At 62.5% G+C, this 56,262-nt stretch carries 51 protein-coding genes (1 of these 51 cut by a window edge); 33 read left to right on the forward strand and 18 right to left on the reverse strand.

Annotation, left to right across the window (positions count from 1 at the left end; genetic code table 11):
- The first annotated feature begins 76 nt into the window (after nucleotides 1-76).
- A complete protein-coding gene (locus AC2T4A_RS19870) occupies nucleotides 77-583 on the forward strand; it encodes a hypothetical protein (RefSeq protein ID WP_045217846.1) in 507 nt (168 codons plus the stop codon).
- 568 nt (nucleotides 584-1,151) lie between these two features.
- Nucleotides 1,152-2,138 (forward strand): slipin family protein, encoded by a 987-nt coding sequence (locus tag AC2T4A_RS19875; protein ID WP_082085933.1) that lies wholly within the window; start codon nucleotides 1,152-1,154, stop codon nucleotides 2,136-2,138.
- Between the two features lie 200 nt (nucleotides 2,139-2,338).
- Here the strand turns inward: AC2T4A_RS19875 and AC2T4A_RS19880 are convergent, their stop codons facing one another.
- Nucleotides 2,339-3,235, reverse strand: a complete 897-nt coding sequence (locus AC2T4A_RS19880; RefSeq protein WP_315807577.1) for a LysR family transcriptional regulator — start codon at nucleotides 3,233-3,235, stop codon at nucleotides 2,339-2,341.
- 112 nt (nucleotides 3,236-3,347) lie between these two features.
- On the opposite strand from AC2T4A_RS19880, the gene AC2T4A_RS19885 reads away from it, so the two are divergent.
- The 11 genes from AC2T4A_RS19885 (at nucleotide 3,348) to AC2T4A_RS19935 (ending at nucleotide 20,034) form a co-directional block, all read left to right on the forward strand.
- Complete coding sequence (locus AC2T4A_RS19885) at nucleotides 3,348-3,977, forward strand: NADPH-dependent F420 reductase (RefSeq protein WP_315807578.1); 630 nt, start codon at nucleotides 3,348-3,350, stop codon at nucleotides 3,975-3,977.
- Nucleotides 3,978-3,993: 16 nt separating this feature from the next.
- On the forward strand, nucleotides 3,994-4,794 hold the full coding sequence (locus tag AC2T4A_RS19890; protein ID WP_486741587.1) for a DODA-type extradiol aromatic ring-opening family dioxygenase: 801 nt from the start codon (nucleotides 3,994-3,996) through the stop codon (nucleotides 4,792-4,794).
- A 30-nt stretch (nucleotides 4,795-4,824) separates the two neighbouring features.
- The gene (locus AC2T4A_RS19895; protein ID WP_486741588.1) at nucleotides 4,825-5,499 is read left to right on the forward strand and encodes an alpha/beta hydrolase; all 675 of its coding nucleotides are present in this window, start codon (nucleotides 4,825-4,827) and stop codon (nucleotides 5,497-5,499) included.
- A 17-nt stretch (nucleotides 5,500-5,516) separates the two neighbouring features.
- Complete coding sequence (locus AC2T4A_RS19900) at nucleotides 5,517-5,918, forward strand: DoxX family protein (protein WP_315807580.1); 402 nt, start codon at nucleotides 5,517-5,519, stop codon at nucleotides 5,916-5,918.
- A gap of 779 nt (nucleotides 5,919-6,697) precedes the next feature.
- On the forward strand, nucleotides 6,698-8,386 hold the full coding sequence (locus AC2T4A_RS19905; RefSeq protein WP_218435925.1) for a response regulator: 1,689 nt from the start codon (nucleotides 6,698-6,700) through the stop codon (nucleotides 8,384-8,386).
- Nucleotides 8,387-8,478: 92 nt separating this feature from the next.
- Complete coding sequence (locus AC2T4A_RS19910; RefSeq protein ID WP_486741589.1) at nucleotides 8,479-13,053, forward strand: autotransporter outer membrane beta-barrel domain-containing protein; 4,575 nt, start codon at nucleotides 8,479-8,481, stop codon at nucleotides 13,051-13,053.
- 328 nt (nucleotides 13,054-13,381) lie between these two features.
- Entirely contained in the window at nucleotides 13,382-13,726 is a 345-nt protein-coding gene (locus tag AC2T4A_RS19915; RefSeq protein ID WP_239746827.1) for a hypothetical protein, read from the forward strand.
- Nucleotides 13,727-13,785: 59 nt separating this feature from the next.
- Nucleotides 13,786-15,060 carry a TolC family protein gene (locus AC2T4A_RS19920; RefSeq protein ID WP_486741590.1) on the forward strand — a complete coding sequence of 425 codons (1,275 nt, stop codon included), beginning with the start codon at nucleotides 13,786-13,788 and terminating at the stop codon, nucleotides 15,058-15,060.
- Nucleotides 15,057-16,532 carry an efflux RND transporter periplasmic adaptor subunit gene (locus AC2T4A_RS19925; RefSeq protein ID WP_486741591.1) on the forward strand — a complete coding sequence of 492 codons (1,476 nt, stop codon included), beginning with the start codon at nucleotides 15,057-15,059 and terminating at the stop codon, nucleotides 16,530-16,532. Before AC2T4A_RS19920 ends, AC2T4A_RS19925 begins: the two co-directional genes overlap by 4 nt.
- Nucleotides 16,529-19,681 carry an efflux RND transporter permease subunit gene (locus tag AC2T4A_RS19930; RefSeq protein WP_486741592.1) on the forward strand — a complete coding sequence of 1,051 codons (3,153 nt, stop codon included), beginning with the start codon at nucleotides 16,529-16,531 and terminating at the stop codon, nucleotides 19,679-19,681. The genes AC2T4A_RS19925 and AC2T4A_RS19930 overlap by 4 nt, the downstream gene beginning before the upstream one ends.
- On the forward strand, nucleotides 19,678-20,034 hold the full coding sequence (locus tag AC2T4A_RS19935) for a copper-binding protein (protein WP_486741593.1): 357 nt from the start codon (nucleotides 19,678-19,680) through the stop codon (nucleotides 20,032-20,034). The genes AC2T4A_RS19930 and AC2T4A_RS19935 overlap by 4 nt, the downstream gene beginning before the upstream one ends.
- A gap of 156 nt (nucleotides 20,035-20,190) precedes the next feature.
- On the opposite strand, the gene AC2T4A_RS19940 is transcribed toward AC2T4A_RS19935, so the two are convergent.
- Nucleotides 20,191-21,084: a LysR family transcriptional regulator gene (locus AC2T4A_RS19940; RefSeq protein WP_486741594.1), complete on the reverse strand. Its 894-nt coding sequence runs from the start codon at nucleotides 21,082-21,084 to the stop codon at nucleotides 20,191-20,193.
- A 181-nt stretch (nucleotides 21,085-21,265) separates the two neighbouring features.
- Between AC2T4A_RS19940 and AC2T4A_RS19945 the strand changes: the two genes are divergently transcribed.
- The 3 genes from AC2T4A_RS19945 to AC2T4A_RS19955 are packed head-to-tail and all read left to right on the forward strand — an operon-like array spanning nucleotide 21,266 to nucleotide 23,956.
- A complete protein-coding gene (locus AC2T4A_RS19945; protein ID WP_239746259.1) occupies nucleotides 21,266-22,294 on the forward strand; it encodes an alpha/beta hydrolase in 1,029 nt (342 codons plus the stop codon).
- A gap of 13 nt (nucleotides 22,295-22,307) precedes the next feature.
- Nucleotides 22,308-23,519 carry an MFS transporter gene (locus tag AC2T4A_RS19950; protein WP_486741595.1) on the forward strand — a complete coding sequence of 404 codons (1,212 nt, stop codon included), beginning with the start codon at nucleotides 22,308-22,310 and terminating at the stop codon, nucleotides 23,517-23,519.
- Nucleotides 23,516-23,956: a cyclophilin-like fold protein gene (locus AC2T4A_RS19955; protein WP_239746257.1), complete on the forward strand. Its 441-nt coding sequence runs from the start codon at nucleotides 23,516-23,518 to the stop codon at nucleotides 23,954-23,956. Before AC2T4A_RS19950 ends, AC2T4A_RS19955 begins: the two co-directional genes overlap by 4 nt.
- A 462-nt stretch (nucleotides 23,957-24,418) precedes the next feature.
- Here AC2T4A_RS19955 and AC2T4A_RS19960 read toward each other — a convergent pair whose 3' ends face one another.
- Nucleotides 24,419-25,318, reverse strand: a complete 900-nt coding sequence (locus tag AC2T4A_RS19960; RefSeq protein ID WP_045217891.1) for a LysR family transcriptional regulator — start codon at nucleotides 25,316-25,318, stop codon at nucleotides 24,419-24,421.
- 258 nt (nucleotides 25,319-25,576) lie between these two features.
- Here AC2T4A_RS19960 and speB point away from each other — a divergent pair, with 258 nt between their 5' ends.
- Together speB and AC2T4A_RS19970 are read left to right on the forward strand one after the other, a co-directional pair.
- Nucleotides 25,577-26,545, forward strand: coding sequence for an agmatinase (gene speB, locus AC2T4A_RS19965; protein ID WP_045217892.1), 969 nt, complete (start codon nucleotides 25,577-25,579; stop codon nucleotides 26,543-26,545).
- A 157-nt stretch (nucleotides 26,546-26,702) separates the two neighbouring features.
- A complete protein-coding gene (locus AC2T4A_RS19970; RefSeq protein WP_045217893.1) occupies nucleotides 26,703-27,740 on the forward strand; it encodes an ABC transporter substrate-binding protein in 1,038 nt (345 codons plus the stop codon).
- A 235-nt stretch (nucleotides 27,741-27,975) separates the two neighbouring features.
- On the opposite strand, the gene AC2T4A_RS19975 is transcribed toward AC2T4A_RS19970, so the two are convergent.
- On the reverse strand, nucleotides 27,976-28,263 hold the full coding sequence (locus AC2T4A_RS19975; RefSeq protein ID WP_082085937.1) for a helix-turn-helix domain-containing protein: 288 nt from the start codon (nucleotides 28,261-28,263) through the stop codon (nucleotides 27,976-27,978).
- A 132-nt stretch (nucleotides 28,264-28,395) separates the two neighbouring features.
- Nucleotides 28,396-29,265: a DNA-binding protein gene (locus tag AC2T4A_RS19980; protein WP_045217895.1), complete on the reverse strand. Its 870-nt coding sequence runs from the start codon at nucleotides 29,263-29,265 to the stop codon at nucleotides 28,396-28,398.
- A gap of 87 nt (nucleotides 29,266-29,352) precedes the next feature.
- Between AC2T4A_RS19980 and AC2T4A_RS19985 the strand changes: the two genes are divergently transcribed.
- Nucleotides 29,353-30,474: a site-specific integrase gene (locus AC2T4A_RS19985; protein ID WP_045217896.1), complete on the forward strand. Its 1,122-nt coding sequence runs from the start codon at nucleotides 29,353-29,355 to the stop codon at nucleotides 30,472-30,474.
- 410 nt (nucleotides 30,475-30,884) lie between these two features.
- Here the strand turns inward: AC2T4A_RS19985 and AC2T4A_RS19990 are convergent.
- Both AC2T4A_RS19990 and AC2T4A_RS19995 read right to left on the reverse strand, forming a co-directional pair.
- A protein-coding gene (locus AC2T4A_RS19990; protein WP_156160533.1) for an IS3 family transposase occupies nucleotides 30,885-32,035 on the reverse strand; the annotation gives its coding sequence in 2 pieces (ribosomal slippage) (nucleotides 30,885-31,792 and nucleotides 31,792-32,035; 1,152 coding nt in all).
- A gap of 40 nt (nucleotides 32,036-32,075) precedes the next feature.
- Entirely contained in the window at nucleotides 32,076-32,537 is a 462-nt protein-coding gene (locus AC2T4A_RS19995; protein WP_486741596.1) for a hypothetical protein, read from the reverse strand.
- Between the two features lie 330 nt (nucleotides 32,538-32,867).
- On the opposite strand from AC2T4A_RS19995, the gene AC2T4A_RS20000 reads away from it, so the two are divergent.
- Nucleotides 32,868-34,841 carry an alkyl/aryl-sulfatase gene (locus AC2T4A_RS20000; RefSeq protein WP_486741597.1) on the forward strand — a complete coding sequence of 658 codons (1,974 nt, stop codon included), beginning with the start codon at nucleotides 32,868-32,870 and terminating at the stop codon, nucleotides 34,839-34,841.
- Between the two features lie 49 nt (nucleotides 34,842-34,890).
- Here the strand turns inward: AC2T4A_RS20000 and AC2T4A_RS20005 are convergent, their stop codons facing one another.
- Entirely contained in the window at nucleotides 34,891-35,793 is a 903-nt protein-coding gene (locus AC2T4A_RS20005) for a LysR family transcriptional regulator (RefSeq protein ID WP_478378891.1), read from the reverse strand.
- A 110-nt stretch (nucleotides 35,794-35,903) separates the two neighbouring features.
- On the opposite strand from AC2T4A_RS20005, the gene AC2T4A_RS20010 reads away from it, so the two are divergent.
- The 5 genes from AC2T4A_RS20010 (at nucleotide 35,904) to AC2T4A_RS20030 (ending at nucleotide 41,220) form a co-directional block, all read left to right on the forward strand.
- Nucleotides 35,904-36,377 (forward strand): MaoC family dehydratase, encoded by a 474-nt coding sequence (locus AC2T4A_RS20010; RefSeq protein ID WP_416750420.1) that lies wholly within the window; start codon nucleotides 35,904-35,906, stop codon nucleotides 36,375-36,377.
- Nucleotides 36,374-37,522, forward strand: a complete 1,149-nt coding sequence (locus AC2T4A_RS20015; RefSeq protein WP_486743702.1) for an acyl-CoA dehydrogenase family protein — start codon at nucleotides 36,374-36,376, stop codon at nucleotides 37,520-37,522. The genes AC2T4A_RS20010 and AC2T4A_RS20015 overlap by 4 nt, the downstream gene beginning before the upstream one ends.
- Before the next feature lie 8 nt (nucleotides 37,523-37,530).
- Nucleotides 37,531-38,529 carry an acyl-CoA dehydrogenase family protein gene (locus tag AC2T4A_RS20020; protein WP_486741598.1) on the forward strand — a complete coding sequence of 333 codons (999 nt, stop codon included), beginning with the start codon at nucleotides 37,531-37,533 and terminating at the stop codon, nucleotides 38,527-38,529.
- Nucleotides 38,530-38,590: 61 nt separating this feature from the next.
- Nucleotides 38,591-39,910 (forward strand): MFS transporter, encoded by a 1,320-nt coding sequence (locus AC2T4A_RS20025; protein WP_486741599.1) that lies wholly within the window; start codon nucleotides 38,591-38,593, stop codon nucleotides 39,908-39,910.
- 26 nt (nucleotides 39,911-39,936) lie between these two features.
- Entirely contained in the window at nucleotides 39,937-41,220 is a 1,284-nt protein-coding gene (locus AC2T4A_RS20030; protein WP_486741600.1) for a CaiB/BaiF CoA transferase family protein, read from the forward strand.
- Between the two features lie 120 nt (nucleotides 41,221-41,340).
- Here the strand turns inward: AC2T4A_RS20030 and AC2T4A_RS20035 are convergent, their stop codons facing one another.
- From AC2T4A_RS20035 to epsC, 3 genes are all read right to left on the reverse strand, one after another.
- A complete protein-coding gene (locus tag AC2T4A_RS20035; protein ID WP_486741601.1) occupies nucleotides 41,341-42,201 on the reverse strand; it encodes an SDR family NAD(P)-dependent oxidoreductase in 861 nt (286 codons plus the stop codon).
- A gap of 190 nt (nucleotides 42,202-42,391) precedes the next feature.
- Nucleotides 42,392-43,255: a 4-hydroxy-tetrahydrodipicolinate synthase gene (gene dapA / locus AC2T4A_RS20040; RefSeq protein ID WP_486741602.1), complete on the reverse strand. Its 864-nt coding sequence runs from the start codon at nucleotides 43,253-43,255 to the stop codon at nucleotides 42,392-42,394.
- Nucleotides 43,256-43,597: 342 nt separating this feature from the next.
- The gene (epsC, locus tag AC2T4A_RS20045) at nucleotides 43,598-44,551 is read right to left on the reverse strand and encodes a serine O-acetyltransferase EpsC (RefSeq protein ID WP_416750432.1); all 954 of its coding nucleotides are present in this window, start codon (nucleotides 44,549-44,551) and stop codon (nucleotides 43,598-43,600) included.
- A 382-nt stretch (nucleotides 44,552-44,933) separates the two neighbouring features.
- On the opposite strand from epsC, the gene ssuD reads away from it, so the two are divergent.
- Both ssuD and AC2T4A_RS20055 read left to right on the forward strand, forming a co-directional pair.
- On the forward strand, nucleotides 44,934-46,070 hold the full coding sequence (ssuD, locus tag AC2T4A_RS20050) for an FMNH2-dependent alkanesulfonate monooxygenase (protein ID WP_486741603.1): 1,137 nt from the start codon (nucleotides 44,934-44,936) through the stop codon (nucleotides 46,068-46,070).
- 220 nt (nucleotides 46,071-46,290) lie between these two features.
- The gene (locus AC2T4A_RS20055; protein WP_486741604.1) at nucleotides 46,291-47,196 is read left to right on the forward strand and encodes a hypothetical protein; all 906 of its coding nucleotides are present in this window, start codon (nucleotides 46,291-46,293) and stop codon (nucleotides 47,194-47,196) included.
- 292 nt (nucleotides 47,197-47,488) lie between these two features.
- On the opposite strand, the gene AC2T4A_RS20060 is transcribed toward AC2T4A_RS20055, so the two are convergent.
- The 3 genes from AC2T4A_RS20060 to AC2T4A_RS20070 all read right to left on the reverse strand — a co-directional run bounded on the left by AC2T4A_RS20060 (nucleotide 47,489) and on the right by AC2T4A_RS20070 (nucleotide 49,517).
- Complete coding sequence (locus tag AC2T4A_RS20060) at nucleotides 47,489-48,559, reverse strand: DUF748 domain-containing protein (protein WP_416750438.1); 1,071 nt, start codon at nucleotides 48,557-48,559, stop codon at nucleotides 47,489-47,491.
- 175 nt (nucleotides 48,560-48,734) lie between these two features.
- Entirely contained in the window at nucleotides 48,735-48,893 is a 159-nt protein-coding gene (locus AC2T4A_RS20065) for a hypothetical protein (RefSeq protein ID WP_416750440.1), read from the reverse strand.
- Nucleotides 48,894-49,301: 408 nt separating this feature from the next.
- Nucleotides 49,302-49,517 (reverse strand): hypothetical protein, encoded by a 216-nt coding sequence (locus AC2T4A_RS20070; RefSeq protein ID WP_416750442.1) that lies wholly within the window; start codon nucleotides 49,515-49,517, stop codon nucleotides 49,302-49,304.
- 192 nt (nucleotides 49,518-49,709) lie between these two features.
- Between AC2T4A_RS20070 and AC2T4A_RS20075 the strand changes: the two genes are divergently transcribed.
- Entirely contained in the window at nucleotides 49,710-49,970 is a 261-nt protein-coding gene (locus AC2T4A_RS20075; protein WP_416750444.1) for a hypothetical protein, read from the forward strand.
- Nucleotides 49,971-49,985: 15 nt separating this feature from the next.
- On the opposite strand, the gene AC2T4A_RS20080 is transcribed toward AC2T4A_RS20075, so the two are convergent.
- Entirely contained in the window at nucleotides 49,986-50,210 is a 225-nt protein-coding gene (locus AC2T4A_RS20080; protein ID WP_486741605.1) for a hypothetical protein, read from the reverse strand.
- Nucleotides 50,211-50,545: 335 nt separating this feature from the next.
- Here AC2T4A_RS20080 and AC2T4A_RS20085 point away from each other — a divergent pair, with 335 nt between their 5' ends.
- Nucleotides 50,546-50,713: a con-10 family general stress protein gene (locus AC2T4A_RS20085; RefSeq protein ID WP_416750448.1), complete on the forward strand. Its 168-nt coding sequence runs from the start codon at nucleotides 50,546-50,548 to the stop codon at nucleotides 50,711-50,713.
- A gap of 175 nt (nucleotides 50,714-50,888) precedes the next feature.
- Here the strand turns inward: AC2T4A_RS20085 and AC2T4A_RS20090 are convergent, their stop codons facing one another.
- From AC2T4A_RS20090 to AC2T4A_RS20100, 3 genes are all read right to left on the reverse strand, one after another.
- Nucleotides 50,889-51,062 carry a hypothetical protein gene (locus AC2T4A_RS20090; protein WP_416750450.1) on the reverse strand — a complete coding sequence of 58 codons (174 nt, stop codon included), beginning with the start codon at nucleotides 51,060-51,062 and terminating at the stop codon, nucleotides 50,889-50,891.
- An 88-nt stretch (nucleotides 51,063-51,150) separates the two neighbouring features.
- Nucleotides 51,151-51,543, reverse strand: a complete 393-nt coding sequence (locus AC2T4A_RS20095; RefSeq protein ID WP_478378903.1) for a response regulator — start codon at nucleotides 51,541-51,543, stop codon at nucleotides 51,151-51,153.
- A 173-nt stretch (nucleotides 51,544-51,716) separates the two neighbouring features.
- Nucleotides 51,717-52,118, reverse strand: a complete 402-nt coding sequence (locus AC2T4A_RS20100) for a low affinity iron permease family protein (RefSeq protein WP_486743703.1) — start codon at nucleotides 52,116-52,118, stop codon at nucleotides 51,717-51,719.
- A 678-nt stretch (nucleotides 52,119-52,796) separates the two neighbouring features.
- Between AC2T4A_RS20100 and AC2T4A_RS20105 the strand changes: the two genes are divergently transcribed.
- The 4 genes from AC2T4A_RS20105 to AC2T4A_RS20120 all read left to right on the forward strand — a co-directional run.
- Nucleotides 52,797-54,110: an erythromycin esterase family protein gene (locus AC2T4A_RS20105; RefSeq protein ID WP_486741606.1), complete on the forward strand. Its 1,314-nt coding sequence runs from the start codon at nucleotides 52,797-52,799 to the stop codon at nucleotides 54,108-54,110.
- A gap of 166 nt (nucleotides 54,111-54,276) precedes the next feature.
- Nucleotides 54,277-55,296, forward strand: coding sequence for an acyl-CoA dehydrogenase (locus AC2T4A_RS20110; RefSeq protein WP_486741607.1), 1,020 nt, complete (start codon nucleotides 54,277-54,279; stop codon nucleotides 55,294-55,296).
- A complete protein-coding gene (locus AC2T4A_RS20115) occupies nucleotides 55,293-56,057 on the forward strand; it encodes a PIG-L deacetylase family protein (RefSeq protein WP_486741608.1) in 765 nt (254 codons plus the stop codon). The genes AC2T4A_RS20110 and AC2T4A_RS20115 overlap by 4 nt, the downstream gene beginning before the upstream one ends.
- Nucleotides 56,054-56,262 carry the start of a methyltransferase domain-containing protein gene (locus AC2T4A_RS20120; RefSeq protein ID WP_486741609.1) on the forward strand. 379 nt of this gene lie beyond the right edge of the window, so only the first 209 of its 588 coding nucleotides appear in the window; it begins with the start codon at nucleotides 56,054-56,056; its stop codon lies beyond the right edge, outside the window. The genes AC2T4A_RS20115 and AC2T4A_RS20120 overlap by 4 nt, the downstream gene beginning before the upstream one ends.

The raw sequence follows: 56,262 nt of genomic DNA on the forward strand, positions 1-56,262 counted from the left end.
TTAACAGACGGACCGACGCATTGGCTTCGCGGATGCTGGAAACTGGTTCGAAAAGTCGCACTCCAGGAGAGCAACCATGACCCACTACTGCCATCAGGTCTCAGGTGTGTTCACCCGACGATCACAGGCCGATTGCGCGAAACAGGACCTGTTGGGGTTAGGCATTCGTCTGGACCGAGTGCGCATATTCGACAACCAGGAACTGGTGCCCTCCGGGCGCCTGCGCGCGAAGAGGCGCCCCTTCAGGCAAGTCATCAAGGGCGTTGCCGTAGGGACGCTGTTCGGCCTGCTGGTCAGTGTGCTGTTCGCAATCGCGATGACGAACGCCGGGGCAGGCCTCTTCGGCGGCTCGCCGCTACTTGAATTGCTGGGCTGGGGTGCTGTCGTGGGAGGGCTGGCGGGCGCAGCAATCGGCGCTTCGGCGAACGTCAGCCAGGACGACCATCCCTTCGGGTACACCCTCTTGCCAGGAAATGTCGTTCTGCTTGCCGAGACCCACTCGGCGCGCGAAACCCTGCGCGCCTTCGAAGTCATCGAAAGAGCGCCCGGAGTCGGTGCGCACATGGACATCAGCCTGGTCTGAGTTGGCACATGACGACGCAGCGGGCGACGCCGGGCAGCCGACGAACAACAGCGTCAGGATGGCCCTCCGTGCGCCATCGCACGCTCGGTGGGGACTACTCCTCCGAGGGATCGACCGGAGGCTTGGGCGGAGCCTGTGATGGTTCTTCAGCCGGATTAACCGAGGGCGGCAGCGGCGGCTGCTTCTTGTCGCGATCTCGAAATGAATATCGCTCGGCGGGAGAGCCATATTCACCGCCCGGCAGTGTGGGCCTGACACCACCACCGGTTGGCGACGGGCTGTCCGGAACTGTTCCCGGTTGTTTTTTCATGGCGACCTCTGGTGAACCGATCACTGCTAATCGCCAGGACGTACCGAAACGCCAGGCCAGCTCGGTGTTGACGGAATGCAACCATGGCAGGTCGCAACTCCTGGCGTCGGTACGCAAGCGCGCTTAACCCCTCACAAAGACCGGCAGTGCTCGCGGGGACCTTCCCAGCGGATTGCTCCAGTGGTCTAGCGCACAGACAGACGAACGCCTCAGGCGCAATCTTCAAATGAGCGTTGCGCTTGAATGCGGGAGGACACCATGAACCCCATCACCCTCTTCATCGTCATGGTTCTGACGGCCATCGGTGCCGTCCTCATCTACCTTGGCCACTCGGTTGTGGGCATCGTTGTGCTGGTGTGCGCACTGGTCGTCTCGCTGTCCCTCAAGATGGCCAATACCTGGCAGAAATTCGTCGTGTTGCGCGCAGGCAACCTGCAAGGCGTGCGCGGCCCCGGACTGTTCATGATCATTCCGGTCCTGGACAGCGTCGTCGCTGTGATCGACGAGCGAATCCAGACCACGGCGTTCAATGCCGAGCAGGCACTGACCCGCGATACAGTGCCGGTGAACGTCGACGCCATCATCTTCTGGCACGTGCACGACGCCCGCAAAGCGGCACTGGCTATCACCGACTACCGGCAGGCCATCGACCGGGTAGCACAGACCTCTCTGCGGGAAATGATCGGCTCGTCGATGCTGGCCGCGCTGCTATCCGATCGACGCAGCTCCGATCAGCAGTTGTGCCGCGAGATTGGTGAAAAGACCCAGGAATGGGGTGTCACCGTTGGCTCGGTGGAGATCCGCGACGTGGCCATCCCGGTGGCATTGCAGGACGCCATGTCACGCCAGGCGCAGGCCGAACGCGAGAAGCAGGCGCGAATCATCCTGGGCTCCGCAGAAGCGGAAATCGCCGGACGATTCGTGGAAGCAGCCACGATCTATGCCGGCCAGCCTACGGCCCTGCAGTTGCGCGCAATGAACATCATCTACGAGACCACCAAGGAGCGCGGAACCACCATCCTCATTCCCAGCTCCATGGTCGACAGCATGAATCCGACCGTTGCCGTCGCAGCTGCGGTGGCCGCCCAGGCCGGTACGATCCGTGCCAGCGACGAACCTTCGCATGAGAGTCCGCGAGTCAATGTGCAGGCGAACATCGACAGACCATCAACGATGGGGCGCAGCCAGGATGAACGCAGCACAGCGGGCGTGCACGCCGAACGGGTTGATGCAGCCGTTCCTTAGACAGGATTTGTCCGCTTCCGGCCAAGAGCTGTCGTTGATCGGCTACAGAATCGGTCTCTATTGCGCTTGGGCGTTGTAATCAACCGGTATCCATCCCGGAGATCAAAAACGGATTGAAGCAAGTTGACAGGTTAGTGCAGCCACCTAAGCCAAATGCCCGCAGAGGACAATGGAGACTCGTCGGCAGTGCCCCAAACACGTCAGCCCCAGGACGGGTTGGCGAACCGCTCAGCTAGAAAGTTGATCAGCACACGCACCTTCTGTGGCAAGTGCTTTCGAGTGGGATACACCGCATAAATCCCCAACTCGACGGATGCGTACTCCGGAAGGATTTCAACGAGATCACCCTTGCGGATGTCTTCAGCCACCATAAAGCTGGGCTGCAACGAGATTCCTTCACCCGCCAAGGTGATCGCGCGACAGGTATCACCGTTGTTGCACCGCACCACTGAACGCGTGCGCACCCCTTCCCTGCCATTCGGGCCATCAAAGAACCACTCGCTGCCACTGGCGTAATTGCTATACGCGATGACGCCATGCCCCGCGATGTCCGCGAGCTGGCGTATGGGCGGACGGCTGTCGAGGTAGGCCGGTGAAGCACAGAGCCGCATGCGGGTGCTCGCAAGACGGCGTCCTACCAATGAGGAGCTCTCCATACGAGCAATTCGCACGGCGACATCAAACCCTTCCTCCACAAGATCCACGATCCTGTCGTTCAGTGTGATATCGAGCTCCACCTTCGGGTAGACACGCATGAAATCGCCCCACACCGGCGCAAGGTGCAACACGCCAAAGCTCAATGGAGCATTCACCCGAATCACGCCGCTGGCTTCAGGGCCCGCTGATGAAACCGCCGCTTCCGCTTCAGCCATCATGGCGAGGACATCTTTGGCCTGGTCGTAGAACTGTCTCCCCTCCTCCGTCACCGACAAGCTACGAGTCGTGCGATGAAGCAGTCGTACGCCGAGGCGCTCTTCCAGTCCGCTCACATACCGTGACACAGCGGCCTTGGACATTCCGAGAGGTTCAGCAGCACCGACAAAGCTGCCTCTGTCCACGACAGCACAAAACACCTCCATCTCCAGCGCACGATCCATAACAATCTCACTAAGTGGAACAATCAGTCCCAGCTGAGCCTATTTATCTCGATTAATCAATCTATAAGAATGTGCCCATCACAACGCAATTCCACCTATTCAAGAGGTCGCTATGAAAATCACCCTGATCGGCACCGGCAATATGGGTTCGGGTTTTGCCAAACAACTGGCCGCTGCTGGCCACCAGGTTCGAGTCACAGGCCGCGATCTGAACAAGGCCAATGCACTAGCCAGCCAGTTCACCAACGTCAACGCTTACAGCGCCGCTGATGCACTTGGCGACAGCGAAGTGATCATCGTTGCCACTGCCTACAGCGACGCGGCAGCCGCACTACAGAGCCTCGGCGATATCACCGGAAAAATCGTCGTCGATATCACCAACCCACTGAGCGCTGACTACATGTCGCTCACCGTCGGGCACACCACCAGTGCTTCCGAAGAAATTGCCAAAGCCGTCCCGCAGGCGAATGTCGTCAAAGCGTTCAACACCCTGTTCGCCCAGGTGCTTGCAGATGGGCCGAAGTTCGCCAACGACCAGACCGGCACCGTCTTTGTGGCTTCGGACGACGAGCGCGCCAAGCAGACAGTAACCGCTTTGGCTCAAAGCATGGGTTGGAACGTTCAGGACACCGGCGCCCTGGTTAACGCTCGTTATCTGGAGCCTCTGGCGGGTCTGAACATTTACCTCGGCTATGGCGCCGGTATGGGTACTTCTGCTGCCCCAGCCTGGCTGACCAAGTAACCCAAGGATGCAAACCATGAGCACGCCGTTCCCGACACTGTTTGTGTCTCATGGTGCTCCGATGTTCGCGATTGAGCCCGGCCTCGCTGGTAAACGGCTTGGCGAGCTCCGTCACGAGCTGCCCAAGCCCGATGCCATTGTCATCCTGTCTCCACATTGGATGACCCGTGGCGGGGTAAGGGTTACCGCGAGCACCACCCCAGAAACCATCCATGACTTTGGTGGATTTCCTGAGGCGTTGTACCGATTGCAATACCCAGCACCTGGCTCCCCCGCACTGGCCAGCCATATTGTCGACCTGCTGCGAGCTGCTGGTTGGGCCTCGGAGCTTGATCAGACCAGAGGGCTGGATCACGGCGCATGGGTGCCACTGATGTACTTGGCACCTGAAGCGGATTTACCAGTGGTTCAGGTGTCGATGCCGGCCACTCTGGACTCCCGGCAAGCCTGGAAATTGGGGGAGGCACTCAAGCCCCTGCGAGACATGAATATCCTGTTGGTCGCTTCAGGCAGCCTCACGCACAACCTCTACGAATTCAGGGGGCGTGACACTGCGGAGGCGGAGTACGTGAAACAGTTCGCCGCCTGGACACACCAGGCGCTCAAGGCACGGAACACTCAGTCGCTGTTGGATTATGTGGAGCACGCGCCTTCAGCTCAGCGAGCTCATCCAACTAACGAGCATTTCTTGCCGCTGTTCATCGCTCTTGGCGCTGCCGATGAAGGCTTTGAGACCAAAGTTCTGGAAGGCGGCATCACCTACGGCGTGCTCGCCATGGACAGTTACCTTTTCGACTCGCCCCGTCATGGCAACTGAACGTGACCCATTTTAAAGGCGGTACACAGCATGTTGAACCACACCAGTTTCGCTAGCCTGGAACAAGAACCAAACACTGGTCTGCACTACAGGAAAGCCAGCAATACCGCGAATCCTGAAGCACGCCTGCTACTGCTCCATGGCGTGGGATCCAACGAAGAAAACCTGGCGACTATTGCACCTGCTCTGCCTGAAGGATTGGAGGTAATTCTGGTTCGTGGCCCACGTCAGCTCGGCCCTCAGAGTTTCGGCTGGTATCAGGTCACGTTCACAAATGAAGGCCCGTCCTTCAACAAGGAAGAAGCCGAGGACAGTCGTCAGTTGCTGATCCAGTTCATCGGTGCTCTGCCCAAGCTCCCGACAGTCATTTCGGGCTTCAGCCAAGGCGGCATCATGAGTTCGAGCGTCGGAGTGACCGAGCCTGAACTCGTGAAGGGCTTCGCGCTCCTGAGTGGCCGGATGTTGCGTGAAATCGCACCACAAATTGCCGCGCCAGATCGCCTCAAGTCGACCTCTGCATTCATTGCTCACGGTCAGAAAGACGGTGTTCTGCCCGCAACCTGGGCGCACGAGGCTGACGCGTGGCTCGAAAAACTCGGCATCGCCCATGAAACCCATTTCTACGACATGGCTCACCAGATCGTGGAACAAGAGCTGGCCGACTTCTCGGCATGGCTCAAAAAGATCCTCAACCTCAACAATTAAGTAAAACGGAAACAGTCATGATTGATACACGCACCGCTCCTTACGCCGCACTGTTCATGCGCCTCGCCTTAGGGATCATGTTCCTGGCACATGGTCTGACCAAAGTCTTCGTATTCACGCCGGCAGGTACTGCAGGCTTTTTCAGTTCGATTGGCTTTCCTGGCTTCCTTGCCTACCCGGTCATGGCCTTCGAAGTGATTGGCGGAATCATGTTGATCGCAGGTATCTACAGCCGCTGGGTAGCCGCCATCGCGGTCGTTCAACTGTTCGTTGCTTCGACTGTCCATTTTGGGAATGGCTGGAGTTTCACCAACGCCAATGGCGGTTGGGAATATCCGATCTACCTGACCGTCTCGGCCTTGGTTGTCGCGCTACTGGGCGATGGCAAAGCTGCTTTGAAAGCCTCCACCAGCGCTTGATGTTGAAAGGCCTCTGAGTTGATCAGGGGCTTTTTTATTGCCCTACCTACACCCCATCGGATCGAGCAGCAAGTTCGAGCCTTGGGAGGCGGTACACGAAGAGCAGCGCAAGCTGCGCTCGCACACGCGCACAGGCAAAAAGCCAACCCAACGGCATGGAGCAGCTGAAGCCTCGCCATTTCCAGGACTATCGGTGGGATGCCTATAGCGGCCTCTCCTCAGGGGCAGCAACCGGCCAGAAGCGGACGCTAGCTCCTTCAGGAGGGAAAAGGCGTCGTCTGGCCTGGAACGTGAATAGTTCGTGCGAGAGACACTGAGGAAATCGGTTTGGCTGACTAGACGATCCAGCGCGTCAAATCTGCTGAATTGGCGCAGATTGGTGTGGCTTTGTCGTTCAGTTGACACCGGTAGCATTATGTCTGCGCGTCAGCGCCGATTGAAAGCAGTGGGTGGCACAGTCAGTTTGCACCCCGCACTGCTGCTCTTTATGCGAGCCTGCGGCCCCTTAGGCGCTGCGCCGTACGTGCGCCGACACGACGTCGTACGCCTCGCGCTCGCCGAGGTTGTTGGCGAGCGCGGTCAGCGTGTCGGATGTAGGTCTAACCAGCTACCGTCGGCATGATGTTCTTGACAGTGAGCTGAACGAAACGCTCTCGATACCAGTCATGCCACCAACGGGAGTGATGCTTGCCTACTTGGGATTTACGACGCTGAAGTTCAGGGTGCTGCCAGAGGTGGGCTACGCTTTTCTGCGAGCAAGCCGCGCGTAGGACACAAGGATGAGCCGCATCGTTATAGCCGATCCGCACCCGTACATTCGTGAGGCGCTACATCAAAGGCTCGAGCGCTCCGGTCACGAGGTAGTCGGCATCTCTGGCGACGGACGGGAATCGCTGAGTCTAGTGCAACGCCTGCAGCCGGACTTAGTGATCCTTGACCTGGATCTGCCACGTCTTGGCGGGCTGGAGCTGCTGCGGCGGTTGCGCGCAGAAAAGCCCCACCCAAAAGTGCTCGTCTTTACCAGCCTGTCAGGTGCGCACTATTACGAAGCAAGTCAGCAGGGTGGCGCAGCTGGCTTCGTCCACAAGGACAGCTCACCCAGCGACGTGGACGATGCCGTGAAGATGGTGCTCAGCGGACACAAGGTCTTCCCCGCCCAACTAGCGGGCACTACCGTAGAAGGATCAACTCAGATCGAGCACATCACTCCCCGTGAGCTGACGGTGCTGCAGTATCTTGCCCAAGGTTATCGAATCAAAGACATCGCCGACGAGCTGGCCATCAATGACCGCACCGTCAGCACCTACAAGACACGCCTATTAGAAAAGACACAAACCAGCTCCCTGATTGACCTAGTGGCGGCTGCCCATGCCCGGGGATTGCTGAGCGACCAGCAGATCAACCACCTGGCCCACGAGCCGATGCATTCGACCGCAGGAACCAATGACCTGGAGCAGTTACTGGAGATACTGCCGAACGCCGTTAGCCTGTGGAACGCAAAAGGTGAACTGCTGGCCTGCAACCGGCGCTTCGCCGAGGTGCACCGGCGTGGCAAGGCCGAGCTAATCGGCCAGCGCATCTTCGAGCTGGGCATGACGGAGCCAGGGCACATTGCCCGCGCCAAGCAGGAATTCCTCAATGGCGCCGCCGGCGGTGCTCCTTTCTCGCTTGTCGCCGCCGGCCTGCTGGACGGTGAAACGCTCACCTACCACCTGATCGGTGTACCGCTTAAGGACGATGCTGGTTCGCCGATCGGGGTGATGTGCTCCTACGTCGACGTCACCGAGCAACAGCATTACATCGAGCGCCTGCAGGAGTCCAAGGCCTACCTCGAATCGATCTTCGCCAGCCGCGCGGAGCTGCTGCTCAGCGCCGGTCGCGACCTGCTGCAGGAACTCGAAGCGCTGGATGCGCTGCTGTCCGAAGGCCGCTCGCGCCATCCGCAGGAGACTGCGCTGGTGGAGGCCCTTCCGCGCGTCGACCGAATGCGCGACAGGATTGAGGTGCTGCTGGAACTGATCCAGATGGAGCGCGGCAACATGTTGACCGTTCCGCGTTCGGAAGAACTCAACCGCCTGACGCGCAAATCATTGGATATAGCCCACCCTGACCAGGCCTTCATCCCGGAAGACCAGGAGCATTGGGCCTGGATCGACCCGAACCGCTACCAGCGTCTGTTGCGCATTCTGACGCAGTGCTTCGACAAGTCAGGCCTGCCGCAGCTCGAAGTGCGGGCGGAGTCGGCGTTACTGCCATTCGCCGAGATCACATGGCAGTTGCTTTTCGTCACCACAGACGGCACCCCCGTGCAAGACCGACTTGCCGGGATAGACCGCCAGGCCGGATGGCAACTTGCCCGGCGTCTGTGCGGCATGCTGGGTGGCGAGTTGCGGATTGGCAGCGATAGCCAACCAGAAGTCGCTGCATTGATCCAACTCAAACTTCCCAAGGGAAATCCCCGCATCTAGTGCCCCCACTACAGCGCTATCAGGCACCCACGATGTGATTGCCGCCCCCCCGAACCGATGCTCGCTCCATAGCCTTCTCATGGAGACGCATCATGAAAACCGTCGACCGCACCGCTGCTTCGCCCACTTCGAACTGTACCCTCGCGCACCTGCGCCGTTCTCACCTGGCGCAAGCGATCAGTCTTGTTCTAGCCAGCGTGTTCAGCCTGCGGGTCATCGAGGCCGAAGCCGAGGACAACGTCACCGAAACCGATACGGACGACCTTAACCTGCCGTCCGAGGCCGGCGCCGTATTCGAATCCACCGCGCCCTCCTACCTCGACCTCGCGCTGCAAGCGGCCCATGAGGCACCGGCAATCTTCGCCAATCGAACCCTGCTCGGTGCGCCGGCGCCCATCACGGTCACCACCAGCGGCGGAATCGGGGTCAGCACCGGCGTCACCACTGACACCACCATCCGGTTGGGCGGCGCCAGCACCACCGGCGTGAAAACCAGTGGCGACGTCACCTTCAACCAGGGACGCATCGAGAATATCGCCGCCACCGCAGCGACGGCCAAGAGCCAGACCGGCGCCGAGGCAACCGCCGGGAAAACCCTCACGATCAGCGACAGCAGCATCGTGCTGGACCCGAAAACCACGGCCAGCGTGGCCATCACCACCAACGACCTGACTGGCGTGCGAGTGAACGCCAACGGCGCAGCGCACCTGACCGGCACGCAGGTCGTGGTTGGCGGTGGCGCAAAAGGCAACAACAACCACGGTGTCGTCGTCACCCAGGGACAACTGGACATGCGAGGCGGCTCGGTGAGCACCCAGTCCTGGGGTGGTATCGGCATATCCCTGGAAGGCGGCGCGCACGCGCGCCTGGATGACGTCGCCGTCGCCACTACTGGCGTTCGCAGTACCACCACCGGCGGCGCTCACGGTGTTCGAGTGAGCGCCGCCAGCACGCTCACGGCCAACGGCGGCACCATTGCGACCAGCGGCGGTTCCGCCTATGGGCTGCGTGCGGACCAGGGCGCGACGTCCGCCTTGAACGACATCAGTGTCACCACCGCCGGCGGCAACGGCCACGGCGTGCTGGCGGATGACGCGCGGGTGACCTTGTCCGGCGGCGCGATCAGCACCACCGGCAAAGGCTCCGTGGGCGTCTGGGCGCGTAACGGTGCAGAAGTCACCCTAAGCGGCAATACGCAAATCCATACCAGCGGCGCAGCGGTCTCCGCAGCCACTCCAGTAGACGACGAAAAATCTCTGAGTCTGAGCCACGGCCTGCTGGCCAATGGTGCGGGTACGTCCATCGATGCCGACGGCGTGGCGCTCGACATCGCTGCCGGCAGCGCCAGTGCGGCGCGCAGCGAGGACGGTGCACAGATTACCCTGCGCAATGCGGACATCGATGTAAGCGGCGGCGCAACCTCCACCGCCACGACTGCCGCCCTGCACGCGCTCTCCGGCAGCCGGATCGACATGGCCGATTCCACCCTGGATGCCACAGGCACCAATGTCGGCGGCATTCGCGCCGAGGGTAACGGCAGCCAGGTGCGGATGAGCCACAGCCAGGCGACGATCAGCGGCGCGGGCAGCGTTGCTAATCCGGCAGCCGGCGCGCGGGCGATGTCCGGCGGTAGCGTTGAACTGGACCACGCCACTCTCAATGTGCATGGCCTGACCTATGGGCACGGTGTGTCCCTCGAAGGTGCAGGCTCCAGCGGCGCGATCAGCCACTCCACGGTCACTGTGGACGGCAACCGCTCCATCGGCCTCAACATTAGCGGCGGGGCCAGCGCAAGGGTGGATGCCAGCAGCATTTCGGTGGATGCACCGTCCGGCGCCGTAGGACCCTGGTCGCCCGGCGTGCTGGTGGATGGCGCGGGATCGACCCTGCAAATGTCCGGCAGCGACGTGCACACCACACCCAAGACCAGCTACGGCGTACAGGTGCGCGAAGGCGCCGATGCCACGGTGATCAACGGCAGCATCACCACCGAGGGCAACTATTCCACCGCACTGGCCGCCGGTAGTTCTTCCAGCACCGCGCCGGGCTCGACCCTCACCGCCAGCAACCTAACCGTCACCACCCATGGCAACGACAACGCCATGGGCATCGTCGCCGACCTGGGCGCCACCGTCGTCGTCCATGGAGGCTCGGTCACCACCACCGGCAGCGGCTCGCCGGTGGCCAGCAACCTGACCTTTCCCCACGGCCTTGCCGCCCGCAATCCCGGCGCGCTGCTGATTGCCGACGGCACCAGCGTGCTGACCCAGGGTTCGCAAGCCTACGGCGCCGCTGTTGACGACGGCGGCAGCATGATCCTCGATAACCTTAGCGTGAAGACCGAAGGCCAGTATTCGGTCGGGCTGTACGCCGGCATCGGCTCAGCCAAGCCGGGCACGGTCGGCCTGAGCGCCAGCCACGTGACGGTGCAGACACTGGGAGATCACGCCAGCGGAGCCATGGTCAGCCGGCAGTACAAGAGCGAGACCGCAACGCTGGATCTCAAGGACAGCAGCATCTCCACCCAGGGCATGGGTTCCCACGGGCTGCGGGCCGAATCCGGCGGAGCATTGAGTGCGAGCAACAGCGCCGTCAGCACGCAAGGCAAACAGGCCACTGGCGTGTTCGCCAACAACACCGCCAGCGCTCGCCTGGACGGAGTGAGCGTGAATACCCAAGGCGATTTCGGCCACGGCGTGGTGGCCCGCCAGGGTGGCAGCGTCGACGCCGAGTCTGTCGTGGTCGCCGCCCACGGCGGGCAATCGGCGGCGCTCTACGTGCAAGGCACCGATGCGCTCCCCGGGCAGGTACGCATGGACCAGGCCACGCTGGGCAACCGCGACGGTGCCACTATCGCCACGGCCGGCGTCGCGGACATCGCCCTGAGCCACAGCCTCGCCGGCGGCAGCGGCCAATGGCTGAACGTGGACAGCTCGGTGGCCAGCGATGGCACCAGCGTTCCGGACATGGGCACTGGCCAGTGGCAAGGTATCGGCAGCAGCCAGGATGCTGCCGGCCAGGCGCGCCTGGACCTGTCATCCTCCGTGGTCACCGGTACGGCGAAAACCGCCAGCGGCGCCCACTCCGACGTCACCCTGCGCGACACCAGCCTCTGGCAGCTCACCGGTGACTCCAACCTGAGCAGCCTGCACAACGAATCCAGCCTGATCGACTTCAGTTCCGAGGGTGGCTACAAGCGGCTCACCGCCAATGACTACCACGGCGCCAACGGCACCATTGCCCTGAATACCTACCTGTACAAGGACGACTCGCCGTCCGACCAGTTGGTGATCGATGGCGGCAAGGCCACCGGCGAGAGCAACCTGCGCATCAAGAATGCGGGCGGCCCCGGCGCGCTGACCGAGGGCAACGGCATCAAGGTGGTAGACGCCGTCAACGGGGGCACCACGCAAGCGGACGCCTTCCACCTGCTCAACCGGGTCAAGGCCGGCCCGTATGAGTACACGCTGCATCGCTCAAGCCTCGACGACAGCAACGGCGAAGCCTGGTACCTGCGCTCGACGACGGACGCCAACCCCGTCGATCCGGTGGACCCGGTGGATCCTGTTGATCCCGTCGACCCAGCCAATCCGGTCGATCCAGTTGATCCGGCGGACCCTGTGACACCTACTGACCCGGTCACACCAGACACCCCTGCGCCAACACCGCAAATCCCCAATTACCGTGCAGAGACCTCGCTGTACAGCGCCCTCCCCGCCATGGCGTTGAGCTACAGCCGTGCCCTGGTCGACACCCTGCACGAACGCGTCGGCGAGGAGCGGCGCAACGCCACTGATCCACTGCCCAGCGAAGATACCGACACCTACGGCCCCTCGCTCGGCTGGGGCCGGCTGATCTACCAGAAAGGCCGCGACAGCCTCCCCAGCGGCGCAGACTACGACTACCACATCCAGGCCTTCCAGGTCGGCGCCGACCTCTATCGCAACGAAGACACCGACGGCAGCACGGACCAGGCAGGGCTGTCACTGCAGGCCGGGCGCATCAAGGGCAACGTCGATCACACCGACGGTCAGGGCGCCGGCGACGATACCCTGCGCTCCTATGGCATAGGCGGCTACTGGACCCACTTCGGCTCCAAAGGCTGGTACCTCGATGGCGTACTACAATTGAACCGCTTCGACATGCAGGCCCGCGCCAATGATGCCTACTCGCTGAAGACACGCGGGCATGGCGTCACGGCCTCGCTGGAAGCCGGCTACCCGCTCAAGCTCAACCGCGACAAGACGCTCCACCTCGAGCCCCAGGCCCAGGTGATCGCGAGCCGCCTGAAACTCGACGACGCCCATGACGATGCCGCCGATGTCCGCTTCGAAGACGTCGATTCCCTGACCGGCCGGTTGGGCGTGCGGATCGACAAGGACTGGTTCCGCACGGACGACAAGGGGCAGATCCATCGCACCAACGCCTGGGTACGTCCGAGCGTCTGGCATGAGTTCGAGGGCAAGGCCAAGACGGAGTTCTCTTCGGCCAACGGCTATATCCCCTTCGGCACCGACATGGATGGCACCTGGGGCGAACTGAACCTGGGCGTGGATTACCAGCTTAACGACAGGACGAGCGTCACCGGCTCACTGGGATACCAGAAATCGCTCGATGGAGAAGGCCGCAGCTACGAAGGCGTACTAGGTATTAAGGTGAAGTTCTGAAAATCTACCCTCTGACCGACGGGGCGCCTATAGGGCGCCCCGTTAGGATCATTTATCTGCAACCTGGTGAGCGTCTTGCAAATATCCCCCACCACACGGTGTTATCAGCCTCCCTATCCCACTCATAATTCGTTCGCCCAACCCGCCATCGCGTATGCGATGCGGGTCGCCTAGAGAGAAGCAAAGACGTCCGCTATGGGTCGGTAGCGGCCTCTCCCCAGGGGCAGCTACCGGCCAAAAGCGGACCTCAGAGATTCAGGCTACAGACTGATACACACCGCTTGGGTTTCTGTTGCTGCCTCAGAAAGGTCTGAATACACTGCCCACCATGATCCGTCGCCTTCGATTGCTAATCGTCTTGCTTCTTAGCCTCACGCTTCCTCTCACGGGGATGGCGGGAGTCGAGGCGCCAACTGAACCCTGCCCGATGCAAAGCATGGGCATGGGCCAGATGGCAGGTATGGATCAGGACTGCTGCCAGGATTTGGGCAAGATGACCCAGCATGGCAAGAAGGACTGCAAGAGTGGGCAGGAATGCAAGACCAGCAGCCTGTTGCAGGTCAGCGTCCTGAAAGCTGCCCATCCCGTCGCCACTCCCCCGCGGCCTTCGCCGTACACCGATGTAGTTCTCAGCCAGGCACCCGCAGACCTCTGGCGACCTCCCTGCGCCTGATTCCTCTCTCGACCTGAACCCTGCCCGCGGCCCTGAAGGCTGCCGGGTGGATTGCGCTCATGCGCTGGTTTTCTAGAGGAATCCTCATCGTGACTCACGTCCGACTCCATCCCGGCTGGCTGCTGCTCGCGCTGCTTCCGGGCTGGTCGGCACAGGCTGCGTCCCTGTCACTGGACGACGCCCTGTTGCTGGCCGAACGCAACGCTCCTTCCTTGCTCGCACAGAGCGAAAAAGCCGCGGCGGCGAGAAGCGCCGCCATCCCCGCTGGGGAACTGCCCGATCCCAAGCTCAATCTTGGTCTGCAGAACGTCCCCATCGAGGGTGACGAGCGCTGGAGCACCCAGCGCGACAACATGTCCATGCAGGTGGTCGGCCTGATGCAGGAGATGCCCAACGCAGACAAGCGCAAGGCCCGCGTCGAGACCGCCCAGGCCGCCATCGAACGCGCCGATGCCGAAGCTGGCGTGGAACGCCTGAAGGTCCGCAGTGCCTCGGCCCAGGCCTGGATCGCGACCTATACGCTGCAACGCAAGCTGGCGATGTTCGACGACTTTTACCGCGAAAACCGCCTGCTCGACGCCACCGTCCGCGCACGTCTGGCCGGGGGGAGCGCAAGCACAGTCGATGCGGTAGCTCCGCGTCAGGAGGCCGCGCTGCTGGACGAGCAGAAAGACGACCTGCTGCGCCAGGAAGCCCAGGCACGGGCGGCGCTCAAACGCTGGATTGGCCAGGATGCTTCCCAGGAGCTGAGCGGCGACTTCCCGCACTGGTCCATCGACGCCTCCCACTCGCTGCAACAGTTGCACCAGCACCCCGAGCTTGCCGCCTACGGTCCGATGACCCGCGAGGCCGAAGCCCTGGTGCGCGAGGCCGTGGCCGAGAAGAAACCGGACTGGAGCTGGGAAGTGGATTACCAGCGCCGTGGCCGCGAGTTCGGCGACATGATGACGTTGCAGGTGAGTTTCGACTTGCCGCTGTTCACCGGCACCCGCCAGGACCCGAAGATTGCCGCGCGACGAGCCCAGGTAAGACAGTTGGAGGCCGAGCGAGAGGCGCTGGCCCGCGAACACGAGCAGGCACTGGAGGGCGACTTGGCTGAATACCGCCGGCTACAACGCGCCGTCGAGCGCAGCACCGGCACCTTAGTACCGCTGGCCGAGGAGAAGGTACGCCTGGCCACCGCCGGCTACCGATCAGGCAAGTCTGGTCTCGACGAGGTAGTGAGTGCCCGCCAGCAACTGGTCGAGGCCCGGCTCAAACAGATCGACCTGCAAGGCTCCCTTGCACAGGTCGCCGCACGTCTCTACTTCACCTATGAGGAGGGACGCGCATGAACCGCTTCCCCTGGAACACCTTCGCGCTATTGATCCTCGCTGTGGCTGTCGGCGGCGCTGGCGGCTATTGGCTTGCCCGGCAGGCTCAGGTGCAGGCGCCGCTGGCCTCGGCCACCCCGGAGCGCAAGCCGCTGTACTGGTACGACCCGATGGTGCCGCAGCAGCACTTCGATGCGCCGGGCAAGTCGCCCTTCATGGACATGCAGTTGGTGCCCAAGTATGGCGATGCTGCCAATGCCGCCGAGAGTGTACCGGCGGTGCGCATCGAGCCAAGCATCCAGCAGAACCTCGGCGTGCGCCTGGCCAGCGTCACCCGCGGCACGCTCGACCGCACGCTGCAGGTCACTGGCGTGCTGGCCTTCAATGATCGTGATGTGGCAGTGCTGCAGGCGCGCGCCGGCGGCTTCGTCGAGCGTACCTACTCGCTTGCGCCGGGCGACGTGGTTAGCGCCGGAGCTCCAATGGTCGATGTGCTGGTGCCAGAGTGGGCGGCGGCGCAGGAAGAGTTCATCGCCTTGCGCCATTCGGGTGAACCGGCGCTACAGGCGGCGGCGCGACAACGCCTGTTGTTGGCAGGCATGCCGGAAGGACTCGTGCAGCAGATCGAGCGCAGCGGCAGAGTCCAGCCGGTGACTACCCTGAACGCGCCGATTGCCGGAGTCATCCGTGAGCTGGAGGTGCGCCCCGGCATGACACTGGCCGTTGGCGCCCCCCTCGCCAGGATCAACGGCCTGGGTCGTGTCTGGCTGGAGGCCGCTGTGCCGGAGGTGCAAGCCGCAGGACTCAAGGTCGGCCAGTCGGTCGATGCCCGTCTGCCGGCGCTGCCAGGCCATCCGGTGACCGGCACCCTGACCAGCATCCTCCCGGAGAACGACCAGCAGAGCCGCACCTTGCGCTTGCGCATCGAGCTGCCCAACCCGGACGGACAACTGCGCCCCGGCATGACCGCGCAGGTCAGCCTCGACCTGGCCGGCCAGAGCGATGTGCTGCAGATCCCCAGCGAAGCGGTTTTCCGCACCGGCAAGCGCAATCTTGTGATGCTGGCGGAAGACCAGGGCCGGTTCCGTCCGGTGGAAGTGCGTCTCGGCCAGGAGAACGGTGGGCTGGTGGCCGTACTTCAAGGTCTGGACGAAGGCCAGCGGGTGGTCGCTTCCGGGCAGTTCCTGATCGACTCGGAAGCCAGCCTGAAAGGCATCGAAGCGCGCACGGCAGAAGAGCCGGCGGCAAAGATGACGATGCCTGCTGTGCATGAAGCGGATGGCCGCATCGTGGAGATCACTGCACAGGGTCTGACCATCAGCCACGGCCCGTTCAGCACCCTGGGCATGCCCGGCATGACCATGGCCTTTGCACTCGCTCGCCCTGAACTGGCAGCCGGCCTGAAGCCTGGCGATCGCATTCGCTTCGGTGTCAGCCAGGGAGATGCAGGGCTGGTAATAGACCAGGTCCGCAAGCAGGAGCAACAGCCATGATCGCGAAGCTCATACGCTGGTCGGTGGCCAATCGTTTCCTGGTACTGCTGGCTACCCTGTTCATTGTCGCCTGGGGTGTCTGGTCGCTACGCAGTACACCGGTCGATGCCCTACCAGACCTTTCCGATGTCCAGGTCATCATCCGCACCAGCTATCCGGGACAGGCACCGCAGATCGTCGAGAACCAGGTCACCTACCCGCTGGCCACCACCATGCTGTCGGTGCCCGGCGCGAAGACCGTGCGCGGCTTTTCCTCCTTTGGCGACAGCTTCGTCTACGTGCTGTTCGAGGATGGCACTGACCTCTACTGGGCGCGCTCGCGGGTGCTGGAGTACCTCAACCAGGTGCAGTCGCGCCTGCCGCCCACGGCGAAGACGGCGCTCGGCCCGGACGCCACCGGTGTCGGCTGGATCTACCAGTACGCCCTAGTGGACCGCACGGGCCGGCATGATCTCGCCCAGCTGCGCGCCCTGCAGGACTGGTTCCTCAAGTTCGAACTGAAGACGGTGCCTGATGTTGCGGAAGTTGCCACCGTCGGTGGCATGGTCAAGCAGTACCAGGTGCTGCTCGACCCGGTGCGGCTGGCCAGCCTGGGTATTACCCAGAGCCAGGTGATCGAGGCCATCGGCAAGGCCAACCAGGAAACCGGCGGCGGCGTGCTCGAACTGGGCGAGGCGGAGTTCATGGTTCGCGCCTCGGGCTACCTGAAGACCCTCGCGGACTTCCGCGCGATCCCCCTGCGCCTGGCCGCCAACGGCAGCCCGGTGACCCTGGGCGATGTCGCCAGCATCCAGCTCGGCCCGGAAGTGCGCCGGGGCATCGGCGAACTGGACGGCGAAGGCGAAGCGGTTGGCGGAGTGATTGTCCTGCGCAGCGGCAAGAACGCCCGCGAAGCCATCGCACGGGTGAAGGACAAGCTGGAGTCGCTGAAGAAGAGCCTGCCCGCGGGCGTGGAGATCGTCACCACCTACGATCGCAGCCAGCTGATCGACCGCGCCGTGTCCAACCTCAGCCACAAGTTGATCGAAGAGTTCATCGTGGTGGCGCTGGTCTGCGCGGCGTTCCTCTGGCACCTGCGCTCGTCGCTGGTGGCAATTGTTTCGCTGCCGGTGGGCGTGCTGATCGCGCTGATCGTCATGCGTCATCAGGGGATCAATGCCAACATCATGTCCCTGGGCGGCATCGCCATCGCCATCGGCGCGATGGTCGACGCGGCAGTGGTGATGATCGAGAACGCACACAAACGCATCGAGGCCTGGCACGAGCGCCACCCCGGCACACCGCTGGCCGGTGAACAGCACTGGCGGGTGATGACCGAGGCCGCGGTGGAGGTCGGGCCGGCGCTGTTCTTCAGCCTGCTGATCATCACGCTGTCATTCATTCCGGTATTCACCCTGCAGGCGCAGGAAGGCCGCTTGTTCGGCCCGCTGGCGTTCACCAAGACCTACGCCATGGCGGGCGCCGCTGGGCTTTCCGTGACCCTGGTACCTGTACTGATGGGTTACTGGATTCGCGGACGCCTGCCCTCGGAACAACGCAATCCGCTCAATCGCTGGCTGATCCGCATTTACCAGCCTGCCCTGGACGCGGTGCTGCGCCGGCCGCGCACGACGCTGGCAGCAGCGCTGGTGATCTTTCTCACCGGGCTTTGGCCGCTCTCCCACCTGGGCGGAGAGTTCCTGCCGCCCCTGGACGAGGGCGACCTGCTGTACATGCCTTCGGCCCTGCCCGGTCTCTCTGCGCAGAAAGCTTCGGAGCTGCTGCAGAGCACCGACCGCCTGATCCGCAGCGTGCCAGAAGTCGCCAGCGTGTTCGGCAAGGCAGGCCGCGCCGAATCAGCCACCGACCCGGCGCCGCTGGAAATGTTCGAGACCACCATCCGCTTCAAGCCGAAGGAAGAGTGGCGGCCGGGCATGACCAGCGAAAAACTGGTGGAGGAGCTCGACCGCGCGGTGAAGGTGCCGGGACTGACCAATATCTGGATTCCGCCGATCCGCAACCGCATCGACATGCTCGCCACGGGCATCAAGAGTCCCATCGGGGTGAAGGTTGCTGGCACTGACCTGGCCGAGATCGACCGCGCCACCCAGGCGGTTGAACGGGTGGTCAAGGGGATTCCCGGTGTGAGTTCGGCGCTGGCCGAACGCCTCACCGGAGGTCGCTACATCGACGTCGATATCAACCGCCAGGCGGCGGCCCGCTACGGCATGAACATCGCCGATGTGCAGGCCATCGTCAGCAGCGCCATCGGCGGGGAGAACGTTGGTGAGACGGTGGAAGGCCTCGCCCGCTACCCGATCAACGTGCGCTATCCGCGCGAGTGGCGCGACTCGGTCGATGCGCTGCAGCAGTTGCCGATCTACACCGCCTTGGGTGCCCAAATCACCTTGGGTAGCGTGGCGCGGGTGCGCATCAGCGAAGGTCCGCCGATGCTCAAGAGCGAGAACGCTCGTCTTTCCGGTTGGGTCTACGTCGACGTGCGCGGCCGTGACCTGGCTTCGGTGGTGGCGGACCTGCGCCAGGCGGTAGAGCACGAGGTGAAGCTCGCGCCGGGCATGAGCCTGAGCTACTCCGGTCAGTTCGAATACCTGGAGCGCGCCAACGCCCGGCTCAAGCTAGTGGTGCCGGCGACGCTGGCGATCATCTTCGTACTGCTCTACCTGACCTTCAGGCGCTTCGACGAAGCCGTGCTGATCATGGCGACCTTGCCCTTCGCCCTCACCGGCGGCGTGTGGCTGCTGTACCTGATGGGCTTCAACCTGTCGGTGGCCACGGGGGTTGGCTTCATCGCCCTGGCCGGGGTCGCGGCGGAGTTCGGCGTGATCATGCTGGTCTACCTGAAGAACGCCTCGTCTGAACGCCCGGATAACAGCGGTCCAGACGCGTTGCTCGCCGCCATCCGCGAAGGCGCAGTGCAGCGCGTTCGCCCCAAGGCCATGACCGTGGCCGTGATCGTCGCCGGCCTGCTGCCAATTCTCTGGAGCAGCGGCACTGGCAGCGAAGTGATGAGCCGCATCGCCGTGCCGATGGTCGGCGGCATGATCACCGCGCCGCTCCTTTCACTGTTCGTCATCCCCGCCGCCTACTGGCTGATGCGCCGTAGTCAGCCCCGCGTGGCTATCCAATCCCAACCCGGAGAAATCGCATGAAAAAACCACTGATCGCCGCCGGCACCGTCCTGCTCGCACTGTCCTTTGTCGCCGCCGCAGAGGACATGCCCGGCATGAAGATGGATGGTATGAACATGGACGGGATGAACGCGGAAAGCTCGAAGACCACCCCCACCGCTAGTGCCGAAGGCACCATCAAAGCCATCGACAATGAACGCCACACTGTCACTCTCGCCCACGGCCCGGTGGCGGCTCTGCAATGGCCGCCCATGACCATGGCTTTCAAGACCGAGCCGGGCCAACTGGACAATCTGCAGGTCGGCGACAAGGTGGCGTTCGAATTCCTCTATAAAGGAGGGGCGTCGAAGATCGTGAATATCCGGAAAAAGTAATTCTGAAATGGAGGCCCAGTTGGTCGGGTATGTCGACTGGGCTGTCCTTAGGAGCACACGTCCGCTTTGGTTCGGTAGCTGCCCTCTAGCCATAGGCAGCTATCGGCCAGAAGCGGACATAACGGGCAAAATGGAACCGATCCCGTTGTTTTCCACCTACTTCGTCAATCGCAACGCCTCGAGTACAAGAGCGAAGGCCGGCGAAGGTTGCCTGCGGCTGGGGTAGTAGAGGTGATAGCCGGAAAACGGCTCGCACCAGTCTTCCAGCACTCGAATCAACCGGCCCTCTTCAAGGTGAGGGTCAAACTCGTCTTCGGGCAGGTAGGCAATGCCCAAGCCTGCGACGGCGGCGGCGGCGATGTGGGTGGTGGTGTTGAACACCAGCTGCCCGTCGACCCTCACCCTCAGTTTCTTGCCTTTGCGCTCGAACTCCCAGGCATCCACTCCGCCGTAGGTGGGAAAGCGGATATCGATGCACCTATGCGCAGCCAGGTCGTTAGGATGCCTGGGTATGGGGTGCTCGGCGAAATAGCTGGGGGCGGCCACCACGGCCATGCGCAGATCGCCGCCGATGGGCATGGCAATCATGTCTTGCGCCACCGTACCGCTGAAGCGCACGCCGGCATCGAAACGGTCAGCCACGATATCTCGGAAACCGTAGTTGATATCGAATTCGAGCTTGATGTCTGGATAGGCCGCCAGAAGGGGGATCAGCTTGGGCAGCAAGGTCGTCTTGATGATGTTGTCGCCACAGGTGATACGAACCTTGCCCGCCGGCTTGTCGCGCAGCTCGGTCAGGGCATCCAGCTCGGCTTCGATCTCATCGAAACGGTGGCCGATGGCGTCCATGAGCCGTTCACCCGCCGCCGTCAGCGAAACACTGCGGGTGGTGCGTGTGAGCAGGCGAATCTGCAGCCGTGCCTCCAACGCCGACACAACCTGACTTACCGCAGATTGGGTTACGCCCAGGTGTGCTGCTGCACGGGTAAAACTGCCCTCGCGCGCCACCGTCACGAAGGCTTGCAGGTCGTTGAAATTATGCCGAGGCATGCGTCCATCCTCTTATTCAGTAGCAGAGGTTATAGCGGCTTTCAGCATTCATTAGCTAATCAAAGCCTCACTCTTTCACGACAATGCTCTCGGCCCTCTTGTGCTTTTTTGCACGCGAGCGGGCCACGCAATCGTCAGAACCCCCTCGACGATCGATCTTCAACCCGTGAGAGATGACCCAATGAAGAGACTTCTCGTAGCCCTGGGCCTTCTGCTCAGCTCGGTCACAGCCCTGGGAGCCGATATGTCCAACGGTGCAGACAATTTTTTCAAGAGCGACAAGGTGACCATGGAGAAGGTCAGCTTCATGAACCAGTACCAGATGAAGGTCGCGGGCAACCTCTTCATCCCCAAAAGCGTAGGTACCACCGCCCGTAGCCCGGCAATCATCGTTGGCCATCCCATGGGCGCGGTTAAGGAGCAGAGTTCCAACCTGTACGCCCAGAAACTGGCGGAGCGAGGCTTCGTGACCCTAGCGCTGGACTTGTCGTTCTGGGGTGAGAGCGAAGGCAGCCCACGCAACGCCGTTCTCCCCGACCTCTATGCGGAAGATTTCAGTGCGGCTGTCGATTATCTCGGCACCCAGGCGTTCGTGGATCGGCAGCGCATCGGCGTGCTGGGCATCTGTGGCAGCGGCAGCTTCGTGATCAGTGCGGCCAAGATCGATCCGCGCATGAGAGCTATTGCAACGGTCAGCATGTATGACATGGGCGCCGCCAATCGCAATGGGCTCAAGCATTCGCAAACGCTGGAGCAGCGCAAGCAGGCAATCGCAGCAGCGGCCGAGCAGCGCTATGTGGAGTTCGCCGGCGGCAAGACCCAATACACCAGCGGCACCGTGCACGAACTGACGAACGATACCCACCCGATCCAGCGCGAGTTCTTCGACTTCTATCGCACGCCTCGTGGCGAGTTCACTCCGGCAGGCTCCAGTCCCGAGCTGACCACCCACCCGACGCTGACCAGTAACATCAAGTTCATGAATTTCTATCCGTTCGCGGATATCGAGACCATCTCCCCACGCCCACTGCTGTTCATTGCTGGCCAGAACGCCCACTCGCGCGAATTCAGTGAGGAGGCATTCCGTCTGGCAGGTGAACCCAAGGAGCTCTACATCGTCCCCAACGCCGGACACGTCGACCTGTATGACCGCGTGAACCTGATTCCTTTCGACAAGCTCACCCAGTTCTTCCAGAACGGCCTGAAGTGATCCGGTGGGCACCATGAAGACCCCACTTACCGCCCACGCTGACCAGCCACTGTCCCGCCCCAGTCACTGGGGCGGGGTGTTGGCGATGACGCTCTGCGTCTTTGCCCTGATCGCCTCGGAGTTCATGCCCGTCAGTCTGCTGACGCCGCTGGCAATCGATCTGCATGTCAGCGAAGGCGCGGCAGGGCAAGGCATTGCCATCTCCGGTGCCTTTGCCGTGCTGACCAGCCTGTCGATCACCTGGCTGGCCGGTAGCATGGATCGCAAGACGCTCCTGCTTATCCTGACGAGCCTGATGGCAATCTCCGGCGCCGTTGTAGCGCTCGCACCGAGTTTCACCCTCTACATGGTCGGACGAGCGTTGATAGGTGTCGTCATTGGTGGCTTCTGGTCGATGTCAGCGGCCACGGCCATGCGTCTGGTGCCCGACGATCAGGTGCCCAAGGCGCTGGCCGTTTTCAATGGTGGTAACGCGCTGGCCACGGTGATCGCGGCGCCACTGGGCAGCTATCTGGGCACGATGGTCGGCTGGCGTGGCGCGTTTCTCTGCCTGGTGCCGGTAGCGGTCGTCGCACTGGTCTGGCAATGGATCAGCCTGCCCAGCATGCAGGCCCAGGAGCGGAAGCGAGCTGCGGGCAACGTTTTCAGGCTGCTTGGGACTCGTTCGGTGGCCCTCGGCATCGCGGCTTGCGGCGCCTTCTTCATGGGGCAGTTCGCGCTGTTCACCTACCTCAGGCCGTTCCTGGAAACGGTGACGAAGGTCAATGCCACCATGCTATCGCTGCTCTTGCTGGTGATCGGCGTTGCCGGCCTGGGTGGGACGCTGTTGATCGGCGCCCTGCTGAAGAAAGGGCTGTATCGCACGCTGATGGCTATTCCGCTGCTGATGGCGATGATTGCCCTCGCGCTGATCCCAGTCGGCAGCGCGGTCGTTCCGGTGGCGATCCTGCTGGGCCTGTGGGGACTGATGGCTACGGCAGCGCCTGTCGGCTGGTGGAGCTGGGTTGCCCAGGCGATGCCCAACGATGCCGAGGCCGGCGGTGGGCTGATGGTGGCAGTGGTGCAGCTTGCCATTGCCTCGGGCTCGATGCTGGGTGGCTGGCTGTTCGACCACAGCGGCTACCAGAGCACCTTTAATGCCAGTGCGGCCATTCTGCTGGTTGGCGCGGCCATGACGCTTATGGCCATGCGTGCACAACCAGGCCGGAGTCAGAAGTCTTCATGATCAGCCTGCATTTTTGCCGTGCGGGCGTCCGGCTCTGCCTGCTGATTATGCTCAGTGGCTGGGTAATTGCGGCGCCAAAGCCGAAGGAGGAACGTATGTGGATGACCGTTGGTGACCAGCGCTTCGCTATTACCCTGGACGATAGTGAGAGCGCTCGGGCACTCGTTAACTTATTGCCCCTGACCCTGGACATGACCGAGCTCAATGCCAATGAGAAGTACGCGAGCTTGCCGCAGCGGCTGCCAGCCCGTGCTGCGAGGCCTGGCACCATCCGCAATGGAGATCTGATGCTGTACGGCAACGATACGCTGGTGGTCTTCTACCAAACGTTTGAGTCAGCCTACGCTTACACCCGCCTGGGACAAGTCGATAGCCCCGATCAGCTTGTCGAGACTCTCGGGAAGGGGAATGTGTCGGTTCACTTTTCTGCGGACTAGGTACATCGGTCGGCCTGACGAATGTTTGCTACCTACCGGTTACTGCTGCTCATCAGTGGCAGCTAAGGGTCGGTAGCAGTCCTTTACTGATGGCCGAATTTACCGCCATTCCGCTTGCTGCCTTTGACCACGGAATACAACAGCGGGCCCAACGAAACGGACACCAGGGTCAGCAGGAAGTAGGGAAGCACGCTGAAGCTGAAGTCGAAGCGCCCCTCACCCTCCATACCGCTGCAAGCCCTGCCATTGGGTAGAGGTCAATCACTACCTAGAATAGCACACGGCACGGAGCCGGAGCGTCAACGCGACATGGGTCAATCGGCAAAGGCAGCCGATCCTCGCAGAACGTTCAGGTCAGTACAGACCCCCTCATAAGCCCTTGAATGGGCCAGCCAAACGGCCTTCAGCGAGCGGCTCAAGCACCTTTTCCGAGCGATCGGTAACTTCGAGCCGCGTGCTTCCTCAACTTATGTCGTTGATATAAAGCTTATCCATTTCGTCTCTGAAAGCCTGAATGAGCGGTTCGCGACTGCGCCCATTCTTCATGATCAACGAAAATTCAGCCCGATATCCAAACGTTTCAGGGAGCAGTCTGAACAGCCTCCCCTGCTGCTCCCACTGCAAGGCCAGATGATCAGGAAGATAGCCGACGTAACTTCCGCACAGCACCAGAATCAGCGCAGCCTCCATGCTGTCTATCGTGGCGGAGCAATCCTTGAAGCCGTGCCGCATGGCTTCGGCGCTGGACCAGTAGCCTCGATTGAGCAAAGCATTGTCCCTGACAATCTCAGGCGAAAGGTTCGTTGCTTTGGACAGCTCATGCCGATCGCTGCAGTACAGCCAATGCTGTTCGACATATAACTCTATGTACTTCAGCCCGCTCATCCTGGTCGGCAATGAACCGATGGCAAGGTCAATCTTACCTTCCAGCACTTCCCTCTGCAGTTCGAAGGGATTCAGAACCTTCAGATTGACGTGGACCTTGGGATGCTTCGAGGCGAAATTCCCCAGCAAGTCAACGATATTGACTTGCTTGTCGGTGAGCATCGAGTCAAGGATGCCTACCGTCACAGCCCCTCTCAACTCGCCCTTCAACTCCAGAACATAGTTCTCGAAGCCATCGATCTGACTCAATAAACGCTTAGCCTCATCAAATATCAACTGCCCTTTGCTCGTCAGACTGAAACCAGCGCGCCCTCTGTTGCAGAGTTGCATTCCAAGCTGCATTTCCAGCTGACTCATGTAATTGCTTATGGCCGGCGTGGACATATTCAGATCTTGCTGCGCCGCAGAAAAGCCTTTTCGCTCCACCACTGCAACGAAGACTCTCAACAGGCGAATATTATATATATTTTCCTTCACCAATCACCTCGGAAAGCCAATCAGCACGTCGCCTCCGATGATATCCAAAAATCACAGAGCTCGCATAATATTACATTAATAATCTGATTAACATTAGGTTTTACTCTGATGAATTTACCCCTCAGCTCACGCCTGTTTAAATCAAAGGCGTAACCGTATTTTGCCGCCAAAACCCTTGAGGCGAACAAGTTACTCAGACAACCCAACACACTAACAACATATGTTCCGCAATCCGTCCTGCGGGCGAAAGAGGTGGTTATGCCTGACTCGAAGTTCAAAACCAATTTTGCCGACGGAGCCGCCTACGACCCGCAGAAGCGCCCGCGATTCAACGAAATCGCCAGCTTCATGCGTGCGCCTGTCGCGGAGTCACTCGATGGCATCGATATCGGCCTGATCGGAGTTCCCTATGATGGCGGTACTTCCTTCAAGCCCGGAGCACGCCTCGGCCCACGCGGCGTCCGCCAGCAATCCTGTCTCATGCGTACCCGAAACCATGCTTCAGGCATTGCCCCGTTTGAGCTCTGTACTATTCGTGACCTGGGCGACGTATATCTGGAGCGCATGTACAACATCGAGGACGCTCACGCGTGCATTGAGAAGTACTACCAGGAAGTCTGTGCAAGAAACATCATGCCGCTGACCGTCGGCGGTGACCATTCGATCACCTATCCGATCTTCAAGGCGCTGGCCAAGAACGGGCCTATCGGCATGGTGCACATCGATGCCCACACGGATACCTGGGATAGTCTGTACGGCTCGAAGTTCTTCCACGGCGCCCCGTTCCGCCGCGCAGTCGAGGACGGCCTGCTGGACCCTCATCGCACGATACAGATCGGGATTCGAGGATCCGAGCATTCCGGTACGCCGAACTACAGCCTCGAGTGCGGTATGCGCGTTATCTTCATCGAAGAGTTCGATGAGCTTGGCGTGGACGGAGTGCTCCAGGAAGTGCGACGAGTCGTCGGCGATGGGCAAACCTATGTCTCCTTCGATGTCGACGGGCTCGACCCCGCGTTCGCCCCGGGTACCGGCACGCCCGAGGCGGGGGGGATTTCTATGCGCGAAGCGATGCGTCTGATCAAGGGGCTGAAGGGCCTCAATCTCATCGGCGGTGATGTGGTTGAAGTAGCTCCGGACCTGGACCCCTCCGGCATGACTGCACTGAATGCCGCCACGCTGATGTTCGAAATGCTCTGCGTTCTTGCCGATGCTCGTGTGAAATGACAGGGGAAGCCGTCCGGTATCGTGGCGGCCCCTCTACAGGTCACTGACTGATTAATGCCACATCAAGAACGATTCATGTGAGTTGCCCACGGTAACCAGCCCCGGCACTTCGCCGCGCGCCGTTTAATAATCAAAGCAAGAAACGCCAGAGGTAAGCATGAAAGCAAGTCTTCTCGGAACTCTTCTTCTCACCACGGCAACTTCTGCGGCGCTGGCCGATGAAATCACTGTCGTTTCGTTCGGCGGCGTAGCGAAACAGGTTCAAACCGAAGCCTTCTACAAGCCCTATGAAAAAGAAACGGGAACTACCGTCGTGGCGACGGAATACAATGGCGAGATGGGCCGTATCAAAGCCATGGTCGATACTCAAAGTGTCAATTGGGATGTAGTGGAAGTCGGCGGCGCAGAATTGATCACCGGCTGCGAAGAGGGACTTTTCGAAACGCTGGACCAATCGAACATCGGTGAGGCGACAGACTTTGTTCCGGGAGCTATTTCGCAATGCGGGGCAGGTGTATTGGTCTGGTCGACTGCGATGGCTTACAACGCAGACAAATTTAAAGTGGAACCCACCGGCTGGGCAGACTTCTGGGACCTGAAGAAATTTCCGGGAAAACGAAGTCTGCACAAGAGCGCCAAGTACACGCTTGAGATTGCACTAATAGCAGACGGCGTTCCCTCTGCGGAAGTCTACAAGGCACTCTCCAGCAAGGAAGGCGTCGATAGGGCATTCCGCAAACTTGACGAGATCAAGAGCAGCATTCAATGGTGGGAAGCTGGCGCCCAACCCATGCAATACCTGGCCAGTGGCGATGTGGCGATGACCAGTGCATTCAACGGCCGGGTGTTTTCCGCCCAAGAGTCCGGGGCGAATATCAAGATCCTCTGGCAAGACAGCATCTACGACATCGACTCCTGGGCAATCCCCAAGGGCAGCAAGAACAAATTGGCCGCCGAAAAATTCATCAATCTTTCCCTACGGCCTGAATACCAGAAAATGCATACCGAAAAGCTCGGCTACGGCTCCACCAACGTCCACACTCAAGCTCTGCTGGAGCAGAGCCTGGCTGAACGCATCAACACGGCACCGAACAACCTGGCTCGAGCCCTGCGGATTGATAACACTTTCTGGGTTGATCACGGAGAAGAACTCGAGGAGCGCTTTAATGCGTGGGCAGCCATGGTGTGGCGCTGAGTCACATCAACGGCCGAACCATCGCGGACCTTCTGAATGACGAGAAGACAAAGCTGACTGACTTCTGGATTGTGAATCGGAAATCCTCTTCCCTCGGCAGCGAAACACTCGGCTTCCTTGGTCGCCGCGTAGCCCGCCAAGGGCTCAAGACCTGGGACTGGTGGGAAGAACGTAGCCTGGACGGGCACCCTGTGTAGGTCAGCTATGGGTCGGTAGCTGCCGCTAGTCAGAGCTATCAGCCATCAAGAGCCAGTTCGCTAAGCTCTGCAGCGACTCGATCTAATATCTTTCTACCGTCCAACGAGGGTTCTTTTTGTAGATAAGCTGCGATGAGCAGTGTTGTGGGATGGACACCCAAAACGCCGGCTAATTGCTCTAGCTTCTCTATCGTAAGCGCCTTATGACCACGCTCCAAAGTGCTGAGATACGTACGGCTACTAACTGTCGAGAAGTCCTCTTGGGTGAGATCCCGTTTCCTTCGGATGTCTTTTAGGGCCCGTCCAAACGCAGTCGTCAGTTCCATTTTGCAATTTCCGCAAAAGGAACGATGAGGCCTTTATGAGCCCTAAAGGACTACAATCTATAGGATTCTTTTGGATTACCATGCGATCGCGCATAAGAAAGGAAGCGGGACCACGGTGCCATCCAATTCGCCTTATGACTCTACCGCGGCGTCGACTTTTGGCCGCTTTCGCTGCGAGGTGCGAGCTCGCTTAGTGCGTGCCGGCTTCAATTGCTGTGCTAGCGTCGCTGCACGCGCCGACTCCACGGCGGCCACTTGTTGCGCCTGGCGGAGCTGCTCCAGGGCGCGATCTAATCGCTGACGCAATTGCTCCAATTGCTTGTTGGCAGCCTTCAGTTGCACGGTAGTTACCTTACCCTCCTCCCGCGCGCGATCCACTTCCTGGTGCGAGCGGTCCTCGACACCGCGGACGTAGGCCGCTGTCGCCTCACGCTCCTGGCTCAGCTGCTGCTGCACGCCCTGCAGCGCCTGGCGCAGCGTGCTGGACTCCTGCAGGGCGACGCGACGCTCCTCGCTCAACACCGCACTGCGTTCCTGCCACTCGTGCAACTGCGCCTGCTGTTGCTCGAGCAAGCGCTCCAGGTCGGCCAGCCGAGTCTCCGCCATGTACTGCGCGGCCTGGGCCGCGGTGACTTGCTGGCGCGCCTGAGCTTCGGCCTGGCGGCTCTCGTTCTCCACGGCGGCAGCGCGCAGCCGTTCGGTTTCCAGCAGCACGCGCCGCTCCGCGAACGCCTGCTCGGCAACGCCATCGGCGAGCAACACCGCCTGCTGCCAAACCGCGACAAAGGCTTGCGAGACATCCGCTGGCAACGCCGGCAGGCGGGTTTCGCCGCGCAGGCGCTGGGCCAACTGCGCCCACCACTGATCGAGCAGCGCCCCCACCCGCGCCGGGCTGCCGCGACCCAACTCCAGGCGCACGCGCTCCACGGTCGGTCGCTCCCCGCGTTCAAGGACCGCATCCGCGGCGGCAAATACCGCCTGTTCCGCTACGCCTACCGCCATGGCCTGCCTCCGGCTATATTAGGTCTGATAAACAAATGTTATCCGACCTTATTTAATATTAATCTATTTTTTAATACGTTGAACGTAATGAATAATACGATACTACCCCTGCACGGTGAAATCGCCCCGCTGGCCGTTGATCGTCTCGACGCCGAGGCCCGCGCCGCAGCAGCAGCCTTCGTGGCGGCCGGCACCGCCGCCAATACCGTACGCAGCTACCGCAGCGCCCTCGCCTACTGGGCAGGCTGGCTGCAACTGCGCTATCGCCGGCACCTGGAGGACGGCGCCCTCCCGGAAGCGGTAGCCGTACAGTTCCTCGTCGATCATCTGGCTCGACCGGTGGAGGGAGACTGGCAGCAGCTACTGCCGCCGGCACTGGACGCTGCTCTGGTGGAGAGCGGTGTCAAGGCCAAGCCCGGGCCGTTGAGCTACAACACCGTGCGCCATCGCCTGGCGGTGCTCGCCAAATGGCATGATCTGAAGAGCTGGCCAAGTCCGACCGATAGCGCGGCGGTGAAAACGCTGCTGCGCGAGGCGCGCAAGGCGCAGTCCCGCCAGGGCGTCAGCGTGCGCAAGAAAACCGCGGCGGTGCGAGAACCCCTTGAAGCGATGCTCGCCACCTGTACCGACGGGGTGCGTGGCCTACGCGATCGCGCCCTTCTTCTGCTGGCCTGGAGCGGCGGCGGCCGGCGCCGCTCGGAAGTGGTGGGACTGCAGATTGGCGACGTGCGCCCGCTGGACGCGGACACCTGGCTGTACGCCCTAGGGGCAACCAAGACCAAAACCGAGGGAGTGCGCCGCGAACTGCCATTGCGCGGCTCGGCAGCACAAGCATTGACCGAGTGGTTGGCAGCGGCACCGGCTACTACGGGGCCACTCTTCCGTCGGGTGTACAAGGGTGGGCGCGTCGGTACTGATGAATTGTCTGGTGACCAGGTAGCGCGCATCGTGAAGCGTCGCGCCGTGCTGGCCGGCCTGCCTGGAGATTGGGCTGCGCACAGTTTGCGTTCAGGCTTTGTCAGTGAGGCTGGACGTCAGGGAGTCCCCCTCGGCGAGGTCATGGCCATGACTGAACATCGCTCTATCCCCACTGTGATGGGGTACTTCCAAGCAGGCACCCTGCTGAACAGCCGCGCCGCACACCTACTTGCATTACCGCTGAATACGCAAGCTGACGCATCAAAAAGTTCGGAGACACGACAGGCATAAGAATCATTACTGATAAAGCAAGCCCACCCTTAGCAAGGATAGCCTGACACCTGACCGCCGACGCCATTGATCCATGGCCGAGAACCTCTAAACACTCAGAGGACTTTAGTCTGCCGCACTCGAAATGAGTGCCTCCTGTACGTGAGCTCATAATTTTTGACGCTCCATTCTACCAATACTAGAGTTTCTAAAGCTCCGCGTGAATACCACTCCCAAGCACCGCTCATTGGTGAAAATACATAGAATTTTCAACCAGATACGAAAAAGGAGGTGCAATGAAAGAGCAAGGGATAGTCATACCAGCTGCTAGGCGACGCTACGCACTGGCTTTCGATAAGCGTTCGGCGGCAACGGAGAAGGCATATCTTCATGCTGTAAATTATTATAGAGACTGAATCGCCCCGGCTTTCCTAGACACTCTCCAAGCTTTGGAAGTAGCGCTTTTCAAACTCCACTGGCGATAGCTGCATAGCGCTGCTGTGCCGGCGTTTGGGGTTATAAAACATCTCGATGTAATCGAACACATCACTGCGGGCTTCTTCGCGGGTGCCGTAGGTTTTCCGTCGGATGCGCTCCCGCTTCAGCAACTGGAAAAAGCTTTCCGCTACCGCGTTGTCGTGGCAGTTGCCACGTCGACTCATGCTGCTGCTTAGGTTGTTAGCCTTGAGGAAACTCTGCCAGTCCGAACTGCTGAACTGGCTACCCTGGTCGGAGTGGATCATCACTTCCTGCTTGGGCTTGCGCCGCCACACCGCCATCAGCAGGGCATCGATGGCCAGGTCGCTGCACATTCGTGACTTCATCGACCAGCCGATCACCTGGCGTGAAAACAGATCTAGCACTACCGCTAAGTACAACCAGCCCTCATAGGTCCGGATGTAGGTGATGTCGGTGACCCAGACCTTGTTCGGCTCACTGACGTTGAACTGCCGCTCCAGGCGATTGGGCGAAGCCACCGCCGGCCGGCCGCCATAATAGCCGGGATGCCGCCGATAGCCGGTTTGTGAGCGCAGCCCTTCTCCCCGCATCAGGCGAGCCACGCGGTGCCGGCCACAGGACTCCCCCAGCTCACGCAGGTCGTCGTGAATCTTGCGATAGCCGTAGACCCCACCGCTTTCCAGCCAGGCGTGTTTGATCAACCCGAGCAGGCGCTGATCTTCCTTGGCGCGCACGGATTTCGGCTCGGCCAGCCAGGCGTAGTAACCGCTGGGATGCACTTTCAGGGTCTGGCAGAGGCGTCGAACCGGGTACTCCACCGACAGCTTGCTGATGACGGCGTACTTCAGCCGCACTCCTTGGCAAAGTACGCGGCGGCCTTTTTTAGAATGTCTCGCTCTTCGGTCACTCGCTTGAGTTCGGCGCGCAGACGACGCAGTTCGGCCTGCTGATCGTCTTCTTGCTGCCGCTGCTCCTGGGGCTTGCTGTAGCGCTTGATCCAGACATACAGGCTGTGCACCGACATGCCTAACCGCGCTGCCACCTCGGCTACGGGGAGGCCGCGCTCAGTCACTTGCTTGACCGCTTCGATTTTGAATTCTTCGGGGTAACGCTGGTTGCTCATGGCACCTCCTAATGGGCCTCATTATGAGGCTTGGAGGTGTCTACGAAACTAGGGGCGATTCATCCCTTATGACAGACTCTACCGAGCTAAGAACAAGCGTTGCGCCAACCTTCCTACCTCTACGGCTAGAAAGCATACAACTAGGCCCTTCATCTTCATCATATTTTTGAACAATTTGATAAGCTCGGGGTTCGCTGACATTCATTTTTTTTGCGAGCAATGACAGAGCGCTCTTATCACGAGCCCCCTGCAAATATCTAACTACCTGATCGAATCTAAGTCTTGCCTGCTGCCAAGCCTCTTCGCTAGCCACTAATGCGTCAGGCTTTTCGGGCTTTTCCAGAGCCTCAATGCGAATTGGAGTAAGCTCGCCGATGGGTACCACTTCGTAACGTGACTCGTCGGCAAGATAGACCTGCACTTTGTCAGGCGTAAGCGATGCTTGATAGGTGCATTGCACGCCTCTCCAGAGCAAGGCCTGTCCCTTTTTCATTTTTTTCATTGAGCCACCGCCAATGAAGAAACTGCTGATCAGCTAATTGCAATAATCAAAGCAAAAATTCAGCTAAATGCAATTTTTAAAGCAAGATGCCCTCTCCCAGCGAAGACGTATTTATTTTTCCCTATTAAAATCAACAAGATATTGATTATTAAAATTAACTGAATACGACACCTGTCCCTCTCCCCCGTCCTTGTTGGCCGAATTCACCCGGTCAGGTGATTGGCAGCCCCCCAGTCCCCCGCTCAAATGCGTCGCATGCACAGAGCACCGCCGCCCTATGTCGGTGAGCGGTCATGAGCCTGACGAAAACGACAAGACCAAGGAGTTCCCGTGAAACACCTTTCGCTGCTTCACTACTGCCTGACCGGCGCCCTTGCCGCCGGCCTGAGTCAACCGCTGCTCGCCGCGCCCTCTGCCCAGCCCGCCAGCGCCATCACAGCGGCAAAGAACGCCGATGTCCTCAAGGCCCTGCCGTTCAGCGATCGAGACGACTACGAGTCCGTTACCCGGGGGTTGATCGCGCCTTTCCAGGGTCAGATCAGGAACGCTGCCGGGAGCGTGGTATGGGATACCCAGCCGTATGGCTTCCTCAGTGCGGACAAGGCGCCCGACACGGTCAATCCCAGTCTCTGGCGCCTGGCACAGTTGAATAACCATGCCGGGCTGTTCCAGGTTGCCGAGCACATCTACCAGCTGCGTGGCATGGATGTGTCGAACATGACGGTCGTGGAAGGTGAAAGCGGCCTGTTCGTCATCGATCCGCTCACCACCGAGGAGACGGCCCGCACGGCGCTGGCGCTGTACTACCAGCACCGCCCGCATAAACCCGTAGTGGCCGTCGCCTACAGCCACAGCCATGCCGACCATTTTGGCGGCGTGCGCGGGGTAGTTGACGAGGCTGACGTGAAGAGCGGCAAGGTAAAGATCTATGCGCCGTCCGGGTTCATGGAACACGCGGTCAGCGAGAACATCCTGGCCGGCAACGCGATGATGCGTCGTGCGCAATTCCAGTTCGGCACCCTGCTGCCGGCGGGCGACCGCGGGCAGATCGATGCCGGCATGGGCAAAGTGCTCCCAGCCGGCGGCACGCTGACGCTGATTGCCCCAACCAATCTGATCAAGGCTACCTTCGAGAAACATGAAGTGGCCGGCATTCAGGTGGAGTTCCAGTTGACCCCGGGCACCGAGGCCCCGGCGGAAATGAACTTCTTCTTCCCGCAGATGCGCGCACTGTGCATGTCTGAAAACACGACTCAGATGATGCACAACCTGCTGACTCCGCGCGGGGCCCTGGTCCGTGATGCCAAGGCCTGGGCCGAGTACATTGACGACAGCCTGCAGCGTTACGGCGACAAGACCGACGTCATGTTCGTCTCGCACAACTGGCCGACCTGGGGAGCCCAGCGCATCCAGACCTTCCTCGCCGACCAGCGCGACATGTATGCCTTCCTCGACTCACGCGCACTGCACTTGATGAACCAGGGCCTGACGCCGACGGAAATCGCCCAGAAGATGGAACGTCTTCCCGGCAACCTCGAGAGCAAGTGGTACACCCGCAGCTACTATGGCTCGCTCAGTCACAACTCGCGCGCCGTGTACCAGCGTTACCTCGGCTACTACGACGGCAACCCGGCCAACCTCAACCCGCTGCCGCCGGTTGAACTGGGCCAGCATTACGTCGAAGCACTCGGCGGTGCCGATGCCGTCCTCAAACTGATGAAGGACGGCATCGACAAGGGCGACTACCGCTGGGCCGCCACGCTGGGCAACAACCTGGTGTTTGCCCAGCCGGACAACCAGGACGCCAAGGCGCTCCAGGCCCAGGCCCTCGAGCAATTGGGCTATCAGGCCGAGAATGCGCTGTGGCGCAACATCTATCTCACTGGCGCCATGGAGCTGCGCAACGGCGTGCCCAGTAACGGGACAGGTTCGGTTCGCACGGACCTGATCAAAGCCATGTCGCCGACCCTGTTCTTCGACTACCTGGCTGTTCGTCTGGACAGTGACAAGGCTGAGGGCCACGACATGGTGATGAACTGGGTGTTCGATGACCTAAAGGAAAACTATGCGCTGACCTTGCGCAACGGCGTGCTGACTCACCGTAACAATCAGCTGGCGCCCAAGGCCGACGTGACCGTCAAGCTGAGCAAGGCAACCCTGGACCGCATCAGTCTGCGCCAGCTCGATTTTCCCACTGCCATCAAGCAGGGCGACATCAAGCTCGACGGCGAAGGCGCAAGACTGGGTCAGCTCCTTGGGATGATGGACAGCTTCACCCCGCAGTTCAACGTGGTCACTCCCTGATACCACCTCGCTTCCGGCCGCCCATTGGCGGCTGGAAGCCCCTCCCCGGTTATGCGCTGGCCACCGCCAGCAACTCCACCGCCACATCGCGAAACTGACGCACGACGCGGCTTTCGTTCTCCGGGTTGTAGACCAGGGCGAGCGCCACGGTGCGCTCCTGGTGCGGCGTCTCCAGCTCCAGGAAGCATACCGGCGCCGACGAGCTCTGCGCGTGCAGCGCCGGCACCAGCGCCACGCCCAAACCGCAGGCCACCAGGCTGATGGCAGCCTGCACCTGGGTGGTGGAATGCACCAGCTGCGGCACGAAGCCTGCCGCCTGGCAGAGCTGCAGCAGCACGTAGTGCAGGCCTTCGGTGTGCGGGTAGTCGATCAGCGGCTGCTCGGCGACCTCCGCCAGGTGCACGCGACGGCGCCCGCTCAGGGCCAGCGGGCTGTCCTGCGGCACGACCAGCATCATCGGCTCCCACACCAGCGGGATCAGCTTGAGCGCCGTCGGCTGCGGCAGCGGGAAGCGCACCAGACCGACATCAGCGCCACCGTTCTCCACCAGCTCCAGCACCCCGCTGGATGGCAGCTCGCGCAGCTCCAGGGCAATGCCCGGATAGCGCCGGCGGAACTCCGGGATCAGCCGTGGAATCAACGAAAGCGTCGCCGACCCCACCGACCCCAGTGTCAGTTGCCCGCGCTCGCCTGCTCCCGCCTCCAGTGCATAGCGCCGCGCCTGCTGCAGATGCAAGAGCGCCTTGCGAAGCTCCGGCAGCACCGCCTGGCCTGCCTCGGTGAGAGCCACCTGGCGCGTAGTGCGCTCGAAGAGCGGCAAACCAATCTCCTCCTCCAGCTTGCGGATCGACACCGACAGCGGCGGCTGGGACATGTGCAGGCGCTCCGCTGCCTCGCGGAAATTCAGGGTCTCCGCAAGGGCGAGGAACTGATGAATCTGGCGCAGCTCCATACTGATACTCCATGTGTATCAATCGTTATCCAAATAATATTGGATGAGTACGAACGCTGACCATAGCCTGACCCCACTCGACGACAACAATCCCAACAGGAGAGTGATGCATGGCACACAACGAAATCGCCCTCGGGCAAGGCTACTACTGGCAGGAAATCGAAGCGGGCCAGCGCTTCCGCACTTACCGCCGGACCGTCACCGAGGCTGACCTGATCGGTTTCGTCGGCGTCACCGGGCAGACCGAAGTCATCTTCATCGACAGCACCTTCAACGGCGCGATCCAGGGTCGCCCGGTGCCGGCTGCGCTGAGCTACAGCCTGATCGAAGGCATCCTCATGCAGACCATGCTGCAAGGCACCGGCCTGGCCCTGCTGGAACTGCACAAGAGCGTGAAAGGCCCGGTGGTCGTAGGCGACACCCTGGAAGCCGTGGTGGAGATCGAGGAAGTCCGCCCGACCTCCAAGCACAATCGCGCTGTGGTCACCTCCCGCGTCTTCATACTCAACCAGCGCGAGGAAACGGTGATGGAGTACCAGGTCAAGCGCCTGCTCGCCGGTCGCCCCGAGCGGAGCGCCGGCTGATGCTTGAAGCCCTCGATTTCCGCGCACTACCGGCGCGGCACGAGGCCTTGCGCGAGGAGCTGCGCAGCTTCCTCGCCGAGCGCCTGCGGGACTATCCGACCGATCTGCGTGCGCGCAGCTGGCAAGGCTTTGATGCCGACTTCAGCCGTGCCCTCGCCGAGCGCGGCTGGGTCGGCCTGACCCTGCCGAGCGAATACGGTGGCGCCGGCCTCGACCCGCTGGCACGTTTCGTCGTGGTGGAAGAATTGCTCTGCGCCGGTGCGCCAGTGGCGGCGCACTGGATTGCCGACCGCCAGAGCGGCCCGCTGCTGCTGCGTTTCGGCAGCGAGGAACAGAAACGCCTGCACCTCCCAGCGATCTGCCGGGGCGAGCAGTTCTTCTGCATCGGCATGAGCGAGCCGAACTCCGGCTCGGACCTGGCCAGCGTGCGCACCCGCGCCGAACCCAATGCCGGCGGCTGGATGCTCAATGGTCAGAAAATCTGGACTACCTACGCCCAGCACAGTCACTACATGATCGCCCTGGTGCGCACCTCCGGCAGCCCCCAGGATCGCCATCGCGGGCTGTCCCAGGTATTGGTCGACCTGTCACTGCCCGGCGTGAGCATCCGCCCGATTCGCGACCTCACCGGGGCCGAGCATTTCTGCGAGGTGTTCTTCGACAACGTGCAGTTGCCGGCCCAAGCACTGGTCGGTGAAGAAGGCGAAGGCTGGAAGCAGGTCGCTGCGGAGCTCGCTTTCGAACGCAGTGGGCCGGAACGCATCTACTCCAGCATCGCCCTCCTCGACGCCTGGCTCAGCTGGCTGCGTGACCAGCCCCAATCGGGACAGGAGCGTCTGCTGGGACAACTGCTGAGCGAGTTGATGGTCTTGCGCGCGCTATCGGTCAGCCTTGCGGCACAGCTGGCGGATGGCCGCAGCCCGGTGGTGGAAGCCGCGCTGGTCAAGGACCTGGGCACCAGCTTCGAGCAGTCCATTCCGACGCTGTTGGGCGACCTGCTCGGCGCCGTGGAAGGCGCGGCCGTCCCGCCGCTGTTGCAACGCACCCTCGCCTACCTGGAATGCATGGCCCCGGTGTTTTCCCTGCGCGGCGGCACCCGCGAAATCCTCCGCGGCGTAGTCGCCCGCGGCCTTGGCTTGCGATAGGAAACCCCATGAGCCTCGACAACCTGATACTCGACGCCTTCGGCCAGTGGCTGGAAGGCGAAGTCACCGCCGAGCGCGTGCGCCGTATTGACCTCGGCGAGCCCGACGACGCGCTGTGGCGCTCCCTGGCCGAACACGGCTTCGCCGACCTGCTGCTGCCTGAAGAGCTCGGTGGCGCGGCGGCAAGCGCGGAAACTGCCTGCCATCTGCTCTTCGCCGTTGGGAATGCGGCCCTGCCACTGCCCATTGCCAGCACCTGGTGGGTGCGCCGGGCTCTGGCCGAAGCCGGGCTCGCGCTGCCTGAAGGCCCTATCGCTCTGGCCAGTGGGGAGCGCGATGACCAGGGCCTGCGCTGCCATCGCGTGCCGTTTGCCGCCCAGTCGCGCTGGGTGCTCGCGGCGCTGCCAGAAGGTGCCTGGCTACTACCGGTGGACTGCGCACAACGCCGCGCGGACGGCGTCCACGCCAGCGCCACCGAGGAACTCTTCTGGCCCGAAGCTGCCGGCGCCGCCCAACAGCTTCCTTCAGATCGGGACTGGCGTGCCCTGGGCGCCGCCTTCAGTGCTGCGCTGATCGCCGGTGCGGCCGAGCGGGTGCTGCAACTGACCCTGGACTACGCCAATACCCGCCAGCAGTTCGGCAAGCCGGTGGGGACATTCCAGGCCGTCCAGCAGCAGATCAGCGTACTCGCCGAGGAAGTCTTCGCCGCGCGCATGGCCGCGCAACTGGCGCTGCGCGGGCCGACCTGGCCGCAAGGCATCCCGGCGGCCGTGGCCAAGGCCCGTTGCGCAAGCGCCGCGGTACGCATCTGCAGCATTGCCCATGGGGTCTTTGGCGCCATCGGCGTCACCGAGGAATGCGAGCTGCAGCTCTACACCCGGCGCCTCTACGCCTGGCGGTCGGACTTCGGCAGCGAGGCGTACTGGCAGCCGGTGGTTGGCCGTGCAGCGCTCCAGGAAGCCGGCGACAGCCTGGATTTCCTTCGTCGGCACCTGCCCGTCGCCTGATCTGTGCCGCCCACGAGGCGGCACACCGTGCTTCTCATAACAATGACAATGGAGAACACCGATGGCCCACATCCTCAGCCAATCGCAGCGCGCCACATTAGCCGGCGCTACCAGCGCTCCCCCCATCGCCTGGCGAACCATCATTGCCGGCAGCGTCGGCAACACCGTGGAATGGTTCGACTGGACGGTCTACACCGCCTTCGCGCTCTACTTCAGCCACCAGTTCTTCCCCTCGGACAACGAAACCACCGCCCTGCTCGCCACCTTTGCAGTATTCGCCATCGGCTTCGCCATGCGTCCGCTGGGCGGCTGGCTGATCGGCGTCTTCAACGACCGCGCCGGGCGCAAGGCTGCGCTCAACCTGACCATCCTGATGATGGCGCTGCCCTCGCTGCTGATCAGCCTGATGCCCACCTACGCCAGCATCGGCATCGTCGCGCCGGTCCTGATGTTGTTGGCGCGCATGGTCCAGGGCCTGTCAGTCGGCGGCGAGTATGGCGCCGCCGCGACCTTCCTCGCCGAATCGGCGCCGGCCAGTCAGCGCGGCCTGTACTCAGGGTTCTTCTTCGCCAGCATCGCTCTCGGCCTGCTGTTCGCCTCAGGGCTTGCCTGGGCGCTGAGCCAGTGGTTGAGCAAGGAGCAACTGATCGATTACGGCTGGCGCATTCCCTTCTTCATCGGCGGCCTGGGCAGCCTGGCCGGCTTCTGGATCCGCCACGGTGTGGACGAGACAGCAACCTTCCGCAAAAGCCATGAACAGCGTCGCGGCCAGCGCGTCGAGCGGCCCCTGCGCACGCTCTGGCGCGAACATCCGCAAGCGGTAAAGCGACTGGTCGGCATCAGCCTGTTGGGCGCCTTTGCCTTCTACTTGTTCGTCAGCTACCTGCCGGTGCACGCCATCCGCACACTCGGCGTGGCGCTGGGCACCGCCTATGCGGCCAGCAGCCTGGCGCTGGTGGTGTTTATGATTTCCCAACCGCTGTTCGGCTGGCTGTCCGACCGTATAGGCCGGCGCCCGCAACTGATTGTCTTCGCCCTGGGCTATGCCGCGCTGCTGTACCCGGTGGTTAATTCGATGAGCGCTTCATTCGCCTCGATCCTTGCCGTCGAACTGTTCGGCCTGTTGCTCTACGGGCTCTATTCAGCCATCGCCCCGGCGATCAAGTCGGAGCTGTTCAGTACCGACATCCGCGCCCTGGGCATTGGCCTGCCCTACAACCTGGTGGTGGCAATCTTCGGCGGTACCACGCCGTATCTGATGACCTGGCTGCAGAGCCGCGGCCAGGAGCAGTGGTTCCTGGTCTATGTCTCGATCATGGCAGTGATCACCCTGGTGGCCTTCGTGCGCATGCCGGAAACCCGTGGGAAAGACCTGCACTGAAGCCCCGAAATGGATTGGAGACCAACATGAGCAATACCCGAACCTCCCAACAGGGCGCGCTTTCCGGCCTGCGCGTGCTCGACCTGTCGCGTGTCCTCGCCGGGCCCTGGGCTACGCAGGCGCTCGGTGACCTGGGGGCGGACGTGATCAAGGTGGAGCGCCCCAGTCGGCGTGACGACACACGGACCTGGGGCCCGCCCTTCCTCGAAGACAGCAACCCGACCTGGGACGCCGCCTATTACTTCTGCGCCAACCGCAACAAACGCGCCATCGCCGTGGACTTCGGCCATCCTGATGGCGCCGAACTGCTGCGCCGCCTGGCAGCGTCGGCGGACGTTCTGGTGGAGAACTACAAGGTCGGCACCCTCGCTCGCTATGGCCTGGACTATGCCTCCCTGAAGGCAATCAACCCGAAGCTGATCTACTGCTCGGTCACCGGCTTTGGCCAGACAGGTCCCTACGCCGGACGCGGCGGATATGACTTCCTGGTGCAAGGCATGAGCGGATTGATGAGCATCACCGGGCGTCGTGACGATGAGCCGGGCGCCGGGCCATTGAAGGTCGGCCTGCCGGTCAGCGACCTGTTCTGCGGGCTGTACGCGACCATTTCGATTCTCGCTGCGCTGAATCACCGCCACAGCAGTGGCGAAGGCCAGCATATCGACTGCGCGCTGCTCGACAGCCAGCTGTCGCTGATGGCCAACCAGGCCATGAACCACCTGGTCGGCGGGCAGGTACCGCAACGACTGGGCAATGCCCATCCCAACGTAGTGCCCTACCGCGACTTCGCCTGCAGCGATGACTACATCCTTGTGGCCTGCGGCTCCGATGGTCAGTTCCAGGCACTGTGCCGCCTGTTGGGTCGCGATGACCTCGGAAGCGATCCGCGCTTCACCCGCAACCCCGGGCGCAGCGAACACCGCCGGGAACTGGAGGTGGAACTGGCGAAAACCATCGCCGGGTGGCACGCCGCTGATCTGCTCGCGGCCATGGAGTCAGCAGGCGTACCGGGCGGCCCGATTAACAACCTGCAGCAGGCCCTGGCCGACCCGCAGGTACAGGCGCGTGGTCTCTTGCAGACCCTGACCCGCCAGGACGGCACAGCGGTCACCCTGCTTGGCTACCCCGCACGGTTTTCCGCCTCGCCGCCCAGTTACCGCCTGGCGCCACCGGTGTTCGCCCAAGATACGGCCGAGGTGCTGCGGGAGTATTTCAACTTCACAGAAAAACAGTTGGCCGACTTGATAACCAATGGCGCAATTGCCGTTGGGCGATTCCGCTCGGAACCGGCATCAAAGGTCTGCGACTAAGCGCCCTCCTCTCACTCTTCACGTCGAGACCCGACGCATCGCTGGCGGGAGGCCGCACCTGGCTCCATCCAAGAAAAAAGCCCAGGCGCGAGCCTGGGCTTTTCGTTCTGCCAGAGAGTCTCAGCTGTCGAGGCGCTGCACGGCTCCCGGATCGATATCGGCACTGCCGTTGCGGGCTCGCTCCTCGGCGAGGCGTGCGCCTTCGGCGGCTGTGAGCGTGAATAGCCGCTCAGGATCGACGCTGCGCAGGTGCAGGGCGAGTTTCTCCGTGCCCTCTGCGACTTCTATGCTGCGCTGGCCGGCCGCCAGGCCTTCGACGATGCGCCGGGCGGCCTCTTCGGCGGGCATGCCGTTGTCGATATTCATATCGGAGCGGCCGCGCCGCGCACCGTCGCCGCCCAGCGCGTTGAGCGCCACGCCAGTGCGCACCGAGCCGGGCAGGATCACGCTGACGCGGATGCCATGGGCCTGTTCGACTTCGGCACGCAAGGCCTCGAAGTAACCGATCACCGCGTGCTTGGCGCCGCAGTAACCGGTGCGCAGAGGAGCGCCAACCTTGCCGGCCACCGAGCTGACAACCGCCAGTTGACCGCTGCCCTGGGCAACCAGGCGCGGCAGCAGCAGTTGGGTCAGGGCTACCGGTGCCAGATAGTCGACCTCCATCAGCTCGCGGTAAACCTCGAAGCGGGTATCCAGGGCAAGGCTGCGCTGGCTGACGCCGGCATTGTTGATCAGGCAGTCGATTCGACCGTGCCAGGCCCAGGCTTGCTCGACTACCTGCGGTAGCGCGGCATAGTCAGTGGTTTCGAAGGGCAGTACCAGGGCGCGCTGCGGCGCCTGTTCGGCGACGGACTTCAGCGCGGATTCGCGCCGCCCGGAAAGGATGACGTGGGCGCCCTGTTGCAACAACAGGCGGGCCAGGGCCTCGCCAATACCGGAAGATGCCCCGGTGATCCAGACCACTTGGTGGTTGAAGTCCATGTGCCACTCCTTCTGTTGGGTAGCGGCAGTCTAGTGCGTGCCGTGCAACTCGCCCCATGTCCGCGCGGGCCAAAGCGTTGGCTCTGCGATCATCAACAGGTGGGGCTGAAATTCGCGTAACGCGTTACCGTTATACGTCCTTGATTCTGGTAACGCGTTACGATTGCGTCCAGTCCAGGCGCCGTAGCGCCTAGGCGAGGCCCGCCAGGACGGTGCGCAGTCGGTCCAGCGTTGCCGGCGTGCACGCTTGCATCGGCTCACGCACTTCGTTGGCGATCAGGCCCTGCAGGGCAAGCGCTCCTTTCACGGCCGATGGATTCGGCTCGGCGAAAGCCGCCTGCATCCACGGCAGCAGTCGATAGAAGGTCTGGCGTGCGGAGATTACATCGCCCTCCTCCATCTGCCGGCATAGCTGCACGTAGAGATCGGCGCGCACATGGGAGGAAGCCGAGATCGCGCCGGCGCCGCCCAGGCACAGGTTGGCAAATATCTGCAGGTCTTCCCCGGTGAGTACCGCTACCTGCCCGTCGGCGATCAGCGCCATGGTGGTTTCCGGATCGCCGCCGCAGTCCTTGATCGCCGCGATGTTCGGATGGCGCACGATGCGGCGCAGCGTCTCGCGCTCGATCCGCACACCGGTACGGTAGGGAATGTCGTAGAGGATCACCGGCACGCTGGCGGCATCGGCGACGGCGCGGAAGAAACTTTCCAGCCCGGTCTGCGAGGGACGGATGTAATACGGTGCCGGCACCAGTACGCCGGCAACTGGGCGACGCTGGATATCCTGCAGGAAGTCGAGCAGCTCGCGCTGGTTATTGCCCGCCAGGCCCATGACCACCTGCTGCGCGGGCACCCACTGCAGCACGGCGTCGAGCACCTCGAGCTGCTCGTCATGACTGAGCGCAGCGGCCTCGCCGGTGGTGCCGCAAACCACGAAGCCTGCGACGCCTTGCTCCAGTAAACGGGCTACCAGCGCCTGCAGGGCCGGGTAATCCACTGCGCCATCACGAAAGGGAGTGACCAGCGCCACCCAGATCCCACGAAAATTCGACATGCAAAAACTCCTGTTGGCAGACCGTCGGGTCGCCGTCAGGGAGGGGTGCGGGAATCAAGCGGGGAGAGGTTCGACCTTGCGCCTTGTGTCCTGTCAGCCCATCTGACGGGACAGCGCCCCGGTCAAATGAGCGACTGTTTCTTCGATTTCTTGGCAACGACGACGCACGCGCAGGTCCGGGCAAGGAAGCCCGAAGCGGAGAGCGAGTGGTCGTGAATGGAGAACATGGAATGCTCTTGCGTAAAAAACGGTTGCGCGAAATGTCTGACGGATACTGCTGAAGTAGCGAGGGAGCTGTCAACTCCCCCGCTTCGCTTCGCGTGTCCGCAGGCAGGCCCGGCTTCAGTCCTTCCCGCAGCGGCTTTCGTCGTGCTGCAAGCTGGCCTGGCTCACTTGACTGCCCGGCGGCACGCTGCGGGTCAGCCAGACGTTGCCGCCGATGGTCGAGCCCTTGCCGATGGTGACACGCCCCAGGATGGTGGCGCCGGCGTAGATCACCACTTCATCTTCGACGATGGGGTGGCGCGGCTCGCCCTTGTGCAACTGGCCGGTTTCGTCGGCGGTGAAACGCTTGGCACCCAGTGTCACGGCCTGGTAAATGCGCACTTGCTTGCCGATGATCGCGGTTTCACCGATCACCACGCCGGTGCCGTGGTCGATGAAGAAGCTGCTGCCGATCTGCGCGCCAGGATGGATGTCGATACCAGTGGCCGAGTGCGCCAGTTCCGAGATGATCCGGGCCAGCAACGGCAGGCCGGCGTTATAGAGGTGGTGTGCCAGGCGGTGGTGGATGATCGCCACCACGCCCGGATAGCACAGCAGCACTTCGTCCACGCTGCGCGCGGCTGGATCACCCTGGTAGGCCGCCAGCACATCGGCGTCGAGCAGCTTGCGCATTTCCGGCAGTGCGCGAGCGAAATCGCGCACCAGCACGACGGCGTGCTCATCGATCCGGCTGTCCACCACATCGCCACGCTGCCGCGCGCTGTAGCGCAGCTCCAGGCGGGCCTGCACCAGCAGCGCATTCAGGGCAGCGTCCAGGGTGTGGCCGACGAAGAAGTCCTCGCTTTCTTCGCGCAGATCATTCGGGCCCAGGCGCATGGGGAACAGCGCACTGGCCAGGCGCTCCACCACTTCTTCGATGGACTGGCGCGAAGGCAGTTCGCGGCCACCCTGCTCGGGGTGCCGGCCGGTGCGGGTGCGCCATTCATTGCGGGCGCCACGCAGGTCCTCGACGATCTGCGCCAGTTGCCAGTTCACCGGGCCATTCTCGTTCAGTCGGTTGGCGTCGTTCATCGCTTGCTCTGTTCCTTGGTATTCAGGGGCTTTCAATCACGATTGCCTATCCTGATCGGTCGCGTCGCGCAGGACAAATCGCCGGAAGGCATAACCTAATGCCTTTTTCGAAGGATGAACTGTTGCTACAGCAACAGCGAATCAACAGACGTGTTGCTCAATCAACACTGTCGAGACCTCGCGTCCCACGAAATTCGCGGCCTGCCGCTCTGGCACAGGCCTTGCTGATCAGCCAGACCCACCATGCAGCCGCCCCTCTCCCTTCTGCCTGAACCGAGCGCACGAACCGTGCCGGCTGCCGGGTCCGAATTCCAATAAAGACTTGCCACGCGTGCACCGACGGGGCGACGCCCCATTTCGACGATGGCAACAAGGACACCCCATGAGTCTGGATATTTTCTGGTTCCTGCCGACTTCCGGCGACACCCGCTACCTGGGCCACTCGGGCAGTGGCCGCCCGGCGACCAATGAGTACATGCGGCAGATCGCCGTGGCGGCCGACCAACTCGGCTACGACGGCCTGTTGATCCCCACCGGCAGCAGTTGCCTGGACCCCTGGGTGACCGCCGCCAGCCTGGTGCCGGTCACCCGGCGCATCAAACTGCTGGTGGCGCTGCGCACTTCGCTGGGCAACCCCACCGCCTCCGCACGCCAGGCTGCGACGCTGGATCAGGCCAGCGGCGGCCGCCTGTTGCTCAATGTGGTGCCCGGCGGTGACAGCACCGAGCTGGAGGCTGACGGTGTTTTCCTCAGTCACGATGAGCGCTACGCCGCGTCCGACGAGTTCCTGAGCATCTGGCGTCGCCTGCTTCAGGGCGAAACCGTGGACTACGAAGGCAAGCATCTGAAGGTCAATGGCGCACAAAACTTCTTCCCGCCGGTGCAGCAGCCCTACCCTCCGCTGTACTTCGGCGGTTCCTCCCCTGCCGCCCATGAACTGGCGGCCAAGCATGTGGATGCCTACCTGACCTGGGGCGAACCTCCCGCCGCGGTAGCCGAGAAGATCGCCGACGTCCGCGAGCGCGCCGCACGCCTGGGCCGTACCGTGCGTTTCGGCGTGCGCCTGCACGTCATCGTCCGCGAGACCAACGAGAAAGCCTGGGCAGCGGCCGAAGAGCTGATCAGCCACCTGGACGACGCCACCATCGCTGCCGCGCAAACCAACTACGCGAAGATGGATTCGGTCGGCCAGCAACGCATGGCCGCGCTTCACGGCGGTGATCGCAACAAGCTGGAAGTCGCGCCCAATCTCTGGGCTGGCGTCGGCCTGGTGCGCGGCGGTGCCGGCACTGCGCTGGTGGGTGATCCGGAAACCGTAGCCGCGCGCCTGCTGGAATACGCCACACTAGGTGTCGACAGCTTCGTGCTGTCGGGCTATCCGCACCTGGAAGAAGCCTATCGCTTCGCTGAACTGGTGTTCCCGCTGCTGCCCGGCAAAGGCCGAGTGACCGTGGATGGCGTTCTCACCGGCGGCGCCTTCGATGTGCGCGCCGGCCGGGAGAAGGAAGCGGCCGCCTGACGAACCGCGTCCCGCCCGGTTTCGGGCGGGGCGCCTGGGTTCGCAATGCCCGACATGCGATCGTGCAATCTGCCATTGCTCGTGGCGCCTTCCGGGCGATCTGCATCGCCACCTTTGTCGCTCAATATCTATCTATATGAAATATAACGAATTAATATTTTGAAATATCTGGCATGGGCGCTGCAAAGACTGCTGCAGAACAGACCAAGGAGCCCGCGCCATGATATCCAGCACCGATTCTCCTGCCGCTCTCGCCCTCGATCGCTCCGGCGTTTCCTGGGCGGCAATCTTCGCCGGCGCAGCTGCCGCCGCAGCGTTGTCGCTGATCCTCATTGTCCTCGGCTTCGGCCTGGGCTTCTCCGCCATCTCACCGTGGCCAGGCGGCGGCGGCACCTTCAAGCAGATGAGTATTTCCACCTTCATCTGGCTGGCAATCACGCAGATCCTTGCCTCTGGCCTGGGTGGCTACCTGGCCGGGCGCCTGCGGGTGAAGTGGACCAGCCTGCACGGCGACGAGGTCTACTTCCGTGATACCGCCCACGGCTTCCTGGCCTGGGCCATCGCCACGCTGGTCACCGCCACGTTGGTGGTCGGCTCGGTCAGCAGCCTGATCGGTGGCGGCGTACAGGCCAGCGCCACGGTCGCCGCCAGCGCAGCCAGTTCGGCAGGCGCCGGCGCGGCAGTGAAGAGTGGGGACGCCAACTCAGCGTATTTCATCGACACGCTGTTCCGTGACAACCGCCCGGTTTCGGTGAGTGACGATGCTGCCCACGCCGTCGCCTCGCGCATATTCCTGCGCGGCCTGGGCGAAGGTCAGCTCAACGCTGAAGACCGCACTTACCTCGCCCGCGTCATCGCCCAGCGTACCGAGATCAGCCAGGCCGAAGCTGAACAACGCGTCGACGCGGTATTCGCCCAGGCGCAGCAGGCCAAGCAACAGGCGCTTCAAGCGGCCGATACGGCGCGCAAGGTAGCTGCCGGCTCGGCCTTGTGGATGTTCGCAGCACTGCTCTGCGGCGCCTTCTTCGCCAGCCTCCTGGCCATCCACGGCGGCCGCCGCCGCGATGCTGAGCTGCTGGTGACCCATGGCCTACACGCCACCACCCACGCCCAACCCATCCGCTGACAGGAGACTGACCATGCGCTCGATCCTCCTCTACTTCCTTGGCGTGCCGATCCCGATCATCATCCTGCTCGCCATTTTTTGGCACTGACCCAAACCCGGGGCGGGCCGGTTATCCGGCCTGCCCCAGGACCTTCTCGATGTTTCTGCGCACCATCCTCGCAATACACCCGGCGTATCGTCTTCCAGTTCGGTATCAGCTACCGCGCGCCTGCGCACCAGGTCCGATGAGCCGGGCTTCGGTTGCGCCGCCACACATGGCAACGCGCACGGCACCAGTCACTGAAACCTGGGCTCACTCGTCCGGCGCGTTACGCTCGTAGCGCGCATTGAAAGCCTGGATGAAGGCATTGCGCAGAATGCCGAGAAAAGCCTGGAAGGCGCTGATGTCCTGACGGTGGACGCTGCCACTGAGGTCGACGCGGGTGGCGAATTGGTCCTTGCGCTGGTTCTTGAGTACTGTCTCGCCGCCGCCGACCAGTGCCTCCCAGATGGAACGGAACAGGCTCTTGTCCTTTTCTTCCACGTCCTGCTGCCAGTTGAACACGTCCACATCCCGCAGCAGCGGTTTGAGATAGCCGCTGAGCTGGCCGTCCTTTGCCTTCGCCTCGATGACCAGGGTGCCGCGACCACGATTGAAATCGAACTTGCCGTAGGCCGAGGCGAAGTCGTTAACCCGCCGCAGCTCGACGTCGCTGGCGCGCAGGCGCAATTCGAAATCCTCGAAGTTCTCGAACGGGTCGAAGGAAGCCTGCACCTCTACCGGCGCCTGGCCGAACAGCTGCGCATGGCCTTCGAAGCGCGCTACTCGCTCACCTTTCTCGTCCGCCACGTTGGTCAGGTTGTACAGGCTTGCCTGCACCTCATTGGCAGTCAGGTGCACCGGCGGCCTGGACTGGTAGTTGCGGAAGTGAATGCGCCCGTCGTCGATGCGGACCTCGTCCAGGGTGATGGGCAACAGTTTGTTCAACTGCTCGCGCCAATCAGTGCCGGCACCGCTCTGGGAATTCTGCTTGTCGCCGCCGTCGACGAAGTTCAGCTCCGGCCGCAGGAAGACCACTCGCGCCACGATGCCGTGGTCATACCACAGCGCATGCCAGCTCACCGACAGATCGATCACCGGCGCATCCAGCAGCGGCACCGGCACCTTGCCGTTGACCTTGACGATTTTCAGGCCATTGATCCGATAGGCGCCGCGCCATAGCGCAAGGTCCACATCGGCGATCTGGCCGTGGTAGTCGCCCATGCGATCCAGCTTGCCGTTGAGGTAGTCGCGGATCACATAGGGCAAGGCGATGTGGGCGACCAGCAACAGCAGCAGGATCGCCAGGATGCTCGCCATGGGCACGCTGTAGCGCTTCTTCATCCCCGCCTCCGAAAGTTCTCTGGCAGTGGACTGATGCGGCAACGCGCGAGTTCAGGGAATTGGTGCTCCGCTCCGTGGCAAGGCGCGTGCGGCGGCAGATGGTCGTCAAATGCCGGCGGCATCGTGCCCAGGCTAGTAACCATGGCAGGCACCGCGCAGTGCCTGCCGGCAAGCGTCAGGTGTCCGGCTCGGCGGCCTCGAAGGACACGTCCTGCACATGGTGCGCCTCCACGTTGCGACGGATCGTGTGGTAGCGCTTCTGGAAGCCACGCAGGTCGTTGATGGGTATCTGCAGGTGCCGCGCAACGTGGCACCAGGCGCGAGCCTCACTCATGGCGTCGTCCTTCGCCTCGAACTCGAATGCCCTTCCTTGTTTCACAAAACGGACGTGGTACCGCTTTGCTACCGACTCGTCCCCCATGGCGCCTCCGGTTCATGCCTGTGCTTCAAGCAATGACTGGCCGGGCACGCATCCGGTTCCGCCTGATTGATCCTCGCTCTGGCTCTCTCAACGCAGCATCAGCTTTCGCCGATAGCCCTTGCGGGAAAGGAAGGAGACGCCGCCGGCTTCCGCAGGTTGCTGAAGCTGGACGTGCAGAGACGCTCCTGCCTTGCAGGTGCGTTCTGCTCGGGGCTGTCCGTTCGACGTCGGAGCGGCACAGGCCAAGGCCGCGTAAAAGGCGCGCAATACCCGCGAGGAAAGCAAGGCAGGGAAAACGGCACCAATCAGTTGCCGGAAGGCTCAGTCCATCACCACCAGTGAAATGCTGCCGCCGTCGGCGGGGACATGGTGCAGGACGAGATCGATCCGGTGGGCGGCGTGCAACAGGGTTTCTGCGTCGTGCTCGAGCAACAGCGCGGCGGCCATCAACGCCGCTGCCGTATCGGCGGCACTCGCTTTGAGGGCGGCTTCCCGCAGCACCTGAACGACGCAGGTTTCATTGAATGCCGAGGCCATCAGTACCTTTCGTAGTCGCTCCATGTCAGATTCCCTTCCGTGTGTGCGCATGTGAGGAATAGCTCCATTTTGCCGCGCGCACTCTTCCGGCCGACGATTGGCGGGGGCTGCAGGAATGTCTTGATTGGGTAACGCGTTACATTAAACTGACCCCGATCACAGTAACGCGTTACCTTGAAGCCAGGAGCTCCGATGAAAGACGCCAAGGACAGAGCCACCCGCGATGCCTTCGAAGCGCCACGCAAGGGGCGCCCCCGCAAGGAAGGCGCAATGACCAACGCCGAGAAACAGGCTGCTTACCGCAAGCGCCGGGCGGAAGCCGGCGGCGGCGCAGTGATGCTCAATAACGAGGAAATCTGGCTGATCTGCCATGCCCTGGACGGCAAGGTCTGGGAGGCTGACGCCGAGCAGCGGCAAAAACTGATCGCGCGGTTGCGCAAGCGGGTGGTTTGAAGCGACTGCCGCGACTCACATCAGGGCGCAGATCAGCTCCATGCCGAGGCTCCTCACCTGTCGGTCCGTGCGCAGCTCGCCGCCGCGGATACCGATCACGTTGGTACGTGGCGTAGAGGTGTAACGATTCTGCAGGCTGATGAGGTAACGGCCGTCGTCCTGACGGTCACAGGTAAAATCGAACAGCGGGTAGCTGCGGTGAAGTAGCTCCGCGACTGAGCGGCAACTTGGCGGATTCATGGGGCTCTCCTGCATTGACCGCTTCATCGTGCCCCCTTGCGACAGGAATGGAACCGTGGCCTTGTGCCATTGGTTTTTCCGCCTGTTTCGGCCCGCCCGATATAAATCCCCTTCTATTAGCCGCTTGGGTATCGATCGACTCTCGTTACGCTTGTCTGCCAATTTAATAACCCTGACCAGCGGTTATTTCTTTACTTATAACGGTGATCCGCGAATGCCATGCCTCATCGTTCTAAAAAAGAGTCGAACACCCGTTGGTGAATTCTTTCGGATGAAGTGAATGCCCTGCATTCGCCAATTCATTTCCCAAGGATATTTCCCACGGAGTAAGCACCATGGCCGAACACAGAGGCGGTAAAGGCAATTTCGCGGAAGACCCGCAGCGCGCATCCGAAGCTGGCAGGAAAGGCGGCCAGCAGAGCGGCGGCAACTTCAAGAATGATCCGGCGCGCGCATCCGAGGCGGGCCGCAAGGGAGGTCAGCGCAGCCACAACGGCCACTGATCTCCGGGCCGGCGGGACGTCGCGCCCGCCGGCCCGTTGAATTCGTTATTCCCCGCAACGAAAAGTTCCCCGCAACGAAAACGGCGCCGAAGGATCGGCGCCGTTTTTTATGGGTGGGTGCCGCCCGCTGGTGTTGGCGCAATGGGCTTCGCCTCGATGCGCCTGGCGGCGCCTTTCACTGGGTGCAGAGCACCTCGCTGATCTGGATGTCGGCGCGCGAATCGTGGCCGACCGAGCCATGCAGCGCACGGACGAACTTCTGCGCCTGCTCACGGCTCAGGCTTTCCTGCAGCAACACCGTGCTCATGGGCTGGCCGTCGCGGCGGTAGCGGATCAGGTACGCGTGCATGGCGATCTCTCCTGGTGAACGGGGAAGGAAATGGGCAGGAGCAACTATAGGCACAGACTGGGAGACCCATCCTGTAGCCTCTGTAGCCTCAGCTGATCAGCCAGGGCTGCACCGGCGGGTTGTTCAGGGTGCGTTGGATGGCGCCTTCCAGTTCGTCAAGGTCCACCGACTTGGGCAGCACCGGATAAGGCGCGCCCTCCTCGCCTTTCTCCGCCCAGGGCGATAGCACCAGCACGCGCATGCGCGGGCGCATTGGCAGGCAGGCTTCGATCAGTGCGGCGCCGGTCAGTGGGCCGGTGAGTTGTTCGTCGATCAGAAACAGGTCGATCACTGAGGATGACACCAGATGCTCGATGGCTTCCTCTTCGCTCAGCGCGCTGAGCACCGCGTGGCCCTGGCCGAGCAGGTGATTTTCCAGGCGCTGGAGCTGCTCGGGCTTTTCCTCGAGGACCAGGACCATCTTGTTGTTGAGCGTCTGCATGTTGTGCATCTCCCTTGTGTAGATCGGGAGTGCAGCAAGTTCCGCGCCCGAACCACCTGTGCCCGCGCGGGCGCATGACAGAGCTGTCGGTGGCCGCACTGATTGCGCCGCGCTATCAGCAGAATGCCCGAAGGGCTCTTTGCAGCGATGCAGAATGCCGGAAGGCAGACCAGTCAATCGCCGTGATTCTGCGCTTGCCCTTCTGCTTTTTCTTCGCGGTCGGCCACCTTCTGCGGTGAGCCATCCCCGGCGTTTTCCTCGCCCATTTCCTCATAGGTCTTGCGCAGTTTCTGCAACTCCTCGCTCCCCATATCATCGAGCCCCATCAGCACCCGGTGGGCATGGTGGGTGGTGCGCAGGAGCTCATCGATCTTGATGTGCAGCGCATCGGTATCGCGGTTCTGGGTGCTCTGGATCAGGAAGACCATGAGGAAGGTGATGATCGTGGTCGAGGTATTGATCACCAGTTGCCAGGTGTCGTTGAAGTGGAAGAACGGCCCGCTCAGTGCCCAGCCCACCAGCAGCACACAGGCCAGGGCGAAGGTGAGCGGGCGCCCGGACCATTGCGAGAGCATTTGGGCGAACCGCGAGAAGCCCTTGTCGCCTTGCTGCTTCTTGGCCCGGCCGTGCCGGCCGGACTTCTCAGGCGTCTGTTTCGCCATGCTGGCACCGTTCGGGAATGGTGATGGTCACGTAGTCGCGGTGCGGCCGGTCGTTACCGGCAGGCCGGCGGCGGGATTTGCCCGGCGCGCCGGGTTTGCCAAGGGCGGGACTCTTCGGGCTGGGCATGCGTGCTCTCCGCAAACCAGGGTGTCTGATAGGTAGAGACGCCTTCGCGATGGGGAGTTCAGAAAACTGCAGTGCCGGTGGCTGTCATGGTGGTTCGAGCCGGTACGGTCGCCCGGTACTTCGGAGACATCATCGCGAACGAAGTCCGCTCCACCCCCAGGCGGATCCTGTCCGACGAATCGAAACACAGCCGTGCCATATGCCCGCAGGCGAAACGGCCTAGTCCGACAAGTTGCTTGGCTATCTGGCTGGGGATGTTAGGGTGGAGGTGGCTCCAAGAGTTTCCCCTGGCCCCTTTCCGATGGGGCCTTCTTTTTGCCCGCACGCTTCACTTTCCTCGCTCAAAACGCTTCGAGCGTCGTTCCCTTCTTGTCGGCAGGTCAGTTGGCTAGTGGCGCAAAGCGCTGAACTCCCTTGCTCCCGCGCGGCCGAACGAAGAAGCCGTTCGCCGAAGGAGCCGCGTCATGCCCGTCACCGCCTCGCCGCCATCCGCGTCCGCCATCCATACGGTCCTGCGCCGCTTCGCCGAGCCCCTCGACGACCCCGGCGCGCCGGAGTTCGCCAGAACCTTTGCACGACTGGCTGACGCCCGCGTGGTACTGATCGGTGAAGCCAGCCACGGTACGGCAGAGTTCTACCAGGCGCGCGCGGCAATCACCCGGTTGCTGGTGGAGCAGCACGGCTTCGAGATAGTCGCCATCGAAGGCGATTGGCCTGATGCGGCGCAGGTGGATCGCCAGTTGCGCGGCAACCCAAGGCCGGCCAACGAGCCGCCCTTCAGCCGCTTCCCGTCCTGGATGTGGCGCAACCGCGAGGTCAAGGACTTCCTCGCCTGGCTGCGCGAGCACAACGAAGGACTGTCGGCGGATCGCCGCGTGGAGTTTCGCGGACTGGACATCTACAGCCTGCGCGGCTCGATCGGCGAAGTGCTGCGCTATCTGGACCGGCATGACCCACAACAGGCTGCAGAGGCACGGCGGCGCTATGCCTGCCTGACGCCCTGGCAGGACAACCCGGTCGACTACGGCCGCGCGGTGTTCGAAGGCGATTCGTCGCCCTGCGAGCAGGCCGTCATCACCCAGCTCAACGAACTGCTGATGGCCCGCCTGGAAGCCCTCGACCCCCACGAGGATTCCTTCGACGCCGCGCAGAATGCGCGGGTGGTGCGCGCCGCCGAGCACTACTACCGGGCCATGTATCGCGGCGGGTCGGCGTCCTGGAATCTGCGCGACAACCACATGTTCGACACCCTGCGCCAGGTGCTGCGTCGCCGAGGGCCGCAAGCGCGGGCGGTGATCTGGGCGCACAACTCGCACATCGGCGACGCCTCGGCCACCGAGATGGGCTGGAACGGCCAGTTCAACCTGGGCCAGCTGTGCCGCACCCACTGGGGCGACAGCGCGGTGCTGCTGGGCATGGGCACGGGCAGCGGCGTGGTCGCCGCAGCCGATCGCTGGGATGGCGAGATGTGTCTGAAACCTGTACGCCCTGCGCGGGCGGACAGTTGGGAGCAGCAGTTTCTCGAAACCGGCATCCCCATGTGCCTGGTGGACTGGCGCCAGCGCCAGGCGCTGCGCCAGACACTGGAAGTGCCATTGCTCGAACGCGCCATCGGGGTCATCTACCGCCCCGAGAACGAGCGCCAGAGCCATTACTTTTCAGCGCTGCTGGGCGCTCAGTTCGACGCCTTCCTGTGGTTCGCGCATACCCGCGCCGTTACACCCCTGGATAACCGGAGCGCGCCCGGCGAAGACCAGACCTACCCCTTCGGACTCTGATCGCCCGCGCCCGGTGCTTCGGCCAGCAGGCGCCGGAGGCGGTGAATTTGCAGATGCGGTGCAATCCGTCCGACGTTCAACCCGAAGGAGCGACGGCGAATTTTCTCTGAACCCAGGCGGGGACCTCGCAGTCGGGATGTTTAAGCAACCTCCATCGGGAAAAGCCATGACCCAGGATCGCCTGCATGCCCTGCGCGACCTTCTGCGCGATTTCGAACTGCCGCTGGAAACCGCCCACCAGGGCGCCTTCCTCGGCGCCGCCCTGCGTCAGCTCAGCGACGACGGCCTGGACCGCCTGCCTTTGCCCGGAAGCGGCGACACCTTGCGCCGCTGGCAGGCACTGGCCACGGTGGCGGGCGCGGACCTTTCGCTGCTCAAGCTGTACGAGGGGCATACCGATGCAATGGCGATCCTTGCCGAGCTGGAGGGTGAGGCCCTCCCCGGCACCTGGGCGGTGTGGGCCGCCGAACCGCCCGGTGCCAGCGTGCAGATCAGCGTCCGCGAAAACGGCTTCGTCCGCATCAGCGGCAGCAAGCCCTGGTGCTCCGGCGCCGCCGTGGTGGAGCACGCACTGGTCACGGCAAAGGACGAGCAGCAGCGCCCGCAACTGGTCGCGGTGAGCCTGGCGCAGCCGGGCGTACGCATCGGCAGCGATGGCTGGAACGCCGTCGGCATGGCCGCCACCCACAGCGTTGCGGTGGATTTCGACGGCGCCCTGGCGCGTTGTATCGGCGGGCCGGGTGAATACCTGCAACGCCCCGGTTTCTGGCACGGTGGCGCCGGCATCGCCGCCTGCTGGTATGGCGCCGCCAGTCGCCTGGCCAGCTACTTGCGCCACGGCCGCACCGAAGACCCCCATGCCATGGCCCATCTCGGCGCGGTGGACGCCGCCCTGGCCGGCGCGGCGGGGGCATTGCGCGAGTGCGCCGGATGGATCGATGAGAACCCTGCCGCCGCCTCGGAGCTGGCCGCCCGCCGCGTGCGCGCACAAGTCGAAGGCGCGGTGGAGGCCGTGCAGTGGCACGTAGGCCGCGCCCTGGGCGCCACCCCATTCTGCCGCGACCGCCGCTTCGCCCGTCTGGCCGCCGACCTGCCGGTTTTCATGCGGCAGAGCCACGGTGAGCGCGACCTTGCGCACCTCGGTCTGCACCTGGCGGCAGAGGCTGAGGAGGCCTGGGCACTGTGAGCCAGCCGGAAAACCTCATCGCTGGCGCCGCCGGCACGCCAGCCTCGGTCTGGCGCGCCGCGACGCAGCTGCAACGTCTGCCACGCATCCGCAGCGAGGAACTGCTGCCGCCCGGCTGCCGGCTGGTAGTGGTAGCCCCCCACCCGGACGACGAAGTCCTCGCCTGCGGCGGCCTGCTCGCCAGTCTCGTGGAAGGCGCCCATGAGGGACTGCTGATCTCGGTTACCGATGGCGAAGGCAGCCATCCCGGCTCGCTGCGCTGGACGCCGCAGCGCCTGCGCAACACCCGCGAAGTGGAAAGCCTGACCGCCCTCACCCGCCTTGGCCTGGATTTGCAGCGCTGGGACTGGCAGCGCCTGCATTTGCCGGACAGCGGCGTGAAGACGCTCGATCTCGCTGAGCGCCTGCGCGCGTTGATCCGTCCAGGCGACCAGCTCATCAGTACCTGGCGCCAAGACGGTCACTGCGATCATGAAGCTACCGCCCTGGCCTGCGCCCAGGTCGCCGCTGGCTGCGGAGCACGGCACATCGAGGCGCCGGTATGGGCCTGGCACTGGGCCGTACCCGGCGATCCGCGCCTGCCCTGGGCTCGTGCACGGCGCCTGGACCTTGATGAAGCCGCTGTACAGCGCAAGCGCGAAGCCATCCAGGCCCACGCCAGCCAATTGGAAGGCCCCGAACCAGTACTCGGCGAGCGGCTGCTGGAAACCCTGCTGCAACCCTTTGAAATGTTCTTCCTGCCCGCCGGCGGTGCGCCATGAGCCTGCCGGCCGAGCACTTCGATGAGCTCTACAGCGGCGACCCGGACCCCTGGTCCTTTCGTACCCGCTGGTACGAACAGCGCAAGCGCGAGTTGATCCTCGCCTGCCTGCCCCGTCCGCATTTCCGCCACGGCTACGAGCCGGCCTGCGCCAATGGTGAAAGCAGCGCCGCATTAGCCCAGCGGGTCGACTGGCTGCTGTGCAG

The sequence above is a fragment of the Pseudomonas sp. PVC-3-1 genome, assembly GCF_057444315.1.

Excerpts from the sequence above, each read along its gene's own strand:
- AC2T4A_RS20065 (WP_416750440.1), bottom strand. The coding sequence starts at position 48,893 with ATGAGTGAGGCTCGCGCCTGGTGCCACGTTGCGCGGCACCTGCAGATA.
- AC2T4A_RS19900 (WP_315807580.1), top strand. The coding sequence starts at position 5,517 with ATGATTGATACACGCACCGCTCCTTACGCCGCACTGTTCATGCGCCTC.
- AC2T4A_RS19975 (WP_082085937.1), bottom strand. The coding sequence starts at position 28,263 with ATGGAACTGACGACTGCGTTTGGACGGGCCCTAAAAGACATCCGAAGG.
- AC2T4A_RS19930 (WP_486741592.1), top strand. The coding sequence starts at position 16,529 with ATGATCGCGAAGCTCATACGCTGGTCGGTGGCCAATCGTTTCCTGGTA.
- AC2T4A_RS20020 (WP_486741598.1), top strand. The coding sequence starts at position 37,531 with ATGAGCCTCGACAACCTGATACTCGACGCCTTCGGCCAGTGGCTGGAA.
- speB (WP_045217892.1), top strand. The coding sequence starts at position 25,577 with ATGCCTGACTCGAAGTTCAAAACCAATTTTGCCGACGGAGCCGCCTAC.
- AC2T4A_RS19890 (WP_486741587.1), top strand. The coding sequence starts at position 3,994 with ATGAGCACGCCGTTCCCGACACTGTTTGTGTCTCATGGTGCTCCGATG.
- AC2T4A_RS20090 (WP_416750450.1), bottom strand. The coding sequence starts at position 51,062 with ATGCACGCGTACCTGATCCGCTACCGCCGCGACGGCCAGCCCATGAGC.
- AC2T4A_RS20100 (WP_486743703.1), bottom strand. The coding sequence starts at position 52,118 with ATGCTCTCGCAATGGTCCGGGCGCCCGCTCACCTTCGCCCTGGCCTGT.
- AC2T4A_RS20025 (WP_486741599.1), top strand. The coding sequence starts at position 38,591 with ATGGCCCACATCCTCAGCCAATCGCAGCGCGCCACATTAGCCGGCGCT.
- AC2T4A_RS19970 (WP_045217893.1), top strand. The coding sequence starts at position 26,703 with ATGAAAGCAAGTCTTCTCGGAACTCTTCTTCTCACCACGGCAACTTCT.
- AC2T4A_RS19995 (WP_486741596.1), bottom strand. The coding sequence starts at position 32,537 with ATGAAAAAAATGAAAAAGGGACAGGCCTTGCTCTGGAGAGGCGTGCAA.
- AC2T4A_RS20095 (WP_478378903.1), bottom strand. The coding sequence starts at position 51,543 with ATGCAGACGCTCAACAACAAGATGGTCCTGGTCCTCGAGGAAAAGCCC.
- AC2T4A_RS19925 (WP_486741591.1), top strand. The coding sequence starts at position 15,057 with ATGAACCGCTTCCCCTGGAACACCTTCGCGCTATTGATCCTCGCTGTG.
- AC2T4A_RS19935 (WP_486741593.1), top strand. The coding sequence starts at position 19,678 with ATGAAAAAACCACTGATCGCCGCCGGCACCGTCCTGCTCGCACTGTCC.
- AC2T4A_RS19870 (WP_045217846.1), top strand. The coding sequence starts at position 77 with ATGACCCACTACTGCCATCAGGTCTCAGGTGTGTTCACCCGACGATCA.
- AC2T4A_RS20070 (WP_416750442.1), bottom strand. The coding sequence starts at position 49,517 with ATGGCCTCGGCATTCAATGAAACCTGCGTCGTTCAGGTGCTGCGGGAA.
- AC2T4A_RS20060 (WP_416750438.1), bottom strand. The coding sequence starts at position 48,559 with ATGAAGAAGCGCTACAGCGTGCCCATGGCGAGCATCCTGGCGATCCTG.
- AC2T4A_RS20055 (WP_486741604.1), top strand. The coding sequence starts at position 46,291 with ATGATATCCAGCACCGATTCTCCTGCCGCTCTCGCCCTCGATCGCTCC.
- AC2T4A_RS19905 (WP_218435925.1), top strand. The coding sequence starts at position 6,698 with ATGAGCCGCATCGTTATAGCCGATCCGCACCCGTACATTCGTGAGGCG.
- AC2T4A_RS20075 (WP_416750444.1), top strand. The coding sequence starts at position 49,710 with ATGAAAGACGCCAAGGACAGAGCCACCCGCGATGCCTTCGAAGCGCCA.
- ssuD (WP_486741603.1), top strand. The coding sequence starts at position 44,934 with ATGAGTCTGGATATTTTCTGGTTCCTGCCGACTTCCGGCGACACCCGC.
- dapA (WP_486741602.1), bottom strand. The coding sequence starts at position 43,255 with ATGTCGAATTTTCGTGGGATCTGGGTGGCGCTGGTCACTCCCTTTCGT.
- AC2T4A_RS19875 (WP_082085933.1), top strand. The coding sequence starts at position 1,152 with ATGAACCCCATCACCCTCTTCATCGTCATGGTTCTGACGGCCATCGGT.
- AC2T4A_RS20035 (WP_486741601.1), bottom strand. The coding sequence starts at position 42,201 with ATGGACTTCAACCACCAAGTGGTCTGGATCACCGGGGCATCTTCCGGT.
- AC2T4A_RS19950 (WP_486741595.1), top strand. The coding sequence starts at position 22,308 with ATGAAGACCCCACTTACCGCCCACGCTGACCAGCCACTGTCCCGCCCC.
- AC2T4A_RS20030 (WP_486741600.1), top strand. The coding sequence starts at position 39,937 with ATGAGCAATACCCGAACCTCCCAACAGGGCGCGCTTTCCGGCCTGCGC.
- AC2T4A_RS19880 (WP_315807577.1), bottom strand. The coding sequence starts at position 3,235 with ATGGATCGTGCGCTGGAGATGGAGGTGTTTTGTGCTGTCGTGGACAGA.
- AC2T4A_RS20010 (WP_416750420.1), top strand. The coding sequence starts at position 35,904 with ATGGCACACAACGAAATCGCCCTCGGGCAAGGCTACTACTGGCAGGAA.
- AC2T4A_RS19915 (WP_239746827.1), top strand. The coding sequence starts at position 13,382 with ATGATCCGTCGCCTTCGATTGCTAATCGTCTTGCTTCTTAGCCTCACG.
- AC2T4A_RS20080 (WP_486741605.1), bottom strand. The coding sequence starts at position 50,210 with ATGAATCCGCCAAGTTGCCGCTCAGTCGCGGAGCTACTTCACCGCAGC.
- epsC (WP_416750432.1), bottom strand. The coding sequence starts at position 44,551 with ATGAACGACGCCAACCGACTGAACGAGAATGGCCCGGTGAACTGGCAA.
- AC2T4A_RS19985 (WP_045217896.1), top strand. The coding sequence starts at position 29,353 with ATGAATAATACGATACTACCCCTGCACGGTGAAATCGCCCCGCTGGCC.
- AC2T4A_RS19955 (WP_239746257.1), top strand. The coding sequence starts at position 23,516 with ATGATCAGCCTGCATTTTTGCCGTGCGGGCGTCCGGCTCTGCCTGCTG.
- AC2T4A_RS19940 (WP_486741594.1), bottom strand. The coding sequence starts at position 21,084 with ATGCCTCGGCATAATTTCAACGACCTGCAAGCCTTCGTGACGGTGGCG.
- AC2T4A_RS19945 (WP_239746259.1), top strand. The coding sequence starts at position 21,266 with ATGAAGAGACTTCTCGTAGCCCTGGGCCTTCTGCTCAGCTCGGTCACA.
- AC2T4A_RS20085 (WP_416750448.1), top strand. The coding sequence starts at position 50,546 with ATGGCCGAACACAGAGGCGGTAAAGGCAATTTCGCGGAAGACCCGCAG.
- AC2T4A_RS19920 (WP_486741590.1), top strand. The coding sequence starts at position 13,786 with ATGCGCTGGTTTTCTAGAGGAATCCTCATCGTGACTCACGTCCGACTC.
- AC2T4A_RS19895 (WP_486741588.1), top strand. The coding sequence starts at position 4,825 with ATGTTGAACCACACCAGTTTCGCTAGCCTGGAACAAGAACCAAACACT.
- AC2T4A_RS20110 (WP_486741607.1), top strand. The coding sequence starts at position 54,277 with ATGACCCAGGATCGCCTGCATGCCCTGCGCGACCTTCTGCGCGATTTC.
- AC2T4A_RS19910 (WP_486741589.1), top strand. The coding sequence starts at position 8,479 with ATGAAAACCGTCGACCGCACCGCTGCTTCGCCCACTTCGAACTGTACC.
- AC2T4A_RS19980 (WP_045217895.1), bottom strand. The coding sequence starts at position 29,265 with ATGGCGGTAGGCGTAGCGGAACAGGCGGTATTTGCCGCCGCGGATGCG.
- AC2T4A_RS20105 (WP_486741606.1), top strand. The coding sequence starts at position 52,797 with ATGCCCGTCACCGCCTCGCCGCCATCCGCGTCCGCCATCCATACGGTC.
- AC2T4A_RS20005 (WP_478378891.1), bottom strand. The coding sequence starts at position 35,793 with ATGGAGCTGCGCCAGATTCATCAGTTCCTCGCCCTTGCGGAGACCCTG.
- AC2T4A_RS19885 (WP_315807578.1), top strand. The coding sequence starts at position 3,348 with ATGAAAATCACCCTGATCGGCACCGGCAATATGGGTTCGGGTTTTGCC.